This is a genomic window from Mycobacterium sp. MUNTM1 (genome assembly GCF_054660795.1).
In genome coordinates this window covers 1-54,951 of sequence record NZ_BAAGDE010000011.1, presented here as the reverse complement: position 1 = coordinate 54,951, position 54,951 = coordinate 1, and the positions used below count along the sequence as shown (strand labels likewise).

At 68.6% G+C, this 54,951-nt stretch carries 63 protein-coding genes and 1 pseudogene (1 of these 64 only partly in view); 49 read left to right on the top strand and 15 right to left on the bottom strand.

The window, feature by feature from the left end; genetic code table 11:
- A protein-coding gene (locus tag ACYQ8K_RS08730) for a DUF2332 domain-containing protein (protein ID WP_459968063.1) crosses the window boundary here: on the bottom strand, positions 1–796 show its 5' portion. It extends 260 nt beyond the left edge of the window; the window shows 796 of its 1,056 coding nt (coding positions 1–796); the start codon lies at positions 794–796; its stop codon lies off the left edge, out of view.
- On the bottom strand, positions 793–1,389 hold the full coding sequence (gene mftR, locus ACYQ8K_RS08725; protein ID WP_459968062.1) for a mycofactocin system transcriptional regulator: 597 nt from the start codon (positions 1,387–1,389) through the stop codon (positions 793–795). The genes ACYQ8K_RS08730 and mftR overlap by 4 nt, the downstream gene beginning before the upstream one ends.
- A gap of 99 nt (positions 1,390–1,488) precedes the next feature.
- Between mftR and mftA the strand changes: the two genes are divergently transcribed.
- The 7 genes from mftA to mftG all read left to right on the top strand — a co-directional run bounded on the left by mftA (position 1,489) and on the right by mftG (position 8,044).
- Positions 1,489–1,578 carry a mycofactocin precursor MftA gene (gene mftA, locus ACYQ8K_RS08720; RefSeq protein ID WP_064883852.1) on the top strand — a complete coding sequence of 30 codons (90 nt, stop codon included), beginning with the start codon at positions 1,489–1,491 and terminating at the stop codon, positions 1,576–1,578.
- On the top strand, positions 1,563–1,889 hold the full coding sequence (gene mftB / locus ACYQ8K_RS08715; RefSeq protein ID WP_459968061.1) for a mycofactocin biosynthesis chaperone MftB: 327 nt from the start codon (positions 1,563–1,565) through the stop codon (positions 1,887–1,889). The genes mftA and mftB overlap by 16 nt, the downstream gene beginning before the upstream one ends.
- Entirely contained in the window at positions 1,886–3,103 is a 1,218-nt protein-coding gene (mftC, locus tag ACYQ8K_RS08710; RefSeq protein ID WP_459968060.1) for a mycofactocin radical SAM maturase, read from the top strand. Before mftB ends, mftC begins: the two co-directional genes overlap by 4 nt.
- A gap of 2 nt (positions 3,104–3,105) precedes the next feature.
- On the top strand, positions 3,106–4,293 hold the full coding sequence (gene mftD, locus ACYQ8K_RS08705; RefSeq protein ID WP_459968059.1) for a pre-mycofactocin synthase MftD: 1,188 nt from the start codon (positions 3,106–3,108) through the stop codon (positions 4,291–4,293).
- 162 nt (positions 4,294–4,455) lie between these two features.
- The gene (gene mftE / locus ACYQ8K_RS08700) at positions 4,456–5,187 is read left to right on the top strand and encodes a mycofactocin biosynthesis peptidyl-dipeptidase MftE (RefSeq protein ID WP_459968058.1); all 732 of its coding nucleotides are present in this window, start codon (positions 4,456–4,458) and stop codon (positions 5,185–5,187) included.
- Positions 5,184–6,596, top strand: a complete 1,413-nt coding sequence (mftF, locus tag ACYQ8K_RS08695) for a mycofactocin biosynthesis glycosyltransferase MftF (protein WP_459968057.1) — start codon at positions 5,184–5,186, stop codon at positions 6,594–6,596. Before mftE ends, mftF begins: the two co-directional genes overlap by 4 nt.
- Before the next feature lie 8 nt (positions 6,597–6,604).
- Entirely contained in the window at positions 6,605–8,044 is a 1,440-nt protein-coding gene (gene mftG / locus ACYQ8K_RS08690) for a mycofactocin dehydrogenase MftG (protein ID WP_459968056.1), read from the top strand.
- Here mftG and ACYQ8K_RS08685 read toward each other — a convergent pair.
- Complete coding sequence (locus ACYQ8K_RS08685) at positions 8,038–9,627, bottom strand: MFS transporter (RefSeq protein ID WP_459968055.1); 1,590 nt, start codon at positions 9,625–9,627, stop codon at positions 8,038–8,040. The two genes, mftG and ACYQ8K_RS08685, sit on opposite strands and share 7 nt — an antisense overlap.
- Before the next feature lie 145 nt (positions 9,628–9,772).
- On the opposite strand from ACYQ8K_RS08685, the gene ACYQ8K_RS08680 reads away from it, so the two are divergent.
- From ACYQ8K_RS08680 to ACYQ8K_RS08615, 14 genes are all read left to right on the top strand, one after another.
- Positions 9,773–10,372 carry a TetR/AcrR family transcriptional regulator gene (locus ACYQ8K_RS08680; protein WP_459968171.1) on the top strand — a complete coding sequence of 200 codons (600 nt, stop codon included), beginning with the start codon at positions 9,773–9,775 and terminating at the stop codon, positions 10,370–10,372.
- 428 nt (positions 10,373–10,800) lie between these two features.
- Positions 10,801–11,106 (top strand): 30S ribosomal protein S10, encoded by a 306-nt coding sequence (gene rpsJ, locus ACYQ8K_RS08675; protein WP_003873519.1) that lies wholly within the window; start codon positions 10,801–10,803, stop codon positions 11,104–11,106.
- A 13-nt stretch (positions 11,107–11,119) separates the two neighbouring features.
- Positions 11,120–11,773: a 50S ribosomal protein L3 gene (gene rplC / locus ACYQ8K_RS08670; protein WP_459968054.1), complete on the top strand. Its 654-nt coding sequence runs from the start codon at positions 11,120–11,122 to the stop codon at positions 11,771–11,773.
- Entirely contained in the window at positions 11,773–12,453 is a 681-nt protein-coding gene (gene rplD / locus ACYQ8K_RS08665) for a 50S ribosomal protein L4 (RefSeq protein WP_459968053.1), read from the top strand. Before rplC ends, rplD begins: the two co-directional genes overlap by 1 nt.
- A complete protein-coding gene (rplW, locus tag ACYQ8K_RS08660) occupies positions 12,454–12,756 on the top strand; it encodes a 50S ribosomal protein L23 (RefSeq protein ID WP_067350595.1) in 303 nt (100 codons plus the stop codon). It begins immediately after the preceding gene.
- 27 nt (positions 12,757–12,783) lie between these two features.
- Entirely contained in the window at positions 12,784–13,626 is an 843-nt protein-coding gene (gene rplB / locus ACYQ8K_RS08655; protein WP_459968052.1) for a 50S ribosomal protein L2, read from the top strand.
- Positions 13,627–13,643: 17 nt separating this feature from the next.
- Complete coding sequence (gene rpsS / locus ACYQ8K_RS08650; protein WP_007773585.1) at positions 13,644–13,925, top strand: 30S ribosomal protein S19; 282 nt, start codon at positions 13,644–13,646, stop codon at positions 13,923–13,925.
- Positions 13,922–14,476: a 50S ribosomal protein L22 gene (gene rplV / locus ACYQ8K_RS08645; RefSeq protein WP_459968051.1), complete on the top strand. Its 555-nt coding sequence runs from the start codon at positions 13,922–13,924 to the stop codon at positions 14,474–14,476. Before rpsS ends, rplV begins: the two co-directional genes overlap by 4 nt.
- A complete protein-coding gene (gene rpsC, locus ACYQ8K_RS08640; protein ID WP_459968050.1) occupies positions 14,476–15,315 on the top strand; it encodes a 30S ribosomal protein S3 in 840 nt (279 codons plus the stop codon). The genes rplV and rpsC overlap by 1 nt, the downstream gene beginning before the upstream one ends.
- Positions 15,316–15,318: 3 nt before the next feature.
- Positions 15,319–15,735: a 50S ribosomal protein L16 gene (gene rplP, locus ACYQ8K_RS08635; RefSeq protein ID WP_007773582.1), complete on the top strand. Its 417-nt coding sequence runs from the start codon at positions 15,319–15,321 to the stop codon at positions 15,733–15,735.
- On the top strand, positions 15,735–15,968 hold the full coding sequence (gene rpmC / locus ACYQ8K_RS08630) for a 50S ribosomal protein L29 (RefSeq protein ID WP_007773580.1): 234 nt from the start codon (positions 15,735–15,737) through the stop codon (positions 15,966–15,968). The genes rplP and rpmC overlap by 1 nt, the downstream gene beginning before the upstream one ends.
- Positions 15,968–16,315, top strand: a complete 348-nt coding sequence (rpsQ, locus tag ACYQ8K_RS08625) for a 30S ribosomal protein S17 (RefSeq protein WP_459968049.1) — start codon at positions 15,968–15,970, stop codon at positions 16,313–16,315. The genes rpmC and rpsQ overlap by 1 nt, the downstream gene beginning before the upstream one ends.
- 52 nt (positions 16,316–16,367) lie before the next feature.
- Complete coding sequence (locus tag ACYQ8K_RS08620; protein WP_459968048.1) at positions 16,368–18,737, top strand: arylsulfatase; 2,370 nt, start codon at positions 16,368–16,370, stop codon at positions 18,735–18,737.
- Complete coding sequence (locus ACYQ8K_RS08615) at positions 18,737–19,675, top strand: DUF4436 domain-containing protein (RefSeq protein ID WP_459968047.1); 939 nt, start codon at positions 18,737–18,739, stop codon at positions 19,673–19,675. The genes ACYQ8K_RS08620 and ACYQ8K_RS08615 overlap by 1 nt, the downstream gene beginning before the upstream one ends.
- A gap of 6 nt (positions 19,676–19,681) precedes the next feature.
- On the opposite strand, the gene pstS is transcribed toward ACYQ8K_RS08615, so the two are convergent.
- Positions 19,682–20,803 (bottom strand): phosphate ABC transporter substrate-binding protein PstS, encoded by a 1,122-nt coding sequence (gene pstS / locus ACYQ8K_RS08610; protein WP_459968046.1) that lies wholly within the window; start codon positions 20,801–20,803, stop codon positions 19,682–19,684.
- Between the two features lie 265 nt (positions 20,804–21,068).
- On the opposite strand from pstS, the gene ACYQ8K_RS08605 reads away from it, so the two are divergent.
- The 13 genes from ACYQ8K_RS08605 to rplO all read left to right on the top strand — a co-directional run bounded on the left by ACYQ8K_RS08605 (position 21,069) and on the right by rplO (position 28,703).
- Positions 21,069–22,013: a DUF4436 domain-containing protein gene (locus ACYQ8K_RS08605; protein WP_459968045.1), complete on the top strand. Its 945-nt coding sequence runs from the start codon at positions 21,069–21,071 to the stop codon at positions 22,011–22,013.
- Between the two features lie 21 nt (positions 22,014–22,034).
- Positions 22,035–22,925 carry a formylglycine-generating enzyme family protein gene (locus ACYQ8K_RS08600; RefSeq protein ID WP_459968044.1) on the top strand — a complete coding sequence of 297 codons (891 nt, stop codon included), beginning with the start codon at positions 22,035–22,037 and terminating at the stop codon, positions 22,923–22,925.
- A 251-nt stretch (positions 22,926–23,176) separates the two neighbouring features.
- The gene (locus ACYQ8K_RS08595; protein WP_459968043.1) at positions 23,177–24,112 is read left to right on the top strand and encodes a DUF4436 domain-containing protein; all 936 of its coding nucleotides are present in this window, start codon (positions 23,177–23,179) and stop codon (positions 24,110–24,112) included.
- Between the two features lie 384 nt (positions 24,113–24,496).
- Positions 24,497–24,865: a 50S ribosomal protein L14 gene (rplN, locus tag ACYQ8K_RS08590; protein WP_003403649.1), complete on the top strand. Its 369-nt coding sequence runs from the start codon at positions 24,497–24,499 to the stop codon at positions 24,863–24,865.
- A complete protein-coding gene (gene rplX, locus ACYQ8K_RS08585; protein ID WP_076106799.1) occupies positions 24,866–25,183 on the top strand; it encodes a 50S ribosomal protein L24 in 318 nt (105 codons plus the stop codon). It abuts the gene before it with no gap.
- Positions 25,183–25,746 carry a 50S ribosomal protein L5 gene (gene rplE / locus ACYQ8K_RS08580; RefSeq protein WP_007773560.1) on the top strand — a complete coding sequence of 188 codons (564 nt, stop codon included), beginning with the start codon at positions 25,183–25,185 and terminating at the stop codon, positions 25,744–25,746. The genes rplX and rplE overlap by 1 nt, the downstream gene beginning before the upstream one ends.
- Positions 25,747–25,750: 4 nt before the next feature.
- Positions 25,751–25,936, top strand: a complete 186-nt coding sequence (locus tag ACYQ8K_RS08575) for a type Z 30S ribosomal protein S14 (RefSeq protein WP_003873499.1) — start codon at positions 25,751–25,753, stop codon at positions 25,934–25,936.
- A gap of 19 nt (positions 25,937–25,955) precedes the next feature.
- Positions 25,956–26,354: a 30S ribosomal protein S8 gene (gene rpsH / locus ACYQ8K_RS08570; protein ID WP_007773558.1), complete on the top strand. Its 399-nt coding sequence runs from the start codon at positions 25,956–25,958 to the stop codon at positions 26,352–26,354.
- Positions 26,355–26,377: 23 nt separating this feature from the next.
- A complete protein-coding gene (gene rplF / locus ACYQ8K_RS08565; RefSeq protein WP_066999330.1) occupies positions 26,378–26,917 on the top strand; it encodes a 50S ribosomal protein L6 in 540 nt (179 codons plus the stop codon).
- 41 nt (positions 26,918–26,958) lie between these two features.
- A complete protein-coding gene (gene rplR, locus ACYQ8K_RS08560; RefSeq protein WP_459968169.1) occupies positions 26,959–27,327 on the top strand; it encodes a 50S ribosomal protein L18 in 369 nt (122 codons plus the stop codon).
- Between the two features lie 37 nt (positions 27,328–27,364).
- Positions 27,365–28,048 (top strand): 30S ribosomal protein S5, encoded by a 684-nt coding sequence (rpsE, locus tag ACYQ8K_RS08555; RefSeq protein ID WP_066999338.1) that lies wholly within the window; start codon positions 27,365–27,367, stop codon positions 28,046–28,048.
- The gene (gene rpmD, locus ACYQ8K_RS08550) at positions 28,045–28,263 is read left to right on the top strand and encodes a 50S ribosomal protein L30 (protein ID WP_065029918.1); all 219 of its coding nucleotides are present in this window, start codon (positions 28,045–28,047) and stop codon (positions 28,261–28,263) included. The genes rpsE and rpmD overlap by 4 nt, the downstream gene beginning before the upstream one ends.
- Positions 28,260–28,703, top strand: coding sequence for a 50S ribosomal protein L15 (rplO, locus tag ACYQ8K_RS08545; protein ID WP_064950241.1), 444 nt, complete (start codon positions 28,260–28,262; stop codon positions 28,701–28,703). The genes rpmD and rplO overlap by 4 nt, the downstream gene beginning before the upstream one ends.
- On the opposite strand, the gene ACYQ8K_RS08540 is transcribed toward rplO, so the two are convergent.
- Positions 28,704–29,630, bottom strand: coding sequence for an LLM class flavin-dependent oxidoreductase (locus ACYQ8K_RS08540; RefSeq protein WP_459968042.1), 927 nt, complete (start codon positions 29,628–29,630; stop codon positions 28,704–28,706). It abuts the gene before it with no gap.
- A 38-nt stretch (positions 29,631–29,668) separates the two neighbouring features.
- On the opposite strand from ACYQ8K_RS08540, the gene sppA reads away from it, so the two are divergent.
- Complete coding sequence (gene sppA, locus ACYQ8K_RS08535; protein ID WP_459968041.1) at positions 29,669–31,444, top strand: signal peptide peptidase SppA; 1,776 nt, start codon at positions 29,669–29,671, stop codon at positions 31,442–31,444.
- On the opposite strand, the gene ACYQ8K_RS08530 is transcribed toward sppA, so the two are convergent.
- The 3 genes from ACYQ8K_RS08530 to ACYQ8K_RS08520 are packed head-to-tail and all read right to left on the bottom strand — an operon-like array spanning position 31,441 to position 34,245.
- Positions 31,441–32,352 carry a class I SAM-dependent methyltransferase gene (locus tag ACYQ8K_RS08530; protein WP_459968040.1) on the bottom strand — a complete coding sequence of 304 codons (912 nt, stop codon included), beginning with the start codon at positions 32,350–32,352 and terminating at the stop codon, positions 31,441–31,443. The two genes, sppA and ACYQ8K_RS08530, sit on opposite strands and share 4 nt — an antisense overlap.
- Positions 32,353–32,373: 21 nt before the next feature.
- Complete coding sequence (locus tag ACYQ8K_RS08525) at positions 32,374–33,285, bottom strand: class I SAM-dependent methyltransferase (RefSeq protein WP_459968039.1); 912 nt, start codon at positions 33,283–33,285, stop codon at positions 32,374–32,376.
- 12 nt (positions 33,286–33,297) lie between these two features.
- Complete coding sequence (locus tag ACYQ8K_RS08520) at positions 33,298–34,245, bottom strand: class I SAM-dependent methyltransferase (protein WP_459968038.1); 948 nt, start codon at positions 34,243–34,245, stop codon at positions 33,298–33,300.
- A gap of 109 nt (positions 34,246–34,354) precedes the next feature.
- Between ACYQ8K_RS08520 and ACYQ8K_RS08515 the strand changes: the two genes are divergently transcribed.
- Together ACYQ8K_RS08515 and ACYQ8K_RS08510 are read left to right on the top strand one after the other, a co-directional pair.
- Complete coding sequence (locus ACYQ8K_RS08515) at positions 34,355–35,119, top strand: SDR family NAD(P)-dependent oxidoreductase (RefSeq protein WP_459968167.1); 765 nt, start codon at positions 34,355–34,357, stop codon at positions 35,117–35,119.
- Positions 35,116–36,366 (top strand): zinc-dependent alcohol dehydrogenase, encoded by a 1,251-nt coding sequence (locus ACYQ8K_RS08510; protein WP_459968037.1) that lies wholly within the window; start codon positions 35,116–35,118, stop codon positions 36,364–36,366. Before ACYQ8K_RS08515 ends, ACYQ8K_RS08510 begins: the two co-directional genes overlap by 4 nt.
- Here the strand turns inward: ACYQ8K_RS08510 and ACYQ8K_RS08505 are convergent.
- Entirely contained in the window at positions 36,345–36,998 is a 654-nt protein-coding gene (locus tag ACYQ8K_RS08505) for an L-fuculose-phosphate aldolase (protein ID WP_459968036.1), read from the bottom strand. The two genes, ACYQ8K_RS08510 and ACYQ8K_RS08505, sit on opposite strands and share 22 nt — an antisense overlap.
- Positions 36,995–37,975: an NAD(P)-dependent oxidoreductase gene (locus tag ACYQ8K_RS08500; protein ID WP_459968035.1), complete on the bottom strand. Its 981-nt coding sequence runs from the start codon at positions 37,973–37,975 to the stop codon at positions 36,995–36,997. Before ACYQ8K_RS08500 ends, ACYQ8K_RS08505 begins: the two co-directional genes overlap by 4 nt.
- A gap of 30 nt (positions 37,976–38,005) precedes the next feature.
- Here ACYQ8K_RS08500 and ACYQ8K_RS08495 point away from each other — a divergent pair, with 30 nt between their 5' ends.
- Both ACYQ8K_RS08495 and ACYQ8K_RS08490 read left to right on the top strand, forming a co-directional pair.
- A complete protein-coding gene (locus ACYQ8K_RS08495) occupies positions 38,006–39,367 on the top strand; it encodes a xylulokinase (RefSeq protein ID WP_459968034.1) in 1,362 nt (453 codons plus the stop codon).
- A gap of 9 nt (positions 39,368–39,376) precedes the next feature.
- A complete protein-coding gene (locus tag ACYQ8K_RS08490; RefSeq protein WP_459968033.1) occupies positions 39,377–40,045 on the top strand; it encodes a GNAT family N-acetyltransferase in 669 nt (222 codons plus the stop codon).
- A 3-nt stretch (positions 40,046–40,048) separates the two neighbouring features.
- On the opposite strand, the gene ACYQ8K_RS08485 is transcribed toward ACYQ8K_RS08490, so the two are convergent.
- The 3 genes from ACYQ8K_RS08485 to ACYQ8K_RS08475 all read right to left on the bottom strand — a co-directional run bounded on the left by ACYQ8K_RS08485 (position 40,049) and on the right by ACYQ8K_RS08475 (position 42,899).
- Positions 40,049–40,981, bottom strand: a complete 933-nt coding sequence (locus ACYQ8K_RS08485; protein ID WP_459968032.1) for a class I SAM-dependent methyltransferase — start codon at positions 40,979–40,981, stop codon at positions 40,049–40,051.
- Complete coding sequence (locus tag ACYQ8K_RS08480) at positions 40,978–41,910, bottom strand: class I SAM-dependent methyltransferase (RefSeq protein WP_459968031.1); 933 nt, start codon at positions 41,908–41,910, stop codon at positions 40,978–40,980. The genes ACYQ8K_RS08485 and ACYQ8K_RS08480 overlap by 4 nt, the downstream gene beginning before the upstream one ends.
- A gap of 74 nt (positions 41,911–41,984) precedes the next feature.
- Positions 41,985–42,899, bottom strand: a complete 915-nt coding sequence (locus tag ACYQ8K_RS08475; protein ID WP_459968030.1) for a class I SAM-dependent methyltransferase — start codon at positions 42,897–42,899, stop codon at positions 41,985–41,987.
- A 279-nt stretch (positions 42,900–43,178) separates the two neighbouring features.
- On the opposite strand from ACYQ8K_RS08475, the gene secY reads away from it, so the two are divergent.
- The 8 genes from secY to ACYQ8K_RS08435 are packed head-to-tail and all read left to right on the top strand — an operon-like array spanning position 43,179 to position 49,653.
- Positions 43,179–44,504 (top strand): preprotein translocase subunit SecY, encoded by a 1,326-nt coding sequence (secY, locus tag ACYQ8K_RS08470; RefSeq protein ID WP_007773527.1) that lies wholly within the window; start codon positions 43,179–43,181, stop codon positions 44,502–44,504.
- On the top strand, positions 44,501–45,046 hold the full coding sequence (locus tag ACYQ8K_RS08465; RefSeq protein WP_459968029.1) for an adenylate kinase: 546 nt from the start codon (positions 44,501–44,503) through the stop codon (positions 45,044–45,046). The genes secY and ACYQ8K_RS08465 overlap by 4 nt, the downstream gene beginning before the upstream one ends.
- Before the next feature lie 2 nt (positions 45,047–45,048).
- The gene (gene map / locus ACYQ8K_RS08460; RefSeq protein WP_459968028.1) at positions 45,049–45,852 is read left to right on the top strand and encodes a type I methionyl aminopeptidase; all 804 of its coding nucleotides are present in this window, start codon (positions 45,049–45,051) and stop codon (positions 45,850–45,852) included.
- 59 nt (positions 45,853–45,911) lie between these two features.
- Positions 45,912–46,457: a sigma-70 family RNA polymerase sigma factor gene (locus tag ACYQ8K_RS08455; protein WP_075232782.1), complete on the top strand. Its 546-nt coding sequence runs from the start codon at positions 45,912–45,914 to the stop codon at positions 46,455–46,457.
- Positions 46,458–46,488: 31 nt separating this feature from the next.
- On the top strand, positions 46,489–47,208 hold the full coding sequence (locus ACYQ8K_RS08450) for an anti-sigma factor family protein (RefSeq protein WP_459968027.1): 720 nt from the start codon (positions 46,489–46,491) through the stop codon (positions 47,206–47,208).
- Between the two features lie 14 nt (positions 47,209–47,222).
- Positions 47,223–48,440, top strand: a complete 1,218-nt coding sequence (locus tag ACYQ8K_RS08445; protein WP_459968026.1) for an FAD-dependent oxidoreductase — start codon at positions 47,223–47,225, stop codon at positions 48,438–48,440.
- A 23-nt stretch (positions 48,441–48,463) separates the two neighbouring features.
- Positions 48,464–49,030: a DUF4389 domain-containing protein gene (locus tag ACYQ8K_RS08440; protein ID WP_459968165.1), complete on the top strand. Its 567-nt coding sequence runs from the start codon at positions 48,464–48,466 to the stop codon at positions 49,028–49,030.
- Entirely contained in the window at positions 49,027–49,653 is a 627-nt protein-coding gene (locus tag ACYQ8K_RS08435; RefSeq protein ID WP_459968025.1) for a class I SAM-dependent methyltransferase, read from the top strand. Before ACYQ8K_RS08440 ends, ACYQ8K_RS08435 begins: the two co-directional genes overlap by 4 nt.
- On the opposite strand, the gene ACYQ8K_RS08430 is transcribed toward ACYQ8K_RS08435, so the two are convergent.
- Both ACYQ8K_RS08430 and ACYQ8K_RS08425 read right to left on the bottom strand, forming a co-directional pair.
- The gene (locus ACYQ8K_RS08430) at positions 49,640–52,156 is read right to left on the bottom strand and encodes an FtsX-like permease family protein (protein ID WP_459968024.1); all 2,517 of its coding nucleotides are present in this window, start codon (positions 52,154–52,156) and stop codon (positions 49,640–49,642) included. The genes ACYQ8K_RS08435 and ACYQ8K_RS08430 overlap by 14 nt on opposite strands.
- On the bottom strand, positions 52,153–52,848 hold the full coding sequence (locus tag ACYQ8K_RS08425) for an ABC transporter ATP-binding protein (RefSeq protein WP_459968023.1): 696 nt from the start codon (positions 52,846–52,848) through the stop codon (positions 52,153–52,155). The genes ACYQ8K_RS08430 and ACYQ8K_RS08425 overlap by 4 nt, the downstream gene beginning before the upstream one ends.
- A gap of 79 nt (positions 52,849–52,927) precedes the next feature.
- On the opposite strand from ACYQ8K_RS08425, the gene ACYQ8K_RS08420 reads away from it, so the two are divergent.
- On the top strand, positions 52,928–54,670 hold the full coding sequence (locus tag ACYQ8K_RS08420) for a thiamine pyrophosphate-binding protein (RefSeq protein WP_459968022.1): 1,743 nt from the start codon (positions 52,928–52,930) through the stop codon (positions 54,668–54,670).
- Positions 54,651–54,951, top strand: a pseudogene (locus tag ACYQ8K_RS08415) (SRPBCC family protein); the annotation flags it as partial. The gene ACYQ8K_RS08420 and the pseudogene ACYQ8K_RS08415, both read left to right, overlap by 20 nt.

Below are 54,951 nucleotides of genomic sequence, written 5' to 3'. Positions count from 1 at the left end.
TCAGCGCGCCGTCGGCCAGCGTCAGGCCGGCGACCGCGTCGGCCGCGGTCCGGCGCTCGAGTGCCGCCGGCACCCGGCGGGCGACCTCGATGGCGCCGCGCAGCCGCTCCAGCCGGGCGGCCTGGTCGGGCCAGACGTAGCTCAGCACGGTCAGTTCGCCGTCGGCGGCGCCGACGTCGATGGGCGCGATGTCGTACCCGTGCCGTGCGACGATCCGCAATTCGCGCCTGGGCGGCAGCTCGCCGCGCCACGCGTCGTCGATGATCACCGGTGAGTCCGCCGGCCCCCACCGGCCACCGGCGAAGCCGTAGCGGTAGTGGTCGGCGCGCAGGTTCAGCCCCGCACTCGACCCAATCTCGAAAAGCCGTATAGGCAAGCCGAATTCGTGGTTGATGTGCAGGAGGCCGCCGATCAGGGCGGCCGATCGGCCCACCTCGTTGGTTTGCGGTGGCCGGCTCAGCGCCGCGCGCGGCGCGTCGACGTGACCGGCGGCGGTGTCCAGGATCTCCGGCCAGGCGGGTCCGGCGTCCCACGCGCCGCCGGTGCTGGGGTAGAAGCGGCGCAACCGCGGCGCCCGGCCGTCGAGCACCAACCGGTGCAGCCCCCCGAGCAACCGCAGCGGCACCGCGTCGCGCGACGGGGCGTCCGCGTGCCCGGCCAAGACGTCGGCGAAGACGCCGCCGGCTTCGACGTCGTTGGCGACCAGTTCGAACAGCTCCCCATACATCGGCGAGCCCGACGAGGCGCAGAACCTGCCCTGTGACCGCAGGGTGTGCACCAGGTGCTCGGCCGTCACCCGCCCAGCCCGTCCAGGCCGGCGCCCACCACGTCGAAGGCGTTGCCCAGGGCGACCGGCAGCGGGACGGATTCATCGCTGAGCCAGTGCTCGTAGGCCGACAAGGCCACCCCGAGCATCGTCCAGGCGACGGTCTGGGGCAACAGATCCGCGGTCTTGCAGTTCAGGCGGTGGGCGACGAACCCGGCGATCACCTCACGCCAGCCGGCGTACATCGTCATCGAATACGCTTGCAGCTCAGCGGTTTGCAGGATCACTCGCATGCGCTGGCGGTGCCGGGCGGTCTCGGATTCGTCAAAGGTGTTGAACGCCAACAGTGCAGCGCGCAGCGCATCACCGAGGCGCACGTCGGCCTCGACGTTGTCGAGCAGATCGCGCAGGTGGGCAAGGTGATTGTCGAAGTCACCCCAGGGGATGGCGTTCTTGGACGCGTAATAGCGGAACAGGGTCCGGCGGGAGATGCCGGCGGCCTGGGCGACGTCGTCGACGCTCACGTCGGCGAAACCGCGGGCCGTGAACATGTCGATGGCGACGTCGGTGATGTGGTGCGGGGTGGTCGAGCGGCGCCTGCCCACCCGCGGCTGCGGCATCATCGGACCCCGCCCTTCCTTTTCGGCACTCGATGCCATATTCTGGCGGCGAGTGTGACTCAGACCCCATCGTTGTCAAGACCGGACGAAAGGCAAGGCCCCGTGGACCACGAGACCGAAACTGACCCCCAACTCGTCACCGAGACCCTGGTCGAAGAGGTGTCCATCGACGGCATGTGCGGGGTCTACTGACCGTGCCCGCGCCCGCGCAGGATCGGACGGCGGCGTCGTTCGATCCTGATCGCGGCTGGCGATTGCACCCGCAGGTGGCGGTTCGGCCGGAACCGTTCGGCGCGCTGCTCTACCACTTCGGTACCCGCAAGCTGTCGTTTCTGAAGAACCGCACCATCCTCACGGTGGTGCAGTCGCTCGCCGACCATTCCGACATCCGGTCCGCCTGCCGCGCGGCCGGCGTGGACGACGCCGCGCAGGCGCCATACCTGCATGCGCTGGGTGTGCTCGTCGAGTCCAACATGCTGGTGCCCCGGAAGGACCATCAATGACAACAGCGGCCCCTGTACCCCGGCTGATCGAGCAGTTCGAGCACGGCCTCGACGCGCCCATCTGCCTCACCTGGGAGCTGACGTACGCCTGCAACCTGGCCTGCGTGCACTGCCTGTCGTCGTCGGGCAAGCGGGATCCGCGCGAGCTGTCCACGCGTCAATGCATGGACATCATCGATGAGCTGGAACGCATGCAGGTGTTCTACGTCAACATCGGTGGCGGGGAACCCACTGTGCGCCCGGACTTTTGGGAACTGGTCGACTACGCCACCGAGCACCACGTCGGCGTGAAGTTCTCCACCAACGGCGTCCGCATCACTCCCGAGATCGCCGCGCGGCTGGCGGCCAGCGACTACGTCGACGTCCAGATCTCGCTGGACGGCGCCACCGCCGAGGTCAACGACGCCGTCCGCGGACCCGGTTCGTTCGACATGGCGGTGCGTGCCCTGGAGAATCTGGCCGCGGCCGGATTCAAAGACGCCAAGATCTCCGTGGTGGTCACCCGGCACAACGTCGACCAGCTCGACGAATTCGCCGCGCTGGCAAGCCGTTACGGCGCCACGCTGCGGATCACCCGGCTTCGCCCGTCCGGACGCGGCGCCGACGTGTGGGAAGAGCTGCACCCCACCGCCGACCAGCAGGTCCAGCTGTATGACTGGCTGGTCGCCAAGGGCGAACGGGTGCTCACCGGCGACTCCTTCTTCCACCTGGCCCCGCTCGGCCAATCCGGCGCACTGGCCGGTCTGAACATGTGCGGCGCCGGCCGCGTGGTGTGTCTGATCGACCCGGTCGGCGACGTGTACGCCTGCCCGTTCGCCATCCATGACCGCTTCCTGGCCGGAAACGTGCTGACTGATACCGGTTTTGGGGCTGGGTTCTCCAACGTCTGGAAGAACGCCCCGCTGTTCCGCGAGCTGCGCGAGCCGCAGTCGGCGGGCGCGTGCGGCAGCTGCGGTCACTACGACAGCTGCCGGGGCGGATGCATGGCCGCCAAATTCTTCACCGGCCTGCCGCTGGACGGGCCGGATCCCGAATGCGTGCAGGGCCACAGCGCGACGGCGCTGGCGCACGACCGCGAGACGCCGCGCCCGCGGGCCGATCATTCCCGCGGCAAGCGGATCCGCCAGCCGGTGCCGCTGACCCTGTCGCTGCGGCCGCCCACGGTCACGCCGGAGGCGCCGCCGGCACGCATGTGTAACGAAAGCCCGGTGTGACGATGGCCGACGCATGGTTTGAGACCGTCGCCATCGCGCAGCAACGCGCCAAGCGCCGGCTGCCGAAATCGGCTTACTCGTCGCTGATTTCGGCCAGCGAAAAGGGAATCACGGTCTCCGACAACGTAACAGCGTTCGGCGAACTCGGATTCGCGCCGCATGTCATCGGCGCGCAGGAAAAGCGCGACTTGTCGACCAACGTTATGGGACAAGAGATTTCGCTGCCGGTGCTGATCTCGCCGACCGGCGTGCAGGCGGTGCACCCCGAGGGTGAGGTCGCCGTGGCGCGGGCCGCGGCCGCCCGCGGCACCGCCATGGGGCTGTCCTCGTTCGCCAGCAAGCCGATCGAAGAGGTCATCGCGGCCAACCCCAAGCTGTTCTTTCAGGTGTACTGGCTGGGTGACCGCGACGCGATCGCGGCCCGGGTCGAGCGCGCCCGCGCGGCCGGGGCGGTCGGGCTGATCGTCACCACCGACTGGAGCTTCTCGCACGGCCGGGACTGGGGCAGCCCGTCGATCCCGGAGAAGATGGACCTCAAGACCATCGTCAAGATGAGCCCGGAGGTCGTCACCAAGCCGCGGTGGTTCCTGCAGTGGGCGAAGACCATGCGGCCGCCGGAGCTGCGCGTGCCCAACCAGGGCCGTCGCGGCGAGCCCGGGCCGCCGTTCTTCCAGGCGTACGGGGAGTGGATGGGCACGCCGCCGCCGACCTGGGAGGACATCGCCTGGCTCCGCGAGCTGTGGGGCGGGCCGTTCATGCTCAAGGGCGTGATGCGCGTCGACGACGCCAAAAAGGCGGTGGACGCCGGGGTTTCGGCCATCTCGGTGTCGAACCACGGCGGTAACAACCTGGATGGCACGCCGGCCTCGATCCGGGCCCTGCCCGCAGTGGCCGCGGCCGTCGGCGATCAGATCGAGGTGCTCCTGGACGGGGGCGTACGGCGCGGAAGCGACGTCGTCAAGGCCGTGGCGCTGGGAGCGCGCGCGGTGATGATCGGCCGGGCCTACCTGTGGGGGCTGGCCGCCGCCGGCCAACCGGGCGTGGAGAACGTGCTCGACATTCTGCGCGGCGGCATCGACTCGGCGCTGATGGGTCTCGGGCTCTCCTCGGTTCAGGACCTCGGACCGGAGCATATTCTGGTGCCGCCCGGATTCACCCGGGCGCTGGGCGTGCCCTCGGGTGGCGCGTAGCAAAAGCCCGAGTATTCAGGGCGGACATCTCCGATTAAGTGACGTTTGCGCAAACCGTGAGACGGGCGGGGTACCCGTGACGGACGAGCCCACAATTCGAACGTCGAGTGAACGACCCAGAAAAAAACTTTTTTTCAAGCTTCAACAATTGGTGCACGCCAGGTGAATTCGTCCTACCATCACCGAGTGTCCGTACTCGGCGAATTGGGAACCGCGACGTCGAGCCAGCTATCAAGCACGTCGGCGTCGGTAATGGTTCCGCTGGGGTCGACCGAACAACACGGTCCGCACCTGCCGCTGGACACCGACACCCGGATCGCGACGGCGGTCGCCGGTGACGCTCGGGCGCGCCTCGGGCGCGACTGGCTGGTGGCGCCGGCCATCGCCTACGGCGCCAGCGGTGAGCACCAGAGTTTCACCGGAACGATCTCGCTGGGCACCGAGGCGCTGACGCTGCTGCTGGTCGAGTACGGCAGGTCAGCGGCCGGCTGGGCCCGGCGCCTGGTCTTCGTCAACGGCCACGGCGGCAACGTCGAGGCGCTGAGCAGCGCGGTGGCCCTGTTGCGCACCGAGGGCCGCGACGTCGGCTGGTGCCCCTGCCTGAGCACCGGCGGCGACGCCCACGCCGGCCATACCGAAACCTCGGTGTTGCTGCACATCTCGCCGGGCGTGGTGCGGACCGGGCAGTCGGTGGCCGGCAACACCGCGCCCCTGCCCGAGTTGCTCGGGTCGATGCGCCGTGGGGGAGTCGCGGCGGTCAGCCCGGTCGGGGTGCTGGGCGACCCGACCACCGCCACCGCCGCCGAGGGCAAGCGGATCTTCGCCGAGATGGTCGAGGGCTGTGTCCGCCGGGTTTCCCGGTGGCGGCCCGGGACCGACGGGATGCTGACATGAGCGCGCACCGGCTGCCGGACGGGTTCGCCGTCCAGGTCGACCGCCGCGTGCGGGTGCTCGGCGACGGCTCGGCGCTGCTGGGCGGTTCGCCGACCCGGCTGCTGAAGTTGGCGCCGGCCGCCCAGGACATGCTCTCGGATGGGCGGCTGAAGGTGCGTGACGAGCTCAGCGCCCAACTCGCCCGCACCCTGCTGGACGCCACGGTGGCCCACCCCCGGCCCGCGGGCGGCCCGTCGCACCATGACGTCACGGTGGTAATTCCGGTGCGGGACAACCTTTCTGGCGTGCGACGCTTGGTGAGCTCGCTGCGCGGCCTGCGCGTCGTCGTGGTGGACGACGGCTCGTTCCCCCCGATCGAGCCGGAAGACTTCGTCGGCGCGCACTGCGACATCGAGGTGCTGCGCCACCACCGCAGCAAGGGCCCGGCGGCGGCCCGCAACACCGGGCTGGGGGCCTGCCGGACGGACTTCGTCGCCTTCCTGGACTCCGACGTCGCACCGCGCCGGGGCTGGTTGGAGGCGTTGCTGGGTCACTTCTGCGACCCCACGGTCGGCCTGGTCGCGCCCCGCATCGTCGGCCTGTCACACAGTGAGAACGTGGTGGCCCGCTACGAGGCGGTGCACTCCTCGCTCGACCTCGGCGAGCGCGAGGCGCCGGTGCTGCCGCACAGCACGGTGTCCTACGTGCCCAGCGCAGCGATCATCTGCCGGTGCTCGGCGATCCGGGAGGTCGGCGGGTTCGACGAGACCCTGCAGTCCGGCGAGGACGTCGACCTGTGCTGGCGGCTTATCGAGTCGGGCACCCGGCTGCGCTACGAGCCGATCGCGCTGGTCGCCCACGACCACCGCACCGAATTGCGTGATTGGCTTGCGCGCAAAGCCTTTTACGGCGGTTCGGCGGCTCCGCTGTCGGTGCGCCACCCGGACAAGACGGCGCCGGTGGTGATCTCCGGCTGGGCGCTGATGACGTGGATCCTGATGGCGTTCGGGTCCACGCTGTCGCGGCTGGCGTCGGTCGTCCTGGCCGTGCTGACCGGTCACCGGATCGCCCGGGCGATGCGAACCGCCGAGACGTCGATGAGCGATGTCGCGATGATCGCCGGTCGCGGCCTGTGGTCGGCGGCGCTGCAGCTGGCGTCGGCGCTGTGCCGGCACTACTGGCCGCTGGCGCTGGTGGCCGCCAGCCTGTCGCGCCATTGCCGGCGGGTGGTCCTGGTCGCGGCCGTGATGGACGGGGTGGTCGACTGGCTTCGCCGCCGCGACGCGATCAGCGACGACGTCGAGCCGATCGGGCTGCCGACCTACCTGGTGCTCAAGCGCGTCGACGACCTGGCGTACGGGCTTGGGTTGTGGTGGGGTGTGCTACGGGAACGCAATGTGCGCGCCCTGAAGCCCCAGATCCGGAGTTAACCACCACCTTGACCACAGCCGCCTCGCACAGCGATGTGCTGATCGTCGGCGCCGGCAGTGCAGGATCGGTTGTTGCGGAACGGCTTTCCGCCGATCCGCGGTGCGCGGTGACCGTTCTCGAGGCAGGGCCGGCGCTCGACGATCCGGGACTGCTCGCCCAGACCGCCAACGGGTTGCAGTTGCCGATCGGTGTCGGCAGTCCGCTGGTGCGGCGCTACCAAACCCGCCTCACCGAGCAGCCCGCCCGCCAGCATCCGCTCGTGCGCGGGGCGACGGTGGGCGGATCGGGCGCCATCAACGGCGGCTACTTCTGCCGCGGGTTGCCGCGCGACTTCGATCGCATGGCCATCCCGGGCTGGGGATGGGACGACGTGCTGGGCAGCTTCCGTGCCATCGAGACCGACCTGGACTTCGACGGTCCCGCCCACGGCGACAGTGGTCCCATCCGGGTGCGCCGCACGCACGAGATGACCGGGACCTCCGAGCGATTCATCGCCGCCGCCGAGCGCGCCGGATTCGGCTGGATCGCCGACCTCAACGATGCTGGGCCAGATCAGGTTTCGGGAATCGGCGCCGTCCCGCTCAACATCGTCGACGGCGTGCGCCGGGGTTCCGGCGCGGGGTACCTGATTCCGGCGCTGGGGCGGCCGAACCTGAGCCTGCACGCGCGGACCCGGGTGGCAAGGCTGCGTTTCGCCGGGACCGCCGTGGCCGGCGTCGACGCGGTCGGCCCGCACGGCCGGATGACCCTGACCGCCGACCGAGTCGTGTTGTGCGCCGGTGCGATTGAGACGGCGCGCCTGCTGATGCTGTCCGGTGTCGGAGAAGAAAAGACGTTGCGCGCCGCCGGCGTGCCGGTGGTGACGCCGCTGCCGGTGGGCGCGTCGTTCAGCGATCATGCCGAGTGGGTGCTGCCCACCGATTGGACCGTGGCGCCCGGACGGCCGGTGCTGGAGGTGGTGCTCAGCACGGCCGACGACCTCGAGATCAGGCCGTACACGGGCGGATTCGTGGCGATGACCGGCGACGGCACCGCCGGCCACGCCGACTGGCCACACCTGGGGGTGGCGCTGATGCAACCACGCGCGCGCGGCCGCATCACGCTGGTCTCGGCCGACCCCGACGCGGCGCCGCGAATCGAGCACCGCTACGACAGCGAGCCCGAGGATATCGCGGCGCTACGCCGGGGCAGCGAGCTGGCCCGCGAATTGGCCGGCGGCACAATCGATGCCGCGGCGGCAGTGTGGTCAACCTCGCAACACCTGTGCGGCACCGCACCGATGGGAGCCGACGGCGACCCGCGCGCCGTCGTCGACCCGCGGTGCCGGGTGCTGGGCATCGACAACCTCTGGGTGATCGACGGCTCGATCCTGCCCGCGATCACCAGCCGCGGCCCGCACGCCTCGATCGTGATGATCGGGCACCGGGCCGCGGAGTTCGTTCAGTGACGCGACAGCATCCGCCGCACCGGGCTTAGCTGGCGGCCGTCGCGGCCCGGAGCCCACACCCCGATCGCCACGGCGGCGACGGCGACGATCGCGGCCATCGTGATGGTGGAGGCGTGCAGGGCCGCCAGGAACGCGGACTTGCTGATGTCGGCCAGCTGCCGGCCCTGGGGCCCGAGCCGCCCGCCGATCTCCACGGCCTTGGCCAACGAGTCGGTGGCCTGGTCGCGGACCGGCGCCGGGAAGGCCGCCAGCCTGGGGCTGAGCTCGTGGGAGTAGCGGCCGGCCAGGATGGAACCGGCCACCGCGATGCCCAGCGCCCCGCCCATCTCGCGCGATGTGTCGTTCACCGCGGAGGCCACCCCCTGCTTCTCGTCGGGAACCGCACCCATGATCGCCGAAGTCGTTGGCGCCGTGCAGATTCCGATACCTGTCGCGAGAATCAAAGTGGGCCAGGCGAATTCGAGGTACGTCGAGTGCAGGTCCAGGCCGGACATGCATCCGAATCCGACCGCCATCAGCAGTGTGCCGACGAACAGCACCAGCCGCAGTCCCAGCTTGGGCACATACCAGAACGACAGGGCCGAAAAGATGCCCAGCGGCACCATGAACGGCCCGAAGGCGATCGCCGTCGCCAGCGCGGAATAGCCCATGATCTGCTGCACGTACTGCATGCCGATGTAGAAGAAGCCGAAGGTGGCGCCGAACAGGATGACGATCGCGGTCACCCCGGTGGCGAAGTTGGGGTCGGCGAACAGCCGGACGTCCAGCAGTGGTTGCCGGCCCCGCAGCGCCAGGCGCAACTCGACTGCGCCGAACGCCACGGCGATCACCGCACCGACGACGAGCCCGCCCCACACCACCGGGTCGCTCCAGCCGCGCCCGGGCGCTTCCAGAATGGCGGCCACCGCGATCGCGACCGCCGCGCCGATCAGGACCGCACCCAGCGCATCGACCCGCGGGGCGCCCGCATCGCGCGACGACGCGACGGTGCAGGCCAGCGCGAAGATCACCAGCCCGGCGATGCCCAGCGACCAGAAGATGGCGTGCCAGTCCCAAAAGCGAAGCAGCAGGCCGGAACCGAGCATGCCCAGGACGCCGCCGGAGCCGGCCGTCCCGGCCCAGATTCCAACAGCCTTGGTGCGGTCGTCTTTTGGATAGGCCACCGTCAACAGCGACAGCGTGGCGGGCATGACGAACGCGGCGCCGATCCCGGCCACCGCCCGGCCCGCGATGATCTGGGCGGGGTTGTGCAGCAGCGCCGGGGCCATCGAGCCGATCGCGAACACCAGCAGGCCGGTCAGCAGCGCACCGCGCCGGCCGTAGCGGTCCCCGATCGCGCCGGCCGGCAGCAGCAGGCACGCCAAAGCCACGGTGTAGCCGTCGACGACCCAGTTCAGCTGGGATGCGGTGGCCGAGGTGGCCACCGCGAGATCGCCGAGCGCGGTGTTCAGCGCCGTCATCGACGCCACCACCAGCGCGACGGCCATGCAGGCGACGGCCAGCGTCCAGTTTCGGGCCCGGAAGCTATCGCCTACGCCGATCCCGTCAGTACGCTGGTCAGACCGGACGAGGGTTTCGACCATGCGGTTCGCCTCCTAGGGGACATGCAAAGTTTCGAGACCAATAGTCTTGTACGTAGACGGATAGTCTCGTTCTCAAACAGGGAGGTGGGTCACAATCGACACCGGGACGTCCGACCCGCGCCCCGCCAGATCGCGGGCCAGGCTGCTGGAAGCCGCCGTCACCCTGCTGCGCGCCGGGGGGCCCAGCGCGGTGACGGTCGACGCGGTCACCCGCACCGCCAACGTGGCCCGGGCGACCCTGTACCGACACTTCCCGAGCGGAAACGACCTACTGGCAGCGGCTTTCAACAGCCTGATCCCGGCGTCTCCCACCCCGCCCGCCGAGGGTTCGCTGCGCGACCGGCTGGTCGCGGTGGTGCTGGCCCAGGCCGAGTCCGTCGCCCAGGCGCCCACCCTGATGACCGCCATGTCCTGGCTCGCGCTGGGCCGCGACCTGGAGGGCCTGCCCGAGCCGCGGCACAGCCACAACGCCGACAGCGCGGCGATCACCACCCTGCGCGAGCGCATCGCCCAGCAGTACGCCGAGCCCTTCGACGCCATCTTCGACAGCCCGGAGGCCGCCGAGCTGGGGGAGGTGGACCGGTCGCGGGCGATCGCCCTGCTCATCGGCCCGCTGGTGCTGGGCCGGCTGTCCACGCTGCCCGATTTCGACTACCACCAGTGCGCGCTGGCGGCCGTCGACGGCTTCTTACATGTGCAATGCGGCAGGGCCGGCGCAGCGAGCATCGAATCGGCGGGCGCCTGACGCTGCGGCGCCCACCGCCTCGAGCCTTCTGACCAGCGTTTTCATTCTCCGGTGCTACCGTCCTCGGGACGGGCTCGGCCAATTCGGCCTCGGATCGCGGCCGAATTTTGTCGGGGCACGATCTTCAGGCATACTGTTCAGGTTGCCTTGAGCCGGGTTTGCGCCTGGTCGGGCATACGACCAGCGTCCAAACGGGCGCGTCCGGTCCCATCCTTTGAGAGCGACGAATTTCGATCGCGGATGAGGCTGCGTGAGGGTGACACGCCCGACCGCGGGGGCCGGTGGACCACGACAGGTAAACAGCGGCGCAATATCCGGCGCAACGCTCGATCGGCCCAGAGTTGGCCGGCTCGATCGGCGCGCCGGTGGCACTGAGGACTATGTGAGCCCGGATAGCGGGCCCCAACAGGAGTGAGGGTAGGAGAAGCGTGGCGGGACAGAAGATCCGCATCAGGCTTAAGGCCTACGACCATGAGGCTATCGACGCGTCGGCGCGCAAGATCGTCGAGACCGTCGTCCGCACGGGTGCCAGTGTTGTAGGTCCGGTGCCGCTGCCGACTGAGAAGAACGTGTATTGCGTCATCCGCTCACCGCACAAGTACAAGGACTCGCGGGAGCACTTCGAGATGCGTACGCACAAGCGGCTGATCGACATCCTCGACCCGACGCCGAAGACCGTCGACGCGCTGATGCGCATCGACCTTCCGGCCAGTGTCGACGTCAACATCCAGTAGGAGATCCAGACTCATGGCAAGAAAAGGCATTCTGGGTACCAAGCTGGGCATGACGCAGGTGTTCGACGAGAACAACAGGGTTGTGCCGGTGACGGTCGTCAAGGCCGGCCCGAACGTGGTGACCCGGATCCGTACCCCCGAGCAGGACGGCTACAGCGCCGTGCAGCTGGCCTACGGCGAGATCAGTCCCCGCAAGGTCAACAAGCCGGTGACCGGTCAGTACGCCGCCGCGGGCGTGAACCCGCGCCGGTTCCTCGCCGAGCTGCGGCTGGACAACCCCGAGGCGGCCGCCGAGTACGAGGTCGGCCAGGAGCTGACGGCGGAGATCTTCGCCGACGGCGCCTACGTCGACGTGACGGGCACCTCCAAGGGCAAGGGCTTCGCCGGCACCATGAAGCGCCACGGCTTCCGTGGTCAGGGCGCCAGCCACGGTGCCCAAGCGGTGCACCGCCGCCCGGGTTCGATCGGTGGCTGCGCCACCCCGGCCCGGGTGTTCAAGGGCACCCGGATGTCGGGCCGGATGGGTAGCGATCGCGTGACCGTCCAGAACCTGTTGGTGCACAAGGTCGATACCGAGAACGGCGTGCTGCTGATCAAGGGCGCGGTCCCCGGCCGCACCGGTGGACTCGTCGTGGTCCGCAGCGCGGTCAAACGAGGTGAGAAGTGATGGCAGAAGGCTCCAAGACGCTCAAGATTGACGTCAAGACGCCGGGCGGCAAGGTCGAGGGCTCGATCGAGCTGCCGGCCGAATTGTTCGACGCCCCGGCCAATATCGCGCTGATGCACCAGGTCGTCACCGCGCAGCGGGCGGCGGCGCGTCAGGGTACGCACTCGACCAAGACGCGTGGCGACGTCAGCGGCGGTGGCCGTAAGCCGTACCGGCAGAAGGGAACCGGCCGGGCCCGACAGGGTTCGACACGTGCCCCGCAGTTCACCGGCGGTGGCGTCGTGCACGGCCCCAAGCCCCGCGACTACAGCCAGCGCACCCCCAAGAAGATGATCGCCGCGGCGTTGCGCGGCGCACTGTCCGACCGGGCACGCAACGGCCGCATCCACGCGATCACCGAGCTGGTGTCGGGTCAGACGCCGTCCACCAAGAACGCCAAGGCTTTCCTGGGCACGCTGACCGACCGCAAGCAGCTGTTGGTCGTGATCGGCCGCAGCGACGAGGCCGGCGCCAAGAGCGTGCGCAACCTGCCCGGTGTGCACATCCTGACCCCCGACCAGCTCAACACCTATGACGTGCTGCGCTCCGACGACGTGGTGTTCAGCGTTGAGGCGCTCAACGCCTACATCGCCGGGGCCACCGGCGGTGCCGCCGACAAAGATGTGGAGGTTTCGGCGTAGATGGCGACCATCACTGACCCCCGCGACATCATTCTCGGCCCGGTCATCTCGGAAAAGTCCTATTCGCTGCTCGACGACAACGTGTACACGTTTGTGGTGCACCCCGATTCGAACAAGACGCAGATCAAGATCGCTGTCGAGAAGATCTTCTCCGTCAAGGTCGCATCGGTGAACACCGCGAACCGGCAAGGTAAGCGCAAGCGCACCAGGACCGGATTCGGCAAGCGCAAGAGCACCAAGCGGGCCATCGTCACGCTGGCGCCGGGTAGCAAGCCGATCGATCTGTTCGGGGCACCGGCGTAGCCGCCGCGAGAGGAAACCTGATTAGACATGGCAATTCGTAAGTACAAGCCGACGAGCCCCGGCCGTCGCGGCTCAAGCGTGTCCGATTTCTCCGAGGTCACTCGTTCCAACCCGGAGAAGTCGCTGGTGCGTCCGCTGCACGGCCACGGTGGGCGAAACGCGCACGGCCGCATCACCACCCGCCACAAGGGTGGTGGCCACAAGCGCGCCTACCGGGTGATCGACTTCCGTCGCAACGACAAGGACGGCGTCAACGCCAAGGTCGCCCACATCGAGTACGACCCCAACCGCACCGCGAACATCGCGCTGCTGCACTTCCTGGACGGCGAGAAGCGCTACATCATTGCGCCGCAGGGACTCTCGCAGGGCGACGTGGTGGAGTGCGGCCCGAACGCGGACATCAAGCCCGGCAACAACCTGCCGCTGCGCAACATCCCGGCCGGTACCGTGATCCACGCCGTGGAGCTGCGTCCTGGCGGTGGCGCCAAGCTGGCGCGGTCGGCCGGGTCCAGCATCCAGCTGCTCGGTAAGGAGGGCACCTACGCGTCGCTGCGTATGCCCAGCGGTGAGATCCGCCGCGTCGACGTGCGCTGCCGCGCCACCGTCGGCGAGGTCGGCAACGCCGAGCAGGCGAACATCAACTGGGGTAAGGCCGGCCGGATGCGGTGGAAGGGCAAGCGCCCCTCGGTCCGTGGTGTGGTCATGAACCCGGTGGACCACCCGCACGGTGGTGGTGAGGGTAAGACCTCCGGTGGTCGTCACCCGGTGAGCCCGTGGGGCAAGCCCGAGGGCCGCACCCGCCACCCGAACAAGGCCAGTAACAAGCTCATTGTCCGACGCCGGCGCACCGGCAAGAAGCACGGTCGCTAGGAAGTCAGGAGTAGCACATGCCACGCAGCCTGAAGAAGGGCCCGTTCGTCGATGGCCACCTGCTCAAGAAGGTGGACACGCAGAACGAGAAGAACACCAAACAGGTGATCAAGACATGGTCGCGGCGTTCGACGATCATTCCTGACTTCATCGGCCACACCTTCGCCGTCCACGACGGACGCAAGCATGTCCCGGTGTTCGTCACCGAGGCGATGGTCGGCCACAAGCTCGGTGAATTCGCGCCCACCCGCACGTTCAAGGGACACATCAAGGACGACCGGAAGGCCAAACGGCGATGACCACAACGGAATTCCCCTCGGCGGTGGCCAAAGCACGTTTCGTGCGGGTGTCGCCGAGGAAGGCGCGCCGGGTGATCGACCTGGTGCGCGGCCGCTCGGTGGCCGACGCGCTGGACATTTTGCGCTGGGCGCCGCAGGCCGCCAGTGAGCCGGTAGCCAAGGTGATCGCCAGCGCAGCGGCCAACGCGCAGAACAACAACGGGCTGGACCCCGCGACCCTGGTGGTTGCCACCGTCTACGCCGACGAGGGCCCCACCGCCAAGCGCATCCGTCCGCGCGCCCAGGGCCGCGCGTTCCGGATCCGCAAGCGCACCAGCCACATCACGGTCGTGGTGGAAAGCCGGCCGGGCAAGGACCAGGGATCGGCGAAGTCGACCCGGGCCCGCCGCGCCGAGGCCAGCAAGGCCGCCGCGAAGGCACCCGCCAAGAAAGCGCCGGCCAACAAGGCACCCGCCAAGAAGGCCGCGACCAAGGCGCCCGCGAAGAAGGCCGCCGCTAAAGCCGAAGCCAAGACGTCTGAGACCTCTGACGCGAAGGGAGGCTCAGACTAGTGGGCCAGAAGATCAATCCGCACGGCTTCCGGCTGGGTATCACCACCGATTGGAAGTCACGCTGGTACGCCGACAAGCAGTACGCGGACTACGTCAAGGAAGACGTCGCGATCCGGCGGCTGCTGTCGACCGGCCTGGAGCGCGCCGGCATCGCCGACGTGGAGATCGAGCGCACCCGCGACCGGGTCCGGGTGGACATTCACACCGCGCGTCCCGGCATCGTGATCGGCCGCCGCGGCACCGAGGCCGACCGGATCCGTGCCGACCTGGAGAAGCTGACCGGCAAGCAGGTTCAGCTCAACATCCTCGAGGTGCGAAACCCGGAGTCGCAGGCGCAATTGGTGGCCCAGGGCGTCGCCGAGCAGCTGAGCAACCGTGTGGCGTTCCGCCGCGCGATGCGTAAGGCGATCCAGTCGGCGATGCGTCAGCCCAACGTCAAGGGCATCCGGGTGCAGTGCTCCGGCCGCCTCGGCGGCGCCGAGATGAGCCGCTCGGAGTTCTACCGCGAGGGCCGGGTGCCGCTGCACACGCTGCGCGCCGACATCGACTACGGCCTGTACGAGGCCAAGACCACCTTCGGCCGCATCGGCGTGAAGGTGTGGATCTACAAGGGCGACGTCGTCGGTGGCAAGCGCGAACTGGCCGCCGCCGCTCCGGCGGGCGCCGACCGTCCGCGCCGGGAGCGCCCGTCGGGCACCCGCCCGCGCCGCAGCGGCGCGTCGGGCACCACGGCCACCAGCACCGAGGCCGGCCGCGCGGCCGCGAGCGCCGAAGAGGGCTCCGCCGCCGCCGCGACGCAGTCCGCACCTGCTGCAGAACCACAAAGCACGGAGAGCTGAATCATGTTGATTCCCCGCAGGGTTAAACACCGTAAGCAGCACCACCCCCGCCAGCGCGGCATCGCCAGTGGCGGCACGGCGGTGAACTTCGGTGACTACGGCATCCAGGCTCTGGAGCACGCCTACGTCACCAACCGGCAGATCGAGTCCGCTCGTATCGCCATCAACCGGCACATCAAGCGTGGCGGCAAGGTGTGGATCAACGTCTTCCCCGACCGCCCGCTGACCAAGAAGCCCGCCGAGACCCGGATGGGTTCGGGTAAGGGTTCGCCCGAGTGGTGGGTCGTCAACGTCAAGCCGGGCCGGGTGCTGTTCGAACTCAGCTACCCCAACGAGCAGACCGCCCGGGCGGCGCTGACCCGCGCAATCCACAAGCTGCCGATCAAGGCACGCATCGTGACTCGAGAGGATCAGTTCTGATGGCCGTGGGAATTTCGCCTGGCGAACTGCGTGAGCTCACCGAAGAGGAGCTGGCCGAGCGGTTGCGCGAATCCAAGGAAGAGCTGTTCAATCTGCGTTTCCAGATGGCGACCGGACAGCTCACCAACAACCGCCGGCTCCGCACGGTGCGTCAGGAGATCGCGCGCGTTTACACCGTGCTGCGCGAACGAGAACTGGGCTTGGCTTCCGGGCCCGACGGTAAGGAATCGTGATGGCAGAAGCCAAGAAGGCCGCCCCTAAGAAGGCCGCCAAGACCGAGGCCGCGTCGAAAGACAAGGGCCCCAAGCACACTCCCGCCAATCCGAAGGTGCGGGGCCGCCGCAAGGTGCGCATCGGCTACGTGGTGAGCGACAAGATGCAGAAGACCATCGTGGTCGAGCTCGAAGACCGCGTGCGGCACCCGCTGTACGGCAAGATCATCCGGACCACCACGAAGGTCAAGGCCCATGACGAGAACAGCACCGCCGGGATCGGCGACCGCGTCTCGCTGATGGAGACCCGCCCGACGTCGGCGACCAAGCGTTGGCGACTTGTCGAAATTCTGGAAAAGGCGAAGTAAGCCCTTTCAGTACCACCACCTAAACACCCGGCCCCGGGTGTAGTCTGCGACGATGGTGGCTGGGTCGGGGCAGTTCGGGGAATTCAAGGGGAAGATCGAGCTCGACATCCGGGATTCCGAACCGGATTGGGGGCCCTACGCCGCGCCGACCACGCCCGAGAACGCACCCAACGTGCTGTACCTGGTGTGGGACGACACGGGCATCGCGACGTGGGACTGCTTCGGCGGCCTGGTCGAGATGCCCGCCATGTCGCGCATCGCCGAGCGCGGCATCCGTCTCTCGCAATTCCACACCACCGCGCTGTGCTCGCCCACCCGGGCGTCGTTGCTCACCGGTCGCAACGCCACGACGGTCGGCATGGCAACCATCGAGGAGTTCACCGAGGGCTTCCCCAACGCCAACGGCCGCATCCCTTTCGAAACCGGCCTGCTCTCCGAGGCTCTCGCCGAACGGGGATACAACACCTACTGCGTGGGAAAGTGGCACCTGACGCCCCTCGAGGAATCGAACCTCGCCTCGACGAAGCGGCACTGGCCGACCTCGCGTGGCTTCGAACGGTTCTATGGATTCCTGGGCGGGGAGACCGACCAGTGGTATCCGGACCTGGTGTACGACAACCACCCGGTCCCTCCGCCGGGCACCCCGGAGGATGGCTACCACCTCTCGAAGGACCTCGCCGATAAGACCATCGAATTCATTCGGGACGCCAAAGTGATTGCGCCCGAAAAGCCTTGGTTCTCCTACGTGTGCCCCGGCGCCGGGCACGCGCCACATCACGTCTTCAAGGAGTGGGCGGACAAATACGCCGGCAAGTTCGACATGGGCTACGAACGCTACCGCGAGGTGGTGCTCGAGCGGCAGAAGTCGCTGGGGATCGTGCCGCCCGACACCGAATTATCGCCGGTCAACCCGTATCTCGATGTGACGGGGCCGAGTGGCGAACCGTGGCCGCTGCAGGACACGGTGCGGCCCTGGGAATCGCTGAACGACGAAGAGAAGCGGCTGTTCTCCCGGATGGCCGAGGTGTTCGCCGGGTTCCTGAGCTACACCGACGCCCAGATCGGCCGGATCCTGGACTATCTCGAGGATTCGGGTCAGTTGGACAACACCATCATCGTGGTCATCTCGGACAACGGCGCCAGCGGTGAGGGCGGCCCGAACGGGTCGGTCAACGAGGGTAAGTTCTTCAACGGCTACATCGACACCGTCGAGGAAAGCATGAAGCTCTTCGAACACCTCGGCGGCCCGCAGACCTACAACCATTACCCGATCGGGTGGGCGATGGCGTTCAACACGCCCTACAAGCTGTACAAGCGCTACGCCTCGCATGAGGGCGGCATCGCCGACACGGCAATCATCTCGTGGCCCAACGGAATTGCCGCACACGGGGAGGTCCGCGACAACTACGTCAACGTCTGCGACATCACCCCGACCGTCTACGATCTGCTGGGCATGACGCCGCCGGAAACGGTCAAGGGCATCGAACAGAAGCCGCTCGACGGAGTGAGTTTCAAAGCGGCCCTTGAGGATCCGGGTGCCGACACCGGCAAGAGCACCCAGTTCTACACGATGCTGGGTACCCGCGGGATCTGGCATCGGGGCTGGTTCGCCAATAGCGTGCACGCGGCGACGCCGGCCGGCTGGTCGCACTTCGACGCCGATCGCTGGGAACTGTTTCACATCGAGGCCGACCGCAGCCAATGCCACGACCTGGCGGCCGAAAACCCGGACAAACTCGAAGAACTCAAGGCGCTGTGGTTCTCCGAGGCGGCGAAATACAACGGGCTGCCGCTGTCGGATCTGAACATCCTGGAGACGCTGGGGCGGTCGCGGCCGTACCTGGTCAGCGACCGGAACAGCTACATCTACTACCCCGACTGCGCCGATGTCAGCATCGGCGCCGCCGCCGAACTGCGCGGCCGGTCGTTCTCGGTGCTGGCGGAGGTGACCGTGGACACCACCGGCGCCGAGGGGGTCCTGTTCAAGCAGGGCGGCGCGCACGGTGGGCATGTGCTGTTCATCCAGGACGGACGCCTGCACTACGTCTACAACTTCCTCGGCGAGCGCCAGCAGGAGGTGTCCTCGTCCGGCGCCGTGCCCCTGGGCAGGCACCTGTTCGGCGCCAGCTATTCACGCACCGGAACGGTCGAGAACAGTCACACGCCGCTGGGCGACGTCACGCTGTTCATCGACGGCAAGGTCGTCGGCACGCTGGCCGGGGTGATTACCCACCCCGGCACCTTCGGGCTGGCCGGTGCGGGTATCACGGTCGGGCGCAACGGCGGATCGGGGGTGTCCAGCCGCTATAAGGCGCCGTTCACGTTCACCGGCGGCACCATCACCCAGGTCACCGTCGACGTCTCCGGCCGGCCCTACGTGGATGTGGAAACCGAAATCGCGCTTGCCTTTTCGCGAGACTGATGCCTACCCCAACGACCGCCGGGCCTCCCGCGCAGCCAGCACCGGACGGCGCACGAGGGCGGCAAATCGCGATTGCGATCGGGATCGTCGCCTCCGTCATCGTCATCTATGTGCTGTCGCTGATCGCGGTGCACCTGCTGGCAAAGTCGGCGCCCCCACTGCCCGCGGTGGACCTGAGCAAGGTCGAGGCCGAGGACAGCGTCGTACAGGTGCGGCTGGAGAAACTGGACACCGTCGCGAACCGGTTGACGGTCAATGTGCTCGTCTACCCCAAAGATACGTTGTACGACAAGAACTTCGGCGTGCTGACGACCGACGCGGCGGTGCGACTGTATCCCGACAACGACCTGGGTGATCTGCAGTACCCGGTCGGCAAGGCGCCCGCACAGGTGACCACGACCATCGAGGCGCACGGCGATCCGGCGAACTGGCCGTTCGACTCGTACCGAACCGGGGTCATCTCGGCCGACGTGTTCACCGGCTCCGGGGTCAACAAGGAGAAGACGGCCGCCCGCGTGGAGGCCACCGGCGGGCTGGACGGGTGGGATGCCACCGTCACCCGTGTCCACGACACCGAAGACAACAACCCAGACGTCAAGGACGACTTGGTGATTACGTTGCACCGGGCTAAGGGGCAGCTGATCTTCGACGTCGGCATCTGCCTGGTCTTGATCTCGCTTCCCGTCCTGGCGCTCTGGGTCGCGATTCCCGTGGCGCTGGGCAGGACGTCGTTCCTGCCGCCGCTCACCACCTGGTACGGCGCAATGCTTTTCGCCATCGTCCCGCTGCGCAACATCCTGCCGGGCAGCCCACCCTACGGCTCGTGGGTCGACCAGGCCATCGTGCTGTGGGTGTTGATCGGCCTGGTCGCCGCGCTGACGCTGTTCCTGGTCGGCTGGTGGCGACAGCGCGATCGAAAAACGGCTACCAAAACCTGAATTCGCTCATTCGGGTTTCGGCGCGTCCACCGAGCTGATCGCGTCGACCGCGCCGGAGACCCGGCCCTGGAAGTCGGCCGACAACGGGATGTAGCCGCTCCTGGCCAGTTCGATCTGGCCCGGGCCGATGGCCGCCTGCAGAAAAGCCTTGACCGCCTTGGCCACATCGTAGGTCGGGTACTTCGAGCAGACGATCTCGTAGGTGGCCAGCACGATCGGGTAGACATCCGGCTGGGCGGGGTTGTAGAACGCCGACAGGTCGAGCACCAGATCGTTTCCCGCGCCGGTAATCTTGGCGCCCTTGATGGTCTTGCCGACCGTGTCGGTGCCGATCCGTACGGGGCGCAACGACCTGCGGCTGGCCGGTGTCTTGATCTCGGCGGCGAACAGGCCCTGCTGGAGCGCGAACGACAGTTCGTTGTAGCCGATCGCCCCCTCGGTGCCCTTCACGGCGGCCGCGATGCCGGTGTTGCCGACGGCGCCGGTACCCACTCCGCCGTTGAACGTCTTGCCCGCACCCTTGCCCCAGGCCCCACCCGACGCGGATTGCAGGTAGGCCTGGAAGTTGTCGGTGGTGCCCGAGCCGTCACTGCGGTAGATGACGTGGATGTCCTCGGCCGGCATCGAGGCGTTGAGCGACGTCAGGGCCGGGTCGTCCCACCGCGTGATGGCGCCGTTGAAAATCTTGGCCAGCGTGGGCGCGTCGAGCACCAGGGAGTCGACGGCGGCGAGATTATAGGTGATCGCCAGCGGGCCGAACACCACCGGCAGGTTCCAGGCGTCGGCGCCGCCGCATCGCCGCTTGGCGGCGGCGTATTGGTCTCCCGACAGCGGTGTGTCCGACCCGGCGAAATCGGTTTTACCGGCGAGGAAGTCGTTGATGCCGTTGCCGGATCCGTTGGCGGTGTAGTTGAGGGTCTGCGACGAGCAGGCCTGGCGATAGGCGTCGATGAACTTGGTCATCGCGTTGGCCTGCGCGGTCGAGCCGCTGGCGGCCAGGGTCTGCTTGCCACCGCAGTCGACCTTGGCCCCGGCCGTGTACGGCAGGCTGGCGGGGGAGTTGCTGCAGGCGGAGACCAAAACCGCGCCGGCCGCGAGGGCGCCGACAACCGAACGATTGCGCTTCACCCCTCGGCATTTAACCGCCACGGATTAACAGGCAAACAAAATCCGGATGAACTGCAGCGCCGGCCGGCGATCCGCCGCAGGTTTGCGCACCCGGTGGACGATCGCCGTTGAGCGAACTCATCTGTTTCGCTGAACCGGCCGGCACAAAGCGCGCGGCTGCTGAGAATTACCTCAGCATGACGATTTTTCAAACTCGCCTCGCCGCAAAGAAGAGTTCGCTAGCATCCGTCTGCGAGTGCTCCAACCCCCACGGAGGTGTTCACCGATGTCCCATTTCGCGCCACCCTCGCCACCGCCTCCGGCGCCGTCGGAGCAACCACCCGCAGCATCCGCGCCGGTGGCCGCGCCCCGCCGGGGCAACCGGCGCAGGGTCATCGCCGTGGCCGCCGTCGCGGGTTTTGTCGTCGTCTACGTCCTGTCGTTGTTCGGGGTGCATCTGCTGGCCCAGACCGCGGGGCCGCTCAAGCCGCCGGACCTCAACGCGACCAACGACACCGTCGTGCTGGTGCGCCTGGAGAAGCTGGACACGGTGGCCAACCGCCTCACGGTCAAGGTGCTGGTGATCCCCGAGGAGTCGATGTTCGACAAACGCCTCGAAGTGCTCAAGACCGACACCGCGGTGCGCATGGATCCCCCGAACGACCTGGGCGACCTGCAATACCCGGCCGGAAAGTCGCCGGCGCAGGTCGCGACGACCATTGAGGCGCACGGCAACCCGAACAACTGGCCGTTCGACTCCTACAACACCGACACCCTGTCGGCCGAGGTGCTCGTCGGCCAGGGCGATGCCCGGCGCTACATCCCCGCGCGGGTGGAGGTCACCGGAGGGCTGGACGGCTGGGACGTCAGTGTCCAGCGCGTCGGCGAAGCCAGCCAGGACTCGGACCGTGCCGACAACGTCATCATCTCGTTGCACCGGGCCAAGGGGCCGCTGATTTTCGACCTGGGCATCTGCCTGGTGCTGTTCGCGCTGCCCGCCTTGGCTTTTGCCGTGGTGATTCAAATCGCCTTGGGGCGAAGGAAATTCGTTCCACCGTTCGTGACGTGGTTCGCCGCCCTGCTGTTCGCCGTCATCCCCATTCGTAACTTCCTGCCGGGCGCGCCACCGCCGGGAGCGTGGATCGATCAGGTCCTGGTGCTGTGGGTGTTGATCGGGCTCGTCGCGGCGATGGCTCTGTACATGCTCACCTGGTACCGGCAATCGGATTAGCGGTCGTCCTACCCTGGAGGGGTGCTGAGCGAACTGGTCGACCTCCCGGGCGGGTCTTTCCGCATGGGGTCGACCAGCTTCTACCCCGAAGAGGCGCCGATCCACACCGTGACGGTGGGGCCGATCGCGGTGGAACGCCACCCGGTGACCAACGCGCAGTTCGCCGAGTTCGTCGATGCCACCGGCTACGTCACCGTGGCCGAGCAGCCGATCGACCCGGCGCTCTACCCGGGGGCGAACCCAGACGATTTGTGCCCGGGCGCAATGGTTTTCCGGCCGACACCCGGGCCGGTCGACCTGAGCGACTGGCGGCAGTGGTGGCATTGGGTGCCGGGGGCGAGCTGGCGCCGTCCGTTCGGACCCGACAGCGATGTCGCGGACCGCGGCGATCACCCGGTGGTGCAGGTGGCGTATCCGGACGCGGCGGCCTATGCGCGCTGGGCCCGGCGACGGCTGCCGACCGAGGCCGAGTGGGAGTACGCGGCCCGGGCCGGATCCACGACGACGTACTCGTGGGGTGACGAGCCCACCAGTGGTGGGCGGTTGATGGCCAACACCTGGCAGGGCAGCTTCCCGTACCGCAACGAGGGCGCGCTCGGCTGGGTGGGAACGTCGCCCGTTGGCACCTTCGCCCCCAACGCTTTTGGGCTCATCGACATGATCGGCAACGTGTGGGAGTGGACGGCCACCGAGTTCGCCGCGCACCACCGACTCGACCAGCCGCCCAAGTCCTGCTGCGCCCCGTCGGGCCCGGCCGATCCGTCCGTCAACCAGACGTTGAAGGGCGGCAGCCACCTGTGCGCGCCGGAGTATTGCCACCGCTACCGTCCGGCGGCCCGGTCACCGCAATCGCAGGACTCCGCGACGACGCACATCGGGTTTCGCTGCGTGGCGGACTCGTCGCCGTGCTAGCAAATCCGCAGCGCCGCACCGTCCGGCTGCGCCCGGCGGATCTCGGCCCGTAAAGTTAACGGTGCGTGTCCGGCGGGTGTCTGGCGCCTGTTATGTTTCTGGACAGGGGATTTCGCCGCGCATCCATTTCCGTCGTTCGCTAACATCTGACGCGTGTCACCCCGCTGCAGCCCGATGTCGCCGGCGGTGCCGGCCTGGCGCCAGCAAGCCCTGCGGTATGCGCGGACCCCGATTGCTCGCGGCGGCGACCGATGACCACGGAGGCTCCGACCCCCCTCGCGCCGGCTGCGTCGCCGCCCGCGAAGAAGAAGCGCGAGGCGCCGCGGATCGCGATCGGGGTGTGCATTCTCGCGGCGGTCATCATCGTCTACGTGCTGTCGCTTTTCGGCGTGCATTTTCTGCAGCGGTCCGAGGGGCCGTTGCCCCCACTGGACCTGAGCCAGGGCGGCGGCGACGCCACGATCGTGCAGCTGCGCCTCGAAGAGTTGAAGCCGGTCGCCAACCGGCTGTCCGTCGAGGTGCTGGCCTATCCCGGAGTTGCCCAGTACGACAACCGTTTTGACGTGCTGGCCAACGACGTCGCGGTACGTCTCTATCCCACAAGCGATCTGGGCGATCTACAATACCCGAAGGGCAAGGCGCCCGCCCAGCTCAGCACGACCATCGAGGCGCACGGCGACCCCGGCAACTGGCCGTTCGACTCCTACCAGACCGAGCCGATCGCGGCCGACGCGTTCGTCGGGACCGGTGACAACCGCAAGAAGGTGCCCGCCCGCGTGGAAGTGACCGGCGCGCTGGACGGCTGGGAGATCAGCGTCAACCGCGTGCACGACCCGAGCGCGTTGCCCACCTCCCGCGCGACCGACAACGGCAACGTGGTGATCACCCTGAAGCGGGCCAAGGGTCCGCTGATCTTCGACCTCGGGATCTGCCTGGTGCTGATCAGCCTGCCCACCCTGGCGCTGCTGGTCGCCATCCCGATGGCGCTGGGCAGAAGGAAGTTCCTGCCGCCGTTCGCCACCTGGTATGCCGCAAACCTGTTCGCGATCGTCCCGCTGCGCAACATCCTGCCCGGGGCGCCGCCGCCGGGTTCGTGGATCGACCAGGCGATCGTGCAGTGGGTGCTCATCGCGCTGGTGACGGCGATGAGCCTGTACATCCTGGCCTGGGTCCGGCAGGGCGACTGACCGTACACCGCGACGCGCAAGTCCCCGTTCATCGCGTAGTGCGTCTCCGAGAACATTGCGGAAGTCAAGTTCTCGGCGAGCCGGTCAGCGAACGTTTCCGCTGTTCACGACGGTTCCGTTGGCATAATCCAAGGCAATTCGACGCCTTCATCTGATGACGACGTAGCCGATCTCGAGGGCCTTGGCGCAGAATTTGGCTCTGAGCTGGTCGTCCCCTAGACTCTAGGGGTTGCCTTGGGCAGACCTCGGCCGGTGCGAATCGGCCCCGCGTGCCCTTCGGTGACAAAGACCGCGCACGTCAGGTTTTTGGTGGGTCATGCCCGCCGAATGCCCACCCCGGTGGGTTCTCCTGCCGTGCACACGCAACCCAGGTCAGGAGATCGAGTGATTCAGCAGGAATCGCGACTGAAGGTCGCCGACAACACCGGCGCCAAGGAGATCTTGTGCATCCGTGTGCTCGGCGGTTCGTCGCGACGCTACGCCGGCATCGGTGATGTCATCGTCGCCACCGTCAAGGACGCCATCCCCGGCGGCAACGTCAAGCGCGGGGACGTCGTCAAGGCCGTCGTGGTGCGCACGGTCAAGGAGCGCCGCCGTCCCGACGGCAGCTACATCAAGTTCGACGAGAACGCCGCGGTGATCATCAAGCCCGACAACGACCCGCGCGGGACGCGCATCTTCGGGCCGGTGGGCCGCGAACTGCGCGAGAAGCGGTTCATGAAGATCATCTCGCTGGCCCCGGAGGTTTTGTAAATGAAGGTCAAGAAGGACGACACCGTCCTGGTGATCGCCGGTAAGGACAAGGGCGCCAAAGGCAAGGTGCTCAAGGTCTACCCGGACCGCGACCGCGTGCTGGTCGAGGGCGTCAACGCGATCAAGAAGCACACCGCGGTTTCGACCAACCAGCGCGGCGCGCAGTCCGGCGGGATCGTCACCCAGGAAGCGCCGATCCACATCTCCAACGTGATGGTGGTCGACTCGGACGGTAAGCCCACCCGCGTCGGTTACCGGGTCGACGAGGAGACCGGCAAGCGGGTTCGTATCTCCAAGCGCAACGGCAAGGACATCTGATGAGTACTGCAGAAAAGGTTCAGCCGCGCCTGAAAGAGCGCTACCGCAGCGAGATTCGCGATTCGCTGCAGCAGCAGTTCGGCTACGCCAACGTCATGCAGATCCCGACGGTGACCAAGGTCGTCGTCAACATGGGTGTCGGCGACGCGGCGCGGGACGCGAAACTGATCAACGGTGCGGTCAGCGACCTGGCCCTGATCACCGGCCAGCGCCCCGAGATCCGTCGCGCGCGCAAGTCCATCGCGCAGTTCAAACTGCGTGAGGGCATGCCGATCGGTGCGCGGGTCACCCTGCGCGGCGACCGGATGTGGGAGTTCCTGGACCGGCTCACCTCGATCGCGCTGCCCCGTATCCGCGACTTCCGCGGGCTTTCGCCCAAGCAGTTCGACGGTGTCGGCAACTACACCTTCGGGCTCGCCGAGCAGTCGGTGTTCCACGAGATCGACGTGGACAAGATCGACCGGGTCCGCGGCATGGACATCAACGTCGTCACCTCGGCGACGAATGACGACGAAGGACGAGCGCTGTTGCGGGCCCTCGGCTTTCCCTTCAAGGAGAACTGAGTAGATGGCAAAGAAGGCACTGGTCAACAAGGCCGCACGCAAGCCGAAGTTCGCGGTGCGCGGCTACACCCGTTGCAACAAGTGCGGCCGCCCCCGCGCGGTCTTCCGCAAATTCGGCCTGTGCCGGATCTGCCTGCGCGAGATGGCGCACGCGGGCGAACTGCCCGGCGTGCAGAAGAGCAGCTGGTGACGGGACGTAGGACTGAACTATGACGATGACTGACCCGATCGCGGACTTCTTGACACGTCTGCGCAACGCCAATTCGGCGTATCACGACGAGGTGACGTTGCCGCACTCGAAGCTGAAGGCAAACATCGCCCAGATCCTCAAGAGCGAGGGCTACATCACCGACTACCGGACCGAGGATGCTCGGGTCGGCAAGTCGCTGATCGTTCAGCTCAAGTACGGGCCGAGCCGGGAGCGAAGCATCGCCGGCCTGCGCCGCGTGTCCAAGCCCGGTCTGCGGGTGTACGCGAAATCCACCAATCTGCCGCGCGTGCTCGGTGGCCTGGGTGTGGCGATCATCTCCACCTCCTCGGGCCTGCTGACCGACCGCCAGGCAGCCCGACAGGGCGTGGGCGGCGAAGTCCTCGCGTACGTCTGGTAAGGGCGGGGAGGTAACGAAAGACTATGTCTCGCATTGGTAAGCAGCCGGTTCCGGTCCCGTCCGGAGTCGATGTGACGATCGATGGTCAGAAGGTGTCGGTGAAGGGGCCCAAGGGCGTCCTGGACCTGACGGTGGCCGAGCCGATCACCGTGTCGCGCAACGACGATGGCGCGATCGTGGTCACCCGTCCGAACGACGAGCGACGCAACCGCTCGCTGCACGGACTGTCGCGCACCCTGGTATCCAACCTGGTCACCGGCGTGACGCAGGGGTACACCACCAAGATGGAGATCTTCGGCGTCGGTTACCGGGTGCAGCTCAAGGGCTCCAACCTCGAGTTCGCGCTGGGCTACAGCCACCCCGTGGTGATCGAGGCTCCGGACGGCATCACGTTCGCCGTCCAGTCGCCGACGAAGTTCTCCATCACCGGGATCGACAAGCAGAAGGTCGGCCAGATCTCGGCGAACATCCGCCGTCTGCGCCGCCCCGACCCGTACAAGGGCAAGGGCGTGCGCTACGAGGGTGAGCAGATCCGCCGCAAGGTCGGAAAGACAGGTAAGTAATCATGGCGCAAACAAAAGCTGGCACCGCCACGCGAAAGCCGGTGGGGCAGAGCGTTTCCGCGACTCGGCGCATCTCTCGGCTGCGCAGGCACGCCCGTCTGCGCAAAAAGATCGCCGGCACCGGCCAGCGTCCGCGGCTGGTGATCAACCGGTCCGCGCGGCACATTCACGTGCAGCTGGTCAACGACGAGAACGGGACCACGGTGGCCGCCGCCTCATCCATCGAGGACGACGTGCGCAGCCTGCAGGGCGACAAGAAGGCCCGCAGCGTGCGGGTGGGCCAGCTGATCGCCGAGCGCGCCAAGGCCGCCGGCATCGACAGCGTGGTCTTCGACCGGGGCGGATACACCTACGGCGGACGGATCGCGGCGCTGGCCGATGCCGCACGCGAGAACGGATTGCAATTCTGATGAACAAGAGCTTGAACACGACTGGAAGGACCGCATAATGGCGGAGCAGCCGGCCGGCGGACAAGGCGCCGGCGACAGCCGTGACTCGCGCGGTGACCGCGACAGCCGCGGTCGTCGTGGCGACGGCGGTCGTGGAGGCCGCGACCGCGACGGCGACAAGAGCAACTACCTGGAGCGGGTTGTCGCGATCAACCGTGTCTCCAAGGTGGTCAAGGGTGGTCGGCGATTCAGCTTCACCGCGTTGGTGATCGTCGGCGACGGCAACGGCATGGTCGGTGTCGGCTACGGCAAGGCCAAGGAAGTTCCCGCGGCCATCGCCAAGGGCGTCGAGGAGGCCCGCAAGGGCTTCTTCCGGGTGCCGCTGATCCGCGGGACCATCACCCACCCGGTGCAGGGTGAGGCGGCCGCCGGCGTGGTGCTGCTGCGCCCGGCCAGCCCCGGTACCGGTGTGATCGCCGGTGGCGCCGCCCGTGCCGTGTTGGAATGCGCCGGCGTGCACGACATCCTGGCCAAGTCGCTGGGTAGCGACAACGCGATCAACGTGGTGCATGCGACCGTCGCCGCGCTCAAGCTGCTGCAGCGCCCCGAGGAGGTGGCCGCTCGCCGCGGCCTGCCGATCGAGGACGTTGCCCCGGCCGGAATGCTCAAGGCGCGCCGCGAAAGTGACGCGATGGCCAGTGCGGCGGCACGAGAGGCCCAGACTTCGGGGGCGCAACCATGAGTAGTCAACTGAAGATCACCCAGGTGCGCAGCACCATCGGGGCCCGCTGGAAGCAGCGCGAGTCCCTGCGCACCCTGGGCCTGCGGCGGATCCGCCACTCGGTGATCCGCGAGGACAACGCGCAGACCCGCGGCCTGATCGCGGTGGTCAGCCACCTCGTCGAGGTGGAGCCGGCCGAGGCGACGGCCACGGGCACCGGAGGTAGCAAGAAATGACGATCAAGCTGCACGATCTCAAGCCGGCGCGCGGGTCGAAGACCGCCCGCACCCGGGTCGGTCGCGGTGAGGGCTCCAAGGGTAAGACCGCCGGTCGCGGTACCAAGGGCACCAAGGCACGCAAGAACGTGCCGGCGACCTTCGAGGGTGGCCAGATGCCGATCCACATGCGGCTGCCCAAGCTCAAGGGCTTCCGCAACCGGTTCCGCACCGAGTACGAGATCGTCAACGTCGGCGACCTCAATCGGCTTTTCCCGCAGGGCGGTTCGATCGGCGTGGACGAGCTGGTGGCCAAGGGCGCGGTTCGCCGCAACTCGCTGGTCAAGGTGCTCGGCGACGGCAAGCTGACTGTCAAGGTCGAGGTGACCGCGCACAAGTTCAGCGGCAGCGCACGCGAGAAGATCACCGCCGCAGGCGGTTCGGCCACCGAGCTGTCCTAGCTAGCTGAGCTGCGGAATCACTTCCGCGGCAAGGCGTTCCATCTGCTCGTGGTTCTCACCCGTGTCGGTGCCGACGGGATTCAGCAGCACCATCTGCGCCCCGGCGTCGATGACCTCACGCAACCCGCGCACCACGTCACCGGGTGTGCCGGACACCGGTACGTCCTGCACACCGGGCATGCGACCGTAGATGCGGTCCAGCCCGGCGAGCACGCGCTCCCGGGCCCTGGCCGCGTCGTCGTCGATCATCAGGTACACCCGTTTGCCGATGGTGAAGTCCGCGGGGTCCTTCCGTTGCTCGTCGAGTTCTTTGCGCACCACGGTGACGGCGCCGGCGAACGCCTCGGTGGTCGACGACCCGGCGCCCAGGAACGAGTCGCCGTGCCGCACCGCGCGGGCCAGCGCCTTGGGCGCCAGCCCCCCGAACCAGATCGGCGGATGCGGCCGCTGTACCGGCTTGGGCTGGATCGGCAGGTCGTCGACGTCGCGGAACTGACCGTGAAACGTCACCCGCGGCTCGTCGGACCAGGCCGCCTTCATCAGCTGCAGGCCCTCGGTGAAATACGAGATGAAGGTGTCCTTGTCCACGCCGAAGGCCGCGAATTGCCGCCTGCCGCCACCCGGCGCGACGCCGATGTCCAGCCGGCCGTGGCTGAGCCGGTCGACGGCGGTGGCGGCCGAGGCCAACTGCAGCGGGTCGTGCAACGACGTCACCAGCACCGCGACCCCAAGGCGCAGCCGCTCGGTGCAGGCCGCGCAGTAGGCCAGCAGCTCCAGCGGAGCCAGCAGCGGTGCGGGCCCGATGATCTGCTCGAGCAGCCAGCCGCCCTCGAAACCGAGCTCTTCGGCGCGCGAGAGAAATGCGCGCAAGCCGGCTGCGTCGAAGCCGTCGTAGTCGAATTGCGGGATCGCGATGGAGAACCTCACCCGACCACGGTACGGCCGCGCATCGGTAGTCTGCAGACATGTTCGCTTTCCTGCCTTCGATCCCCGGCGTCGGCGTGGTCCGGGCCCTCGCCGGCCGGGTCGACACCGCCCGCCATCACGGCGTGCCGAACGGCTGCGTGCTCGAGTTGGACCTGCGCTCGATGCCGCCGGAGACGTCGGGCTTCGATCCGCTGGCGATGATCACCGGGGGCGGCAGGCCGGTCGCGCTGCGCGACATGGTCGCCGCCATCTACCGGGCGGCCGAGGACCCGCGGGTGGCCGGGCTGATCGTCCGGGTCCAACTCAGCGCGTCGCCGTCGGCCGCGGTGCAGGAGCTGCGCGAGGCCATCGTTGCGTTCACCGCCGTCAAGCCGTCACTGGCGTGGGCCGAGACCTACCCGGGCACTCTGTCGTACTACCTGGCTTCGGCGTTCGGCGAGGTCTGGATGCAGCCCGCCGGAAGCGTCGGGCTGATCGGCTTCGCCAGCAATGCCACCTTCCTGCGCGACGCGTTTGACAAGGCCGGCATCGAAGCCCAATTCGTCGCGCGCGGCGAATACAAGTCGGCCGCAAACCGTTTCACCGAGCACGGCTTCACCGAGGCTCACCGCGAGGCCGTCACCCGGATGCTGGAAAGCCTGCAGGAGCAGGTGTGGGAGGCGGTCGCGCACTCGCGCAAGCTGGACGCCGGCGTGCTCGACGAGCTGGCCGACCGGGCCCCGCTGTCGCGCGAGGAGGCCGTGTCGTCGGGACTGGTCGACCGGATCGGGTTCCGGGACGAAGCCTATGACCGCATCGCGGAACTGGTTGGCGTGCAAGATGTTTCCGAGAAGAACACGCCGCCGCGGCTGTACCTGTCCCGCTATGCAGGCGCGTCCCGGTCCCGGCTGAGCCCGCCGGTGCCGTCGGTTCCCGGACGCCGCCCCAAGCCGAAGGTTGCCGTCATCAACATCGACGGCACGATCGTCGACGGGCGTGGCGGGCCGCAGTTCTTGCCGTTCGGTGCCTCCACCGTCGGGAGCGACACCATCGCCCCTGCGTTGCGGGAAGCCGCCGCCGACGAATCGGTGTCCGCGATCGTGCTGCGGGTGAACAGCCCCGGGGGCTCGGTGACCGCATCGGAAACCCTTTGGCGCGAGGCGAAAAGGGCTCGCAAGCACGGCAAGCCGGTGGTGACGTCGATGGGTTCGGTCGCCGCGTCGGGCGGCTATTACATCGCGGTGGCCGCCGACGCCATCGTGGCCAGCCCCGCGACCATCACCGGTTCGATCGGCGTGATCACCGGCAAGCTGGTGATTCGCGATCTGCTGGAGCGCCTCGGCGTCGGGCTGGACAGCGTGCGCACCAACGCCAATGCCGATGCCTGGTCGATCGAGACGCCGTTCACCCCGGAGCAGCGCGCCCACCGGGAGGCCGAGGCCGACCTGGTGTACGCCGATTTCCTGGAGCGGGTGGCCGACGGGCGCAACCTGACCACCGAGGCCGTCGATCGCGTTGCCCGGGGCCGGGTGTGGACAGGCGCCGACGCGCACGAGCGCGGCCTGGTCGACGAATTGGGCGGCTTCCGCACCGCGCTGCGGCGCGCGAAAATCCTTGCCGGACTTGACGAGGACACCGATGTGCGCGTCGTGACCTACCCGGGTGGCTCGCTGCTGGACATGCTGCGGCCGCGGGCCTCGTCGCAACCGGCCGCCGCGACGGTGCCCGATGCGCTGGGCGCGCTGCTGGGCCGCACCATCGGCGGCATCCTGGACAGCGTGGAACGGTCCTACACCGGGGCCAGCGCGTTGTGGCCGGGCCCCTGGCGGCTCTAGCTCAGCTTGGCGCTGATGAAGATGATCTCGCCGAGCGGGTCGTCGTTCTCGGGGGCGGGCGCCTCGATGCCGTTGCGCTCGAACAGTTCCGTCCGGGTTATGCCCTCGGGCCGCCACCCGAGGCTGGACAGGTAGTCGACGACGTGGTTGCGTTCGCCGGCATAGACCAGCGACGCCATGTCGATGTCGACGCCGTGCTCCCGGAATGATCCGGACATCTCGCGCACCCGTTCCGCATCGAAATCCACGATGCCGGGCACGAATTCGGTGGCGATGGTGCTGCCCGGCGCGCTGAGCGCGGTGATGTTGTCGAACAGCCGATCCTGGGCCTCCGGCGGCAGGTAGATCAACAGGCCCTCGGCCAGCCAGGCCGTCGGCGCCGTGGTGTCGAACCCCGCGGCCTTCAGCGCGGCGGGCCAGTCGGCGCGCAGATCGATGGGGATGGTGCGCCGCGACGCGGTCGGTGCGGCGCCGACATCGGCCAGGGTGCTGCTCTTGAACTCGATCACCCGCGGCTGGTCGATCTCGTAGACCACCGTGCCGGCCGGCCAGGGCAGCCGGAAGGCCCGCGAGTCCAGCCCGGAGGCCAGGATCACCACCTGACGCACCCCGCCGCCGGTGGAGGCGATGAAGTAGTCGTCAAAGTACTTGGTGCGCACCGCCATTCCGTCGACCATCGACTGGATGCGCACGGGCGAGGCGTTCTCGATCGCGTCCACGTCGAGGTCGCCGTCCATCATCTTGGTGAAGAAGTCCACTCCGACCGCGCGCACCAGCGGCTCGGCGAACGGGTCGTTGATCAAACCGCGGGGATCCTTGGTCGCCATCGCACGCCCGGCCGCGACCATGGTCGCGGTCGCGCCGACGCTGGATGCCAGATCCCACTCATCGTCGTGAGTGCGTGACATAGCCAGAACCCTAACCGAGCGTCACTTGAGGGTGGCGGCGACGTAGCTCAGGTCGCCGAAGGCCTCGACCACTTCCTCGGGGAATTCGAAGCCGTTGTGCGCGTAGAGTTCCCTGACGGCGTGGGCCGTCACATCCCAACCGTGCTCGGTCAGGTAGTCGACCACGACGCTGCGCTCACCCCGGTAGAACAGGTCACCCGCATCGAGGTTGAACCCGGCAGCGCGCCACCGCTCGGTGATGCGCTGCACGCGCTCGTCGGTGAAGGAATTGGGGTCCGGCACGTGCTCGGTCGCCAGCCGGCTGCCCGGCGCGCTGAGAGAGGCGATGTTGTCGAACAAGCGGTCCTGGGCCTCCGGCGGCAGGTAGGGCAGCAGTCCTTCGGCGCTCCACGCGGTGGGCTGGGTGACGTCAAAACCGCTCTCCCGCAACGCCGCGGGCCAGTCATCGCGCAGGTCGATGCCTACGGTTCGACGTTCGGCGGTCGGAGCGGCGCCGAGATCGGCCAGTGTATTCGTCTTGAAGGCGATGACCTGTGGCTGGTCGATCTCGTACACCACCGTGCCTGCGGGCCAGGGCAACCGGTAGGCCCTGGTGTCCAAGCCGGAAGCGAGGATCACCGCTTGGCGGACACCGCCGTTGGTGGCATTGAGGAAGAAGTTGTCGAAGAACCTGGTGCGCACCGTCATCTGCTCGGCCCTGGTCCTGCGGTTCATCAGCGGGTCGTCGCCGAAGTCGACCTCGCCGTCGAGAATCCGGATGAAGGGGTTCAGCCCGACGGCGCGGACCAGGGGATCGGCCAGTTGATCGTCAAGCAGCGGGTTGGGTCCTTGCGACGCCACGGCGCGGGATGCGGCGACCATCGTGGCCGTTGCTCCCACGCTGGACGCCAGGTCCCAGCTGTCGCCCTCGGTTCGTCCCGTTTCGGCGGTCATTTCAGTCGGCTCCTACTTCTCGAGGGTTCCGCTGGTGTACAGCATCTCGCCCATGCGCATGTCGTCGTCGGTGAGCGGGTCAAGTCCGTTGGCCGCGAACAGTTCTCCGATGCTGGCGCTGTTCAGCCGCCAGCCGCGGTCGGCCAGATAGGGAGCCGCCTCGTTGCGGTCGCCGAAGTAGACCAGGCCCGCCATGTCCAGCTCGAAACCGTGCGCACGCCAGCGCTCGGAGATCGCCTGCATGCGCTCCTTCATCTTCTCCTCGTCGCCGGGCTCGGGGTTGGGCGCGCTTTCGGTGGCCAGCCGGCTGCCCGGCGCGCTGAGCTCGGTGATGGTGTCCAGCAGGCGATCCTGCGCCTCGGGCGGCAGGTAGCCGAGCAGGCCCTCGGCGCTCCACGCGGTCGGCTGGGCCGGGTCGAACCCGGCGCTGCGCAGCGCGGTGGGCCAGTCGTCGCGCAGGTCGACGGCCGCCACCCGCCGCTCGGCGGTGGGGGCGGCGCCCAGGTCGGCCAGCGATCGGGTCTTGAATTCGATCACCTGCGGCTGGTCCACCTCGTAGACCACGGTGCCGGCCGGCCATGCCAACCGGTACGGGCGGGCGTCCAGCCCGGAAGCGAGGATCACCGCCTGCTTGATGCCGGCGTTCGTCGCGTCCAGGAAGAACTCGTCGAAGAACTTGGTGCGGACGGCCATGTTGTCCGCCATCCGCGACATTGCCCCGGCCGACCCCGCAGCACCGTCGTGCACGTCGTTCAGCTCGGCGGGATCCAGCTCACCGCTGGCTAACCGGGAGAGCAGGTCCACGCCGACCAGCTTGACCAGCGGCTCGGCGAAGGGGTCGTTGATCAGCGGTTTGTCGGCGCGGGTGGCCATCGCGCGGGCCGCCGCGACCATGGTCGCGGTCACGCCGACGCTGGACGCCAGGTCCCAGGTGTCGCCTTCGTACCTGGTGGAAGTCATTCGTGTGTCCCTATCGGAGGTAGTCAATCTAATATTTAGCCGATATAACAAGCTTCTCCCACTGTACGCTTCCCGCGATTCGCGGCAACCTTTACTGATGGCGTACGCGGTGGCGGGTAAACGGGCGCTCATCACGGGCGCCTCGTCGGGATTGGGTGCGGCCCTGGCGCGACGAATGGCGGCCCGGGGCGCGGTGGTGGGGCTGATCGCACGCCGCCGGGATCGGCTGGGTGAGGTGCTGGCCGACTGCCGGCGCGCCTCGCCGGACTCCGCCATGTGGGTGGCCGACCTGGCCGACACGGCGACGCTGGGCGACCTGGCGCTGCGGGCCTGGGATGCGCTGGACGGCGTCGACGTGCTGATCAACAACGCCGCGATGCCCAAGCGGCGCAGTGTCATCGCGCTGGATCCGGACGAGGCCGAAGACGTCATGCGGGTCAACTTCTTCGCCCCGATGCGCCTGACGCTGGCGTTGCTGCCGCGGATGCTGACCCGCGGATCGGGCATGATCGTCAACGTGTCGAGCGTTGGTGGCCGGCTCGGAATTATCCACGAAAGTGCCTATTTTGCAAGCAAATTCGCGTTGTGCGGGTGGAGCGAGGCGATGGCGGTGGACCTGCACGACACGCCGATCTCGGTGAAGCTGATCGAGCCCGGCCCGGTCGACACCGAGATCTGGGACCACCCGGGCAGCGAGGAACCCCTCTACCGGGGACCCAAGGTGGCCGCGGACGAGGTGGCCGACGGCATCCTCGCGGCGCTGGACGGTGAACGCTTCGAGCACTACCTGCCCGACATGAAAGCCGTCATCGACGCCAAAAACGCCGACCTGGACGCGTTCATCGCCGGTGCGGCGGGGATGGCGCGGCGATGAAGGCGCTCGTCTACGGCGTGCCACCGGAGCCCTTCGAGGTGCCCGGCGACGCCAACCCGTTGACCCAGAACCTGGCGCGCACCCCGACCGCCCTGCGCGACCTCCCGGATCCTGAACTGCCGCACGAGGACTGGGTGATCACCCGGCCGCGGCTGACCGGCATCTGCGGGTCGGATTCCAAGCAGATCCTGATGGACTTCGGCGAGGGCGACGCCGACAACGCCATGGCCGCGTTCTGTTCGTTCCCGCAAGTCATGGGCCACGAGGTGGTCGCCGACGTGGTGGCGCTGGGCCCCAAGGCCTGGGGGCTGAGCGTGGGGGAGCGGGTGGTGCTCAACCCGTGGCTGTCCTGCGGGCCGCGCGGTATCCAACCGCCCTGTCCCGCATGCGAAGCCGGTGACTACAGCCTGTGCTGGAGCTTCACCGACGGCGATATCAGGCCGGGCATCCACACGGGGGTGTCGGCCGACGTGACGGGCGGCTATGCCGAACTGATGCCCGCCCACGACTCCATGCTGTTCGCCGTGCCGGACTCGATTCCCGACGAGACGGCCGTGTTCGCCGACCCCTTCTCGGTGTCGCTGCACTCGATCACCCGCCACCCGCCGCCGCGCTCGGGCGCCGCCCTGGTGTACGGGGCCGGTTCGCTGGGGTTGTGTGCGCTCGCGATCCTGCGGGCGCTGTATCCCGACGTGGCGGTCGCGGTGGTGGCGCGCTTCGCCGCCCAGGCGGAGCTGGCCCGACGGTTCGGCGCCGCGAAAATCCTCGCGCACAAGCCGCGTACGGCCATTATCGAAGACCTCGTCGCCTGGTGCGGTGGCCGACTGCGCCAGCCGCTGCAGGGCCTGCCGATGGCCCACCCTGGCGCCGTCGACGTGGTCTATGACACCGTGGGCAAGCCCGAGACCTTCGAGGTGGGCGTCCGGGTCCTGCGGTCGCGGGGGACGTTGGTGAAGGCCGGCGTGCACGCCCCCGGCCGGTGGGAGGACAGCCCGCTCTACTTCAAAGAGCTCTCGTTCGTCGGCTCTAACGCCTTCGGTGTCGAGGAGGTGGACGGGCGGCGCAAGCACGCCATCGCCCACTACCTCGACCTGGCCGCCGCGGGCCGAATAGACCTGCGCCCCATGCTCACCCACACCTTCGGCCTACGGGAGTGGCGCGACGCCTTTCTGGCGATCGCCAATCAGGGCGACAGCGGCGCGGTGAAGGTGGGCATCGATCAGCGTCAGGTATTGGCCCGCAGATAGCCGTAGACCGAGGCGAAATTGCGGTTGACGTTCTCGGGGATCGGTACCGGGCCGCCGAGAGCGCGCGCGCCCCAGACGATTTGGGCTGTCCGCTCGACCAGCGCGGTGATGTGCAAGACCTTGTCCGGCCGGGGCCCCACCGCCACCAGGCCGTGGTTGGCGATCAGGGCGGCGCCGCGGCCCTGCAGCGCCCGCACGGCGTTGGTGCCGACCTCCGGCGTACCGGACGCCGCGTAATCGGTGCAGCGGACGTCGCCGCCGCAGTACACCGCGAACTCGTCGATGCACGCCGGGATCGATTCGTGGGCGATCGCGAACATGGTCGCCCACACCGGATGGCTGTGGATGACGCTGCCGATGTCGTCGAAGGCCCGGTAGCAGGCCAGGTGCAGCGCCATCTCCGACGACGGGGAGCGGCCCTCGGCCGCCTGCAAGACCGAGCCGTCGGCATCGACGAGCACCAGGTCGTCGAGCTGCATGTCGCGATAGTCCACCGACGACGGGGTGATGACAACGTTGCCGTCGGCCCGCCGCGCCGAGATGTTGCCGGCCGTGCCCTCCACCAGGCCGCGGCGCAGCATGTCCTTGGCGGCGTCCAGCACCGCGGTCTCGGGGTCGTCGACGAACTTCATGGCCCCAGCACCTCCGGGTTGACGATGTGAGCGGGCGCGTTGCCGGCCAGCAGCGCCTCCAGGTCGTCGGCCACCATCTGCGCCTGCCGCGCCTCGGTGTCGAAGGTGGCGCCCCCGATGTGCGGCGTCAGCACGACGTTTCGCATTGCCACCAGCGGGTGATCGGCGGGCAGCCATTCGCCGGCGAAGTGGTCCAGGCCCGCGGCGCCCACCTTGCCGGCGACCAGGGCGTCGACCAGGGCGTCGGTGTCGTGCAGCTGGGCGCGGGCGGTGTTGAGGAAGACCACGCCGTCGCGCATGGCCGCGAACTCGCGCGCGCCGATCATGCCGGTCGTGTCGTCGGTGACGGGGGCGTGCAGCGAGACCACGTCGGCCTCGCCGAGCAGCTCGTCGAGGCTGTGCCGGGCGTCGGGGTTGTAGGGGTCGTGCGCGATCACCCGCAGGCCCAGCCCGGACAATCGCCACTGCGTCGCGCGGCCGACGGCGCCGAGGCCCACCAGCCCGGCGGTGAGCCCCGCGATCTCGGCGGCGCGGAACCGCTGATACGGGATGCTGCCGTCGCGAAAGATGTTGCCGCTGCGGACATCCGCGTCCGCGGCGAGCACGTGACGGGTGGCGGCCAGCAGCAGCGCCACCGTCATCTCGGCGACCGCATCGGCGTTGCGCGCCGGGGTGTTCAGCACCGGAATGCCGGCCGCGGTGGCCCCGGCGATGTCGACGTTGTTGGGGTCGCCGCGGGTGGACGCGATCACCCGCACGTCCTGCTCGAACACCGGGCCGCGCACCGAATCGCCTTCCACCACCACGATTTCGGCGGCTTCGCGGGCGATCCTCTCGGCCAGCTGCTCGGGGCTGTAGATGCGCAGCGGGGTCTGCTCGATCCAGGGGTCGTACACCACGTCGGCCAGCTCTCGCAGTTTGGCGAAGCCCGGCCCCCGCATCGGGGCGGTCACCAACGCGCGCGGTTTGGACGTCACGAGTGCCAATGCTGGCGTACGGTGACGCCCGTGTCACGCAAAGACGTCACAATCGGCATCGACGTCGGCAGCACCGCGGTCAAGGCGATCTCCGCCGACGCCGACGGCAACGTGACGGCCCGCGTGCGCATCCCCCACGAGCTGCGGGTACCGGCGCCCGACCGGCTGGAGCACGACGCCGAGGCGGCGTGGCGGCGCGGACCGTCGGCGGCCCTGAACGAACTGGTCCACCAACCCGGCATCGCCGCGGCGGCCGTCTCGGCGATGGTGCCGTCGATGACCGCCGTCGACGACACCGGCGCGCCCATCACGCCGGGCCTGCTCTACGGCGACGGCCGGGGCCGCACGCCCGGCGGGGACGCGCAGCCGCTGCCCGCGCTCGGCGAGGCCGCCGAATTCCTGCGCTGGACGGCCCGACAGGCGCCGGACGCCGCCGGCTACTGGCCCGCGCCGGCGGTGGCCAACCACGCGCTGTCGGGGCAGGCGGCGATCGACATCGCCACCGCCGCCACCGCGTTCCCGTTGTTCGACGGAACCGGCTGGAATCCCGAGGCCTGCGCCGAGCGCGGCGCGGCCGTCGAGCAGCTGCCGCGGGTGGTGAGCATGGGCGCCGTCGTCGGGCAGTTGCGCGGCACCGACGCCGCGCTGGCCACCGGCGCCATCGACGCGCTGTGCGAACAGATCGTGGCCGGCGCCGACCACGATGGCGACGTGCTGGTGATGTGCGGCACCACGCTGATCGTGTGGACCACCATCGCCGAGGCCCGGCAGGTGCCCGGCCTGTGGACCATTCCGCACACTGCGCCCGGCAAGAGCCAGATCGGCGGGGCCAGCAACGCCGGCGGGCTGTTCCTCGGCTGGGTGGATCGCGTTGTGGCACCGGCGGATCCGACCGCCGTCGAACCCGGGCGCGTCCCGGTGTGGGCGCCGTATCTGCGCGGCGAACGCACGCCGTTTCACGATCGGGACCGCCGGGGGGTGCTCGAGGCGCTGGATCTGACCCACGACGCCGCCGCGCTGCGCCGCGCCGCCTACGAAGCGTCCGGGTTCGTGGTCCGTCGGCTCATCGAACTAGGCGGGGCGCCGGTGTCGCGCATCGTGGCCACCGGCGGCGGTACCCGGGTGGGGCCGTGGCTGCAGGCCATCGCCGACGCGACCGGGCGGCCGGTCGAGGTGTCCGGGGTGGCGGAGGGGGCCGCGTTGGGGGCGGCATTCCTGGCGCGCATGGCGGTCGGCCTGGAGACGACGGTCGCCGACGCGGCCCGATGGGCCCGCACCGAGCGCATCGTCGAGCCCGACCCGGCCTGGGCGAGCGCGGTCGAGGATCGCTACCAGCGCTTCGGCGAGCTGGGAAACCGCAGATGTAGCGCGGTGGCCCCACCGGCGTTCTAGGCTGGTGGAATGACCGACCAGGACCGCAAAGCCGCCCGCCGCGAAATCGCCGACGCCCTGTTGAAAGCCCTCGAGCGACGGCACGAAGTGCTCGACCTCATCGTGGAGGCCGACAACAAACCGGAGGCGGTCAAGGCCATCGCCGGTTTGCTGGGCACGTCGCAGACGGGTGCCGAGGCGGTGTTCGGCCTGTCCTTTGACCGACTCACCAAGGATTCACGCAAGACGATCCAGGCCGAACTCGAGGACCTGAACAAACAGCTGAGCTTCACCCTGGGCGAGCGTCCGGCGAGCTCGGGGGACACCCTCGAACTCCGGCCGTTCTCCGCGAGCGAGGACCGCGACATCTTCAGCATCCGCACCGAGGACATGGGTGGCGCGTCGGGCGACGGATCCGGCGGCCAAGCCGGCAACCTCGACGACGAGATCAAAGCCGCGCTCGCACGTGTAGACGACGAAGAGGCCGCGTGGTTCGTCGCGATCGACTCCGGTGAGAAGGTCGGCATGGTCTTCGGCGAGCTGTCCCACGGCGAGGTGCAGGTACGCATCTGGATTCACCCCGAGCACCGCAAGCGGGGTTACGGCACCGCCGCGCTGCGCAAGTCGCGCTCGGAGCTGGCGTGGTGTTTCCCCGCCGCGCCGCTGGTCGTCCGGGCGCCGGCCGCCAAACCCAGCTAGGGACTACTGCCGAACGGCGGTCAGCGAGATGCTGTTGCGCAGCGCATCGAGGCTCTCGCCCGGCGGCACGGACAGCCCGGCGCCGGCGAACTGATCGGCGCGGGTGCGCGCCGAGATCTGCCAGCCGGCCGCGCTCAGGTAATCGGCAGCGGGGGTGCGCTCGCCCCGGTAGACCAGCGTCGACACGTCGACGTCGAAGCCGTAGTGGCCCCAGCGCCTGGCCATCGCCTGCGCGCGCCTTTCCAGCAGGTGCGGGGTGCCGCCGTCGTGGTACTCGGTCGCCAGCCGGCTGCCCGGGGCGCTGAGCGTGGTGATGGCGTCGAACAGCCTGTCCTGCGCCTCCGGCGGCAAATACATCAACAGGCCCTCTGCACTCCACGCGCTGGGTCGCGACTCGTCGAAACCTTTGTCCCGCAACGCATTCAGCCAGTCGTCACGTAGGTCGACCGAAACTGTGCGGCGCTCCGCCGTGGGCTGGGCGCCCAGCTTCGCCAGCGTGGTGGACTTGAACTCGATGACGGCGGGCTGATCGACCTCGTACACCACGGTGCCCGCCGGCCAGGTCAGGCGGTACGGGCGCGAATCCAGGCCGGAGGCCAGGATGACGACCTGGCGGATGCCGGAAGCGGTTGCGTCGGTGAAGAACTCGTCGAAGTAGCGGGTGCGCACGGCCATCATGTTGACCATGCGCTGCAGGTTGAACTCGACGTCGGGGTCGGCGTCGGCGTCGATGCCGCCCGTCTCGTCGGTGATCTCGCCGTCGAGCACGCGGATGAAGAATTCCGCGCCCACCGCACGAACCAGCGAGTCGGCGAACGGATCGTCGATCAGCGCGCCGGGCTGCCGGCCGGCCAGCGCCCGGCAAGCGGCGACCCACGTCGCCGTGGCGCCCACGCTCGTGGCCAGGTCCCAGGTGTCTTGATCGGTGCGTGTCACGAAGCCTCCTCGGTCAATGTCGCGGTGACGTATCGGATGTCGCCGAAGGCGGCCATCGACGACTGCTCGGGGAAGTCAAAACCGTTGGCCGCGTAAAGTTCCGGGGTGCTGTGCACCGACGAGCGCCAGCCCCGCTCGGACAGGTAGTCCACCACGTCGTTGCGTTCGCCCGGGTAGACGAGGTCGGCCCAGTTGAGGTCCAGCCCCATGCGCCGCCAGCGCTCGCTGATCTCGCGGCCGCGCTTTTCGATGCGACCGCGGATGTCGGGGACGTAGCCGGTGCCGATCCTGCTGCCCTCGGCGGACAGCGCGGTGATGTGGTCGAACAGGCGGTCCTGGGCGTCCGGAGGCAGATAACCCAGCAGCCCTTCGGCGCTCCACGCCGCGGGTGCGCCCGTGTCGAATCCGCTGTCGGCCAACGTCGCCGGCCAGTCGTCGCGCAGATCGACCCCCACCGCCCGCCGGTCCGCGCTCGGTGTCGCGCCCAGCTCCGCCAGGGTGCGGGTCTTGAACTCGATCACCCGGGGCTGGTCGATCTCGTAGACGACCGTCCCGGGCGGCCAGACCAGCCGGTAGGCGCGGGTGTCCAGCCCGGAGGCCAGGATGACGGCCTGGCGGATACCGGAGTTGGCCGCGTCGAGGAAGAACGAGTCGAAGAACCGGGTGCGCACCGCCATGCCCTCACCGAGGCGCCGCGGGGTGAACGCCGGATCGTCCGCGGGTGTCTCGATGTCCCCGTTCATCATCCGGATGAAGGCCTCGACGCCGACGGCACGCACCAACGGCTCGGCGAAGGGGTCGTCGATCAACGGGTCGGGCCCCTTGGAGGCCAGCGCCCGCCGGGCGGCCACCGCGGTGGCGGTGGCGCCCACGCTGGACGCCAGATCCCAACTGTCGCCGTCTGATCGCTTGCTGTCGGTCTCCGGCATGGCACCCTCCTAGGTCGATGGTCGCGGCCCGCCGCGCTTGCGATAGCCACGGCCGCGCTTGTGACCGCTCCTAACTAGCGCAGGGTGGCGGTGACGGCGACGATGTTGCGGAACTGCGCCATCGCCTCGTCGTCGTGGAATTGCAGGCCATAGTCGCCGAACAGTTCGCGGCGTGGCCGCGAGGCCACCTCCCAGCCCTTACCGGTGAGGTAGTCGACGACGTTGCTGCGCTCGCCGTCGAAGAACAGTCCCGACAGGTCGATGTCGCAGCCGACCTTCGCCCAGCGGTCGTTGAACTCCTGGGCGCGTTGCGACATCGTCGTGCCGGCGGTGTCGGGGTGATATTCGGTGGCCAGCCTGCTGCCGGGCGCGCTGAGCTCGGTGATGTTGTCGAAGAGTCGGTCCTGGGCGTCGGGCGGCAGGTACATCAGCAGGCCCTCGGCGCTCCACGACGTCGGCTGCGTCACGTCAAATCCGCTGGCGCGCAATGCGGCCGGCCAGTCCTCGCGCAGGTCGATGCTGACCGTGCGCCGCTCGGCGGCCGGGGCGGCAGCCAGGCTGGACATGGTGGTGGTCTTGAACTCGATGACGGCGGGCTGATCGACTTCGTAGACCACGCTGCCGGACGGCCAGCTCAGCCGGTAGGCCCGGGCGTCCAGGCCGGCCGCCAAAATCACCGCCTGGCGTACGCCGTCGCGGGCGGCGTTGAGGAAGAAGTCGTCGAAGAAGCGGGTGCGCACGGCGATGGAATCGGTCTCCAGCCCCAGGTCCTTGCCGCCGCCCTCGTGGCCCTCGGAGTCGGCGACCTCACCGTCGACCAGGCGCCGGAAGAAATCCAGGCCCACGGCGCGCACCAGGGGCGCCGCGAACGGGTCGTTGATGATGGGCCTGGGGGCTCCGCTCGCCAGTGCGCGGGCCGCGGCGACCATCGTGGCCGTGGCACCGACGCTCGAGGCCAAGTCCCAGCTGTCTTGGTCAGTGCGAGTCATGCTGCTCCCAAGTTATTTAGCAAATGCAACGAGTCAGAGGAACTCTACGCCTCACGGCTTACGGCTTCCTGTGTTTTTTCGGGCGCGTTGCGGTCGCGGCGCAAACACCCGGTGAACGGCGCCGCGAGGGGTCGCAGGAAAGGCCCTGACCAGACCTGCCCGTACCAGCTGTTAGTCTCGTACACGGTTTGACGCGCTATAGAGAAGTCGGCCGTACGTCCTGGCCTGCGGGTGTTGGGCGCGTGATGCAGGAAACCCCCGGCTGCGCAGGAGGAAGAGTTGCTTTCCGCTTTCATCTCATCGCTGCGGACAGTGGACCTGAGACGGAAGATCCTCTTCACGCTTGGCATCGTCGTCTTGTATCGGGTCGGCGCCGCGCTACCGTCCCCTGGCGTCAACTACCCGAACGTCCAGCAGTGCATCAAAGAGGCCAGCGGCGGCGCGGCCGGACAGATCTACTCGCTGATCAACCTGTTCTCGGGTGGCGCGCTGCTCAAACTCACCGTGTTCGCGGTGGGGGTGATGCCCTACATCACCGCCAGCATCATCGTGCAGCTGCTCACGGTGGTCATCCCGCGGTTTGAGGAGCTGCGCAAGGAAGGCCAGTCCGGCCAGGCCAAGATGACGCAGTACACGCGTTATCTGGCGATCGCCCTGGCCATCCTGCAGGCCACCAGCATCGTGGCCCTGGCGGCCAACGGCGGGCTGCTGCAGGGCTGCTCGCTGGACATCATCGCCGACCAGAGCATCTTCACGCTGGTCGTCATCGTGCTGGTGATGACCAGCGGCGCGGCGCTGGTGATGTGGATGGGTGAGCTGATCACCGAGCGCGGCATCGGCAACGGCATGTCCCTGCTGATCTTCGTCGGCATCGCGGCCCGCATCCCCGCCGAGGGCAAGACGATCCTGGACAGCCGCGGCGGGATGATCTTCGCCGCCGTCCTGATCGCCGCGCTGGTCATCATCGTCGGCGTGGTCTTCGTCGAGCAGGGCCAGCGCCGGATCCCGGTCCAGTACGCCAAGCGCATGGTCGGCCGCCGCATGTACGGCGGAACGTCGACGTACCTGCCGCTCAAGGTCAACCAGGCCGGTGTTATTCCGGTCATCTTCGCGTCCTCGCTGATCTACATCCCGCACCTGATCACCCAGTTGATCCGCAGCGGCGCCGGCGGCGTGGGCAACAGCTGGTGGGACAAGTTCGTCGGCACGTACCTGTCCGACCCGAGCGACCCCGTCTACATCGCGATCTACTTCGGCCTCATCATCTTCTTCACGTACTTCTACGTGTCGATCACGTTCAATCCCGACGAGCGTGCCGACGAGATGAAGAAGTTCGGCGGCTTCATCCCCGGCATCCGGCCCGGCAAGCCGACCGCCGATTATCTGCGTTTCGTGCTGAGCCGGATCACCCTGCCGGGTTCGATCTACCTCGGCGCAATTTCGGTGCTGCCAAACTTGTTCTTGCAGATCGGCAACAGCGGAGCGGTTCAGAATCTGCCGTTCGGCGGTACCGCGGTGTTGATCATGATCGGCGTGGGCTTGGATACGGTCAAGCAGATCGAGAGTCAGCTCATGCAGCGCAACTATGAAGGGTTCCTCAAGTGAGAGTCGTTTTGCTGGGACCGCCGGGGGCGGGCAAGGGAACGCAGGCCCAGAAGCTCTCGGAAAAGCTGGGGATCCCGCAAATCTCCACCGGTGAGCTGTTCCGCAGCAACATCGAGAACGGGACGAAACTCGGCCTGGAGGCCAAGCGCTACCTGGACGCCGGCGACCTGGTGCCCTCGGAGCTGACCAACCAGCTCGTCGACGACCGGCTGAACGACCCCGACGCCGCCAACGGCTTCATCCTGGACGGCTACCCGCGCTCGATCGAGCAGGCCAAGGCGCTGCACGAGATGCTGGGACGCCGGGGGACCGACATCGACGCGGTGCTGGAATTCCGGGTCTCCGAGGACGAGCTGCTGCAGCGGCTGAAGGGCCGCGGCCGCGCCGACGACACCGAAGAGGTCATCCTGAACCGGATGAAGGTCTACCGGGACGAAACGGCGCCGCTGCTCGACTACTACAGCCACGAACTCAAGACGGTCGACGCCATCGGCACCATGGACGAAGTGTTCGCCCGCGCGCTGCAGGCACTGGGCAAGTAGGGATGAACCCGCTGGCGCGGCTGCGGAGTCGCAAGGTGGTGCCGCAGCGCAGTGCCGGCGAACTCGACGCCATGGCCGCGGCGGGCGCGGTGGTCGCGGCCGCGTTGCAGGCGGTCCGCGCGGCCGCGGTTTCCGGGGTGTCGACGCTGAGCCTGGACGAAGTCGCCGAATCGGTGATCCGGGACGCCGGCGCGGTGCCGTCGTTCCTGGGCTATCACGGCTATCCCGCGTCGATCTGCGCGTCGGTCAACGAGCGGGTGGTGCACGGGATCCCGTCGGCCGCCGAGATTTTGGCGCCCGGCGACCTGGTGTCGATCGACTGCGGCGCGGTGCTGGACGGCTGGCACGGCGACGCCGCGGTCACCTTCGGGATCGGGACGCTGGACGCGGCCGACGAGGCGTTGTCGCGGGCGACCCGGGAATCGCTGGAGGCCGGGATCGCGGCGATGGTGCCCGGTAACCGGCTGACCGACGTGTCGCACGCCATCGAGATGGGGACGCGCGACGCCGCGGCCCGGTATTCGCGGGCCTTCGGGATCGTGGAGGGCTACGGCGGCCACGGCATCGGCCGGCAGATGCACATGGACCCCTTCCTGCCCAACGAGGGCTCGCCCGGGCGCGGACCCCTGCTGGCCGCCGGCTCGGTGCTGGCCATCGAACCCATGCTGACGCTGGGCACCGGCAAGACCGTGGTGCTCGACGATCAGTGGACAGTCACCACCACCGACGGGTCGCGCGCGGCGCACTGGGAGCACACCGTCGCGGTCACCGAGGCCGGCCCGCGCATCCTGACTTTGGCCTCCTAGCAGGGCTAGCCTTGAACTAAACGCCCACTCGCCTCGTTTCAGTAGTCGGAGGTGATGGAGTGGCTCGGGTTGCTGGCACGGGGAGGGCGTCCGGGGCTGCCGAGGCCGCTCTGATGAAGGCGCTGTACGACGAGCACGCCGCGGTGCTGTGGCGTTACGCGTTGCGGCTGACGGGGGACGCGAGCCAGTCCGAGGACGTGGTCCAGGAGACGCTGCTGCGGGCTTGGCAACACCCCGAGGTCGTCGGCGATACCGAGCGCTCGGCGCGGGCGTGGCTGTTCACCGTGGCCCGCAACATGATCATCGACGATCGGCGCAGCGCGCGGTTTCGCAACGTCGTCGGCTCCACAGACGTTTCGGGGGCACCCGAACAGTCCACGCCGGATGAGGTCAATGCGGCGCTGGACCGGTTGCTGATAGCGGACGCGATGGCCCAGTTGTCCGCCGAGCACCGAGCGGTGATCGAACGGTCCTACTACCGCGGTTGGACCACCACACAGACTGCTGCAGACCTCGGCATCGCCGAGGGAACGGTGAAGTCGCGACTACACTATGCCGTGCGGGCGTTGCGACTCACTCTGCAGGAGCTCGGGGTTACCCGATGAGGGCCTCGGAGATGCTTGAGGGGTGAGAAGAATGGATGAAATGAGGACGCCGGTGGCCGATCTCGGCCCTCCCGAAGACCGCTACGCGATGTGGGATGCCGCATACGTGTTGGGCTCTCTGCCGGCCGCGCAACGCCGCGAATTCGAGACGCACCTGGCACACTGCCCGGCCTGCCGGGAGGCCGTCGCCGACCTCAGCGGCGTGCCGGCCCTGCTGTCCCAGCTCGACGGTGACGAGGTGGCCGCGCTCGACCAGTCCGGTCCGGCCCCGGAGGTGTCGCCGAAATTGCTGCCGTCCCTGCTGGCGACGGTTCGTTGGCGCCGGCGCCGCACCCGGATAGTGACCTGGGTGGCGTCGACGGCCGCGGCCGCGGTGCTGGCCATCGGGGTGTTCGTCGGTCTCGAGGGATGGTCGTCGACTCCGTCCCAGCAGGTGACTGCAGCGTCGGAGCCGATGGCTCAGGTGGGCACCAGCCTGCTGACGTCGACGGTCGCCGTCAGCAGCCAGCACTGGGGCACATCGATCAACCTGCGCTGCGTGTGCCTGGCTCCGCTGACCGCGCACCACGACACGCTCGCGATGGTCGTGGTGGGGCGTGACGGCAGCCAGACCCGGCTGGCGACCTGGGTGGCCGTGCCCGGCCACACCGCGACGCCCGCGGGCGCGATCTCGACCCCGGTCGATCAGATCGCCGCCGTGCAGGTGGTGGCCGCCGATAGCGGCCAGGTGCTGCTGCAACGCTCGCTGTAGGGATCGGAGCCAGCGTGTCCGGCTACGCCCGTCCGCTTCGGGTGCTCGTTGTGGGCGCCGGCGTCGCCGGCATCTCCGTTGCCCGCGGGTTGCTCCGCGACGGACACGACGTCACCATCTTCGAGCGGCGTCCCGATGTGCGGGCCGCCGGCGGCGCGGTGACCATCTGGTCCAACGGTGAGACGGTGCTGAGCCAGCTGGGCGTCGACATGGACGGTGCCGGCCGGCCGCTGGCCAGCGTCCGCGCCGTGACGTCCACCGGCCGCAGGCTCGCCACCCTCGACGTGGCCACGATGGCGCGGCGACTGGGCGCACCCGTCCGGATGGTTCCGCGTCGCGTTCTGCTGGACCGACTGCTGGACGGGTTTGCGACCGAGCGCATCCGGTGCAACTCCCGGGTGATCGCGTTGGCCCGCACCGGTAACGGGGTCCGCGTCGACTTCGGCGACGGCTCCGCGGCCGAGGGCGACGTGCTGATCGGCGCCGACGGGCTGCACTCGGTGGTGCGCGAATGCGTTGGCGCGCAAGGCGCCCGGCCCACCGGCTGGTGCAGCTGGCAGGGGCTGGCCGCCGTCCCGGAGATCGCGGACTCCGATGCCGCACTCATGATCATCGGCGCGCACGGCAACCTCGGCCTGTGGCCGGCCGGCGGCGCCGACGTGCAGTGGTGGTTCGACCTGCCGTGGTCGTACGACTTCGTCAGGCCGCAGCGTCCGATCGAGCTGATCCGGTCGCACTTCTCCGGATGGTCCGACCCGGTCGATCGGGTGCTCGCGACGTTGACCGACGACGATCTGGCCCGCTCACCCTTTCCGCATTTTCGGCACCCGATTCCGCGCGCGGGCCGCGGCCCGGTCACGTTGCTCGGCGATGCCGCGCACACGATGCCGCCCACCCTGGCGCAGGGGACCAACCAGGCCCTGCTCGACACGATGGTGCTGTGCAAGGCGCTGGCGGACCTGCGTCGCGGGACGAACGGCCGCGGCACCGATGTTTCGCGCGCGCTGCGGTGGTACGAGAAGACCCGACGACGCAAGGTCATGGCCGTGTCGTGGGTGGCGTCGCTGCCGGTCTCGCACGGTGAATCCGTGCTGAGGCCGGCCGCACTGATATCGGACCGGGTGCAGGCCTCGGCGCTGACGACGTTTCTGCGCGCCACGAGCCACCGCCGGATGTCCGCTCAAATCAGCCGAAACTTGGGGGTAGTGGCGAAGATCCCGTCGAGCCCGTGAACGACGCGGCCGATTCCGTAACTGTGCGAGGCGATTTCGATGCGCCCTCCCGCTGGCTGTGGCTGGTGAAGTGGTGCGTGCTGGCCCTGCCGCACTACCCGATTCTGATAGCGCTCTACCTGGTGTATCCGCTCTCGACGATCGCCGCCGGCGTGGCCATCCTGTGCACCGGGCGATATCCGCGGCCGCTCTTCGACTTCAACGTCGGGGTGCTGCGCTGGTCCTGGCGGGTGATGAACTACCGGTTCCCGATGAACAGCACCGACCAATACCCGCCCTTTTCCCTCGCGTCTCGGCCCGACTACCCCGGTGATCTCGCGGTCGACTATCCGGAGCGGCTGAAAAACTCGGCGGTGCTGGTGAAGTGGCTGCTGGCGATCCCCCAGATTTTGGTGTGCTGGTCGATGGAGGCGCCGCTGCAGGTGCTGTGCGTCATCTCCGCGCTGGCGTTGTTGTCCACCGGAACGATCCCGCGGGGCATCTTCGATCTGCTCATGGGCATGGTGCGCTGGCGGTACCGGGTGGCGGTCTACGTGTCGTTGATGCGCGACGAATATCCGCCGTTCCGCATGGATTTGGGTGGCCGATGATCACCCGTAATGTCCTGTTCCCGTATGTCTATCGATTCGGTCAGCCGATTTTCGACCGGTTGTTCTATCACCGGTATCGACGGGCCGCGTTGAGCAACGCGACCGGCCGGCTGTTGATGATCGGCCTCGGGCCCGGGACCGACCTGACGTTTCTGCCCGCCGCGGTGACGTCGGTGGCCGCGGTGGAACCCGACGCGTCATTTCGGCGGATGGCCGCCCGACTCGCTTTCCGCCGCGGCATCGCGGTCGACATCGTCGAGGGGACCGGTGAGTCGATTCCCTTCCCGGACAACCGTTTCGACTCGGTGCATATCGGCCTGGTGTTGTGCTCGGTCGACGACGTGACCGCAACCCTCGGCGAGATCCGCCGGGTGTTGACGCCCGGGGGCAGGCTCGTCGTCCTCGAACACGTGCGGGGGGAAGGCGCGACGGGCCGGTTCCAGGACCTGATCGCCAAGCCGTGGTCGTGGCTGGCCGGCGGTTGTGAGCCCAACCGGCGGACCCTCGACGCGATCGCCGCGGCGGGATTCGATACCACCGGGCTGCACAGCATTCCGCGAACGCCGGTGCCCTTCCCGTGCAAACCCCATCTGCAGGGATTCGCCGTCCTCACTCGACGCTGACGGCCTCGATGATGGACAGGTACGCCGCCCGCCGTGCCGGGGGCAGTGAGCCGAGCAGGCTGATCGCCAGCGCGCCGATCGTGAAGGCGAGCGCCAGCGGACTCAGCCGGAAACCGACTTCGAAATTCATCACGTCCCCACTGATGCGGCTGAACAGCCACTGATCCGTCAGCCCCAGCGCCAGGCCCAAAACGCCACCGACGACGCCGATTCCGGCCGCCTCGGCCAGGACCATCCGCAAGGCGAAGCTCCGGCTGGCTCCCATCGCGCGCAGCACCCCGATTTCGCGCCGGCGTTCGATCACCGACAGCGTCAGCGTGTTGAGCAGCGCGACCCCGGCCACCGCCACCACGATGACCCACACCGCGTTGGCGATGAACATGCTCTGGTGCAGCGGAGCTTCCAGTCCCGCCAGCGCCGCGCGACCGTCGTACACGTGATTCGGCGCGGGCACCGCCTCGCGGACGGCGGCCAGCAGCCGCTGCCGATTCACCCCGGGGGCCGCGGCGATCTGCAGTGTCGTCGCGGCCGGGCGATCGAACCACGCCCGCAGGTGAGCGAGGTCGATCCCGACCGTGCCGATGACGGTGGAGAAGAACGGCACCACGGCGAGCACCGTCGTCTCGCGCGGGCCGTGCGGTGTCTGCAGCCGCAATTGCTCGCCGGCCCGGACGTGCAGAATCGCGCCCAGATTCTGCGTGAGCACCACGCCCCGCCCGGCGAGCACATCGGTGCGCACACGCTCGTCGAGAGCCCGCAAGAGCGCGTCATGGCTGCCGGTGGAAAACCCGTCGAGCAGCACGCGGGTACCGCCGACGACGGCGAACCCGAACGCGCCCTCGGTGATTCGCGCCACGCCCGGGATTGCCGCGACCTTCTCGGAAAGACCTTGTGGCAGAACGTCGGTGGGGTAGCTGTCGGGTGGGTCCGCGCTCACCCAGACGTCGACATCGGCGACCGGCGACAAGATCTGCCGCGCCGAGCGGATCATGTCGGCGTTCGTACCCGTGATCACGACGGTGGTGAGCACCCCGATCAGCACGGTCATCACCGTCGCCCAGACCCGGCGCGGCGCACGCCGGATGGTGGCCGCCGCGAGGGCCCCGACCGATCCGAACACACGCGCCGTCGCCGCCGTGGCGGTGACGATGGGGACGGTGAGCGCGAAGCCCAGGGCGATCTCGGCGCCCAACAGCGCGGCCATCGCGACGACCGCGGAGCTGTCGCGCTGGCCGGTCACGATCGACGTCGACCCGGCCAACACCGCGATCGCGCCGGCGCCACAGGCGATGCGCAACCAGCGGGGCACCACGTCGGCGGCCGAGGCCCCCACCGGTGCGAGCGCCTCGATCGGTGAGACCTTGTACACCTGCCGTGCCGCCATCGCCGACGCCGCCACGCTGGTGAGCGCCGTCACCGCCAGCGCCAGCGGTATCGCGTAACCGGGCAGCCAATACTGCACGCGGGCTTCGAGCCCCTGTGTCACCGCCGGGGGCAGCCGGCCAATCGCGATGTGGCCCGCCATAATTCCCACGCCGGACCCGATGGCCCCGCCGATCAGCCCGAGGATCGCGGCCTCGGCGACCATGTCGCCGACAATGGTGGCGCGCCGGGCACCGATCGCGCGCAGCATCGAGATGACCGGGCGCCGCTGGGTGATCGCCATCGTCATCGTGGTGTAGATCAAGAACGCGCCGACCACCAACGCGACGGCGGCGCCCAGCAGGGCCATGTAATTCATCAGCCGCACGCCGTCACCGGCCCGGGCCGCCCGGAAGCTGGGGGCGGCGACGATCGCGCGGCCGTGCACGGCACCGTTGACCGCCGCGCGCACCGCGCCGAGGTCGGCGCCGGGCCTGGTGGCGATCAGGATCGAGTCGAGTTGGCCGGCGCGGCCGGTGGCGTTCTGCGCCAACGCAAGCGGCGCGAGCACGTAGTGCCCGCCGTTGAGGTCCGCGTCTCGCTTACCCGCGAGCACGCCGGTGACCGTGACCGATGCCGAACCCAGTTGGAACGCCTGGCCTTTCGCATAGCCGACGCGCGGTCCGACCTGAACCCCGGCCGGCGTCGAGGGGGGCGTCTGCGCGGGCTGGATGCCGCCCTTTTGTAGCGCCTCCTTGAGGGCACCACCCAGGGCGGCGGTGCTGGCATCCGTCCCCAGCAGCAGCACCGGCCCCGACGGCGTGGCTACCGACGTCCGGATCATCGGCGCCGCGGTGGCGACGCCCGGGACCGCGGCCACCTCGGCCAGGATCGAGTCGGGGAATCCGGCGTCGGTGATGCCGGACACCTCGAGCGCGGCGACGCCGGCGATGCCGTCGGCCAGCCGGCTGACCGATCCGGTAATCGACCCGAAGATTCCGAACACCGCAACCAAATACGTTGCGGAGACGGCCATTACCGCGATCGACGCGGACGTCCGGCGGCGATGGGTGGCGAGCTCGCGCAGGCTGAACACCCGCAGCCTGCTCGCCGTGGCCGTGATCGCGGACGCGCGTTTCACCCGGCGACCGCCATGACGTCCGAACCGACCCGGCCGTCCTGCAGCGTGATCACCCGGTCGGTGGCCGCGGCCGCATCGGAGTTGTGGGTCACCATCACCACCAGCCGGCCCGGACCGTCCTCGTGCGCGACCTCGGCAAGCAGCGCCAAAATGGCTGCCCCGGTGGTGGAATCGAGGTTGCCGGTGGGCTCGTCGGCAAGAATCAGCGGCGGGTTCATCATCAGGGCGCGCGCCACCGCGACCCGCTGCATCTGGCCGCCGGACAGTTCCGCCGGCCGGTGCTGGGTCCGGTTGCCGAGCCCGACCCGATCCAGCAGCCGGATGGCGTCCGGCTTGGCCGTGCCCAGCCGGACACCGTCGAGCAGCTTGGGGATCGCCACGTTCTCCCACGCCGACAGCGTCGGCAACAGGTTGAAGAACTGGAAAATGAAGCCGACCCGGTGATGGCGGAACCGCGACTGCTCTTCGTCGCGCAGCCGGCCGATCTCCTCGCCGTCGAAGGCGATCGACCCGTAATCGGGGGAATCCAGCGCGCCGAGCAGGTGCAGCAGCGTGCTCTTACCCGCCCCGGAGGGCCCGACGACCGACACGAACTGCCCGTCGTCGAGCCGCAGGCTGACCTCGTCGAGTGCTCGCACCGATTGACCGCCGACCGTGTACTCGCGCGCCACGTCGCGCAGTTCGATCGTCATCTAGACACCACGAGGGCGACCGATAAACGGTTCAGGAACGACACTGAACCGTCGGGGCCGCCAGCTCGTTTCTTCAGGCATGCCCGGCAGGTACCGGGTGGTCGACCATATCGTCGAGCACCTAGCGGCAATCGGAGTCGACCACGTCTTCGGGGTGGACGGCGCCAACATCGAGGACGTGTACGACGCCGCGCACTTCCACCCCGAGATCAACGCGGTGCTGGCCAAGCACGAGTTCTCCGCGGCCACCATGGCCGACGGGTACAGCCGCAGCGGGGCCGGCCTGGGTGTGGTCGCCGCGACCTCGGGCGGGGGTTCGCTGAACCTCGTCGCGGGCCTCGGCGAGTCGCTTGCGAGTCGCGTCCCGGTGCTGGCGCTGGTCGGCCAGCCCGCCAGCACGATGGATGGTCAGGGCAGCTTCCAGGACACCAGCGGTGCGAACGGATCGCTGAACGCCGAGGCGCTGTTCTCGGCGGTATCGGTGTTCTGCCGTCGGCTGCGCAGGCCGGCCGACGTCGTGTCGGTCCTGCCCGGGGCCATCGCCGCGGCGCTTGCCGGCGGCCCGGCGGTGTTGTTGCTGCCCAAGGACATTCAACAGGCGATTCTGGAATGCGGCCAGAACGGGAGGCCGGCCGTTGGCCTGCGTCCCATCGGCAACCCGGACCCGATCGCCGAAATGCTGCGCGACGCCAGCGGCCCGGTGACCATCATCGTCGGCGAGCAGGTCGCTCGCGACGACGCCCGCGTCGAGCTCGAAGCCCTGCGCGCGGTGTTGCGGGCGCGGGTGGCCACCGTGCCCGACGCCAAAGACGTCGCCGGCACACCCGGTCTCGGATCGTCGTCCGCGCTCGGGGTGACCGGCGTCATGGGTCACCCGGGTGTGGCAGAAGCGGTGGCCGGCAGCGCCGTGTGCCTGGTCGTGGGCACGCGCCTGTCGGTCACCGCGCGAACCGGGCTGGACGACGCCCTGGCGGCGGTGCCGACGGTCTCGCTCGGTTCCGCGCCGCCGTATGTTCCCTGCCCGCACGTGCACACCGACGACCTGCGCGGCTCGCTGCGCATGCTGACCCAGGCGCTGTCCGGTCCGGGACGGCCGGCCAAGGTGCGGGTGCCGGCCACGCTGCGACGGACCGAATTGAAGCCGCCGCCCTGCGCAGGGCCGGGTGTGCGGTACCGCGACGCGATGGCGGTGCTGGACGGTGTCCTGCCCGACGGCGCCGACATCGTGGTCGACGCCGGCAACACCGGCGCCGCGGCGATCCACTACCTGCCGGCGCGCTGCGGCGGCAGGTTCGTCGTCGCGCTCGGCATGGGCGGCATGGGCTACAGCTTCGGCGCCGGGATCGGAATGTCGTTGGGCCGCGCCAAGAGTGGCCGGCCCCGCGGCCGCACCGTGGTGATCGCCGGCGACGGCGCGTTCTTCATGCACGGCATGGAGGTGCACACCGCCCTGCAATACCGGCTGCCCATGACCTTCGTCCTGTTCAACAACAACGCGCACGCCATGTGTGTGACCCGTGAGCAGCTGTTCTACGACGACGTCTACAGCTACAACCGTTTTCGCCCCAGCCGGCTCGGGGCCGGACTGGCGGCGATGTTCCCCAGCCTGACGTCGGTGGACGTCAGTGACGTCGATGGCCTTGCCGCGGCGATGCACACCGCACTCGGCATCGACGGGCCGGCGGTGATCAGCGTCGAATGCGCCGCCGACGAGATCCCGCCGTTCGCCCCATTTCTCGCCGCGGCCGCCGCTAAAGACGCTGCCGCAAACCAGGTTTCACTCAACGAGGAGATTCAGAACAATGTCGCTGCCAGCGCTTGAGGACATTCCCGACCTCATCGACGGGGTCACCCGCATCGAAACCAGCCCCAGGGAGAAGGCCACCCCGATCATCATGGACATGATGCGCTCGGTGTACCCGCACGATCAGGTCTTCGGGCAGTACTGCACCGTCAACGATTACGTCGACTGTCCACCCGACGAGTTGTTCGAGTACATGGCCGACACCCGCAGCCTGGAGGAGTGGACCTACAGCCTGCGCGGCTTCACCCCCACGGATGAACCCGGGTTGTGGCTGGCCCACGACCGGCTCGGCTCGGAAA

Coding starts and splice junctions, on each gene's coding strand:
- mftR (WP_459968062.1), bottom strand. CDS start 1,389: ATGATGCCGCAGCCGCGGGTGGGCAGGCGCCGCTCGACCACCCCGCAC.
- mftC (WP_459968060.1), top strand. CDS start 1,886: ATGACAACAGCGGCCCCTGTACCCCGGCTGATCGAGCAGTTCGAGCAC.
- mftD (WP_459968059.1), top strand. CDS start 3,106: ATGGCCGACGCATGGTTTGAGACCGTCGCCATCGCGCAGCAACGCGCC.
- mftF (WP_459968057.1), top strand. CDS start 5,184: ATGAGCGCGCACCGGCTGCCGGACGGGTTCGCCGTCCAGGTCGACCGC.
- ACYQ8K_RS08685 (WP_459968055.1), bottom strand. CDS start 9,627: ATGGTCGAAACCCTCGTCCGGTCTGACCAGCGTACTGACGGGATCGGC.
- rplC (WP_459968054.1), top strand. CDS start 11,120: ATGGCAAGAAAAGGCATTCTGGGTACCAAGCTGGGCATGACGCAGGTG.
- rplD (WP_459968053.1), top strand. CDS start 11,773: ATGGCAGAAGGCTCCAAGACGCTCAAGATTGACGTCAAGACGCCGGGC.
- rplW (WP_067350595.1), top strand. CDS start 12,454: ATGGCGACCATCACTGACCCCCGCGACATCATTCTCGGCCCGGTCATC.
- rplB (WP_459968052.1), top strand. CDS start 12,784: ATGGCAATTCGTAAGTACAAGCCGACGAGCCCCGGCCGTCGCGGCTCA.
- rpsS (WP_007773585.1), top strand. CDS start 13,644: ATGCCACGCAGCCTGAAGAAGGGCCCGTTCGTCGATGGCCACCTGCTC.
- rplV (WP_459968051.1), top strand. CDS start 13,922: ATGACCACAACGGAATTCCCCTCGGCGGTGGCCAAAGCACGTTTCGTG.
- rplP (WP_007773582.1), top strand. CDS start 15,319: ATGTTGATTCCCCGCAGGGTTAAACACCGTAAGCAGCACCACCCCCGC.
- rpmC (WP_007773580.1), top strand. CDS start 15,735: ATGGCCGTGGGAATTTCGCCTGGCGAACTGCGTGAGCTCACCGAAGAG.
- rpsQ (WP_459968049.1), top strand. CDS start 15,968: ATGGCAGAAGCCAAGAAGGCCGCCCCTAAGAAGGCCGCCAAGACCGAG.
- ACYQ8K_RS08620 (WP_459968048.1), top strand. CDS start 16,368: ATGGTGGCTGGGTCGGGGCAGTTCGGGGAATTCAAGGGGAAGATCGAG.
- ACYQ8K_RS08615 (WP_459968047.1), top strand. CDS start 18,737: ATGCCTACCCCAACGACCGCCGGGCCTCCCGCGCAGCCAGCACCGGAC.
- ACYQ8K_RS08605 (WP_459968045.1), top strand. CDS start 21,069: ATGTCCCATTTCGCGCCACCCTCGCCACCGCCTCCGGCGCCGTCGGAG.
- ACYQ8K_RS08595 (WP_459968043.1), top strand. CDS start 23,177: ATGACCACGGAGGCTCCGACCCCCCTCGCGCCGGCTGCGTCGCCGCCC.
- rplX (WP_076106799.1), top strand. CDS start 24,866: ATGAAGGTCAAGAAGGACGACACCGTCCTGGTGATCGCCGGTAAGGAC.
- rplE (WP_007773560.1), top strand. CDS start 25,183: ATGAGTACTGCAGAAAAGGTTCAGCCGCGCCTGAAAGAGCGCTACCGC.
- ACYQ8K_RS08575 (WP_003873499.1), top strand. CDS start 25,751: ATGGCAAAGAAGGCACTGGTCAACAAGGCCGCACGCAAGCCGAAGTTC.
- rpsH (WP_007773558.1), top strand. CDS start 25,956: ATGACGATGACTGACCCGATCGCGGACTTCTTGACACGTCTGCGCAAC.
- rplF (WP_066999330.1), top strand. CDS start 26,378: ATGTCTCGCATTGGTAAGCAGCCGGTTCCGGTCCCGTCCGGAGTCGAT.
- rpsE (WP_066999338.1), top strand. CDS start 27,365: ATGGCGGAGCAGCCGGCCGGCGGACAAGGCGCCGGCGACAGCCGTGAC.
- rpmD (WP_065029918.1), top strand. CDS start 28,045: ATGAGTAGTCAACTGAAGATCACCCAGGTGCGCAGCACCATCGGGGCC.
- rplO (WP_064950241.1), top strand. CDS start 28,260: ATGACGATCAAGCTGCACGATCTCAAGCCGGCGCGCGGGTCGAAGACC.
- sppA (WP_459968041.1), top strand. CDS start 29,669: ATGTTCGCTTTCCTGCCTTCGATCCCCGGCGTCGGCGTGGTCCGGGCC.
- ACYQ8K_RS08530 (WP_459968040.1), bottom strand. CDS start 32,352: ATGTCACGCACTCACGACGATGAGTGGGATCTGGCATCCAGCGTCGGC.
- ACYQ8K_RS08525 (WP_459968039.1), bottom strand. CDS start 33,285: ATGACCGCCGAAACGGGACGAACCGAGGGCGACAGCTGGGACCTGGCG.
- ACYQ8K_RS08520 (WP_459968038.1), bottom strand. CDS start 34,245: ATGACTTCCACCAGGTACGAAGGCGACACCTGGGACCTGGCGTCCAGC.
- ACYQ8K_RS08510 (WP_459968037.1), top strand. CDS start 35,116: ATGAAGGCGCTCGTCTACGGCGTGCCACCGGAGCCCTTCGAGGTGCCC.
- ACYQ8K_RS08505 (WP_459968036.1), bottom strand. CDS start 36,998: ATGAAGTTCGTCGACGACCCCGAGACCGCGGTGCTGGACGCCGCCAAG.
- ACYQ8K_RS08490 (WP_459968033.1), top strand. CDS start 39,377: ATGACCGACCAGGACCGCAAAGCCGCCCGCCGCGAAATCGCCGACGCC.
- ACYQ8K_RS08480 (WP_459968031.1), bottom strand. CDS start 41,910: ATGCCGGAGACCGACAGCAAGCGATCAGACGGCGACAGTTGGGATCTG.
- ACYQ8K_RS08475 (WP_459968030.1), bottom strand. CDS start 42,899: ATGACTCGCACTGACCAAGACAGCTGGGACTTGGCCTCGAGCGTCGGT.
- map (WP_459968028.1), top strand. CDS start 45,049: ATGAACCCGCTGGCGCGGCTGCGGAGTCGCAAGGTGGTGCCGCAGCGC.
- ACYQ8K_RS08450 (WP_459968027.1), top strand. CDS start 46,489: ATGGATGAAATGAGGACGCCGGTGGCCGATCTCGGCCCTCCCGAAGAC.
- ACYQ8K_RS08435 (WP_459968025.1), top strand. CDS start 49,027: ATGATCACCCGTAATGTCCTGTTCCCGTATGTCTATCGATTCGGTCAG.
- ACYQ8K_RS08425 (WP_459968023.1), bottom strand. CDS start 52,848: ATGACGATCGAACTGCGCGACGTGGCGCGCGAGTACACGGTCGGCGGT.
- ACYQ8K_RS08420 (WP_459968022.1), top strand. CDS start 52,928: ATGCCCGGCAGGTACCGGGTGGTCGACCATATCGTCGAGCACCTAGCG.